This is a genomic window from Almyronema sp. (assembly GCF_052168255.1).
In the GTDB taxonomy this organism is placed as follows: Bacteria; Cyanobacteriota; Cyanobacteriia; order Phormidesmidales; family Phormidesmidaceae; genus Sphaerothrix; species Sphaerothrix epifaneia.
The window spans coordinates 1-56,246 of the sequence record NZ_JBQLZL010000022.1; the positions used below are offsets into that span (position 1 = coordinate 1).

The window sequence follows — 56,246 nt, forward strand, 5'->3', positions numbered from 1 at the left end:
AGCGCAGTTCTGCATTAGATGAAACGCTACCTTATTTAAGCGATCGCGTCAACTATAGGGCGATCGCTTTTTAACTTGTGCCATATTTGAATGAGAAAGCTTTTGGTTTTTGTTAATAGAGCGATCGCTGGTATTAGTTTGCTGTGCTAAGGGCAATCTACAATTTCACAAACTTTATTTACACAACCTTCATATTTCGATTAAGGGGAAGTGCTGATCAAGTTTTGAAGATTGGGGATAATAAGGAAAGCTATATATCCCTGCATAAGGCTAAACTAATATTCTTTTTGACTCGATACTACTATTTAGGGTTGCAGTATATATCAAGTCTTTCTCTACAAAATCATTTATTAAAACAGTCTTCTAAGTATGAGTCTATTTGAAACTATAGACAGTTTGGAAATATACCAGCTTCGTCTTACAGCAGATAATCTCGACATATCTAAAAAGGTCAAAATAAAAACCATCTTAAAGAGAAAAATAAACGAAAATCTTACCAATTTTTATAGGTCTCAAAGCGATTCTCCCTCTGTTGTTGAGTCTTTTCAAGTCTTATCTCTTTGGAAAGATCATATACACGAAATCATTAATAAAAAGAAAGTTAAAGATTCAAATAAACGCAGAAAGCAAGAGGTTTTAGAAGGACTTGAAAAGCTGAATTGCAAAAAGGATTTGAATGATCCTGACAACATGGAGAGTATTACGCGTGACATTCTCATGTTGTTATGGAAAGAGTCAAGTGAGAAAGAGAAGAAAAAATTTAGGGATATTGTTAGAGAGGAGTTAGAAAAGTATTCAATTGAACTAACGAATTCAGAAATTGATAAGATTACCCGCGATTTCCTTTTAGGAAGTATGAGCAGTGCAACTCCTTTCGCTATCCCTATAGTTTCAGCTATTATGCTCCAACAACTGACTCAAGGATTTATAGCTTGGGTCATAGTTTCATTGCTTGGACAAAAAGCTTTACAAGCAGCAGTTCTTAGTAGTCTTTCAGGACCTATAGCTTGGGGGTTGTCCATAGGAGCTTTTAGTCTCGGAATAGGAATGTCAGCTATTCGTTATAAAAGTGAACGAAATAAGCTGCGGTTTGTTCAAGCTATCTTACTAATTTATGCTTTCAGCTATCAAAATCGATTTAATTGTAGAAGAGAGGGCAATTAAATGAGCTATCAATTTATTGTAGGCTTGCCTAAGCACTTAGAAGCGGCTTACAAAGCTGGCGAAATAATTATAACGGGAGGAGTTGCCAGATATGCTGATAGTATGGCGATCGCAGCTCATTTAGAACAGGCTGCTCCATTTGCAGCAGGTGCTTTTAACACTAACCCATACCTTGCAATGGCTAGCACAGCACTGCAAACGGCTAGAGTCGCAAAGGGTATGGTGGTAGATACTGCCAAGCTGAATCAAATTATTGCCTTGACACAACAGATTCAAACCCTTTCGAGTATAAATCTTGCGATATCAGGTGCTACGCTTGGTGTGGCTGTAGTTGGCATTGCTATAGTTCTGCATCAACTGAATAAACTTAATCAAAAGCTTGATAGGCTAAGTGCTCAACTTCAATCATTAGATATGAAAATTTCAGAGGTACATAAAAATGAATTAAGCAAGCTGATAGAAAAAGTAAAAATACATATTAAGCATTGCATAAGCTTTATCAACCAAATTGAAGACTTGGGCTGGAGTCATCATTTAGATACGGAAATTGTTAAACAGCTTGATAGTGCTGAAACATTAATGGAAAGAGTATTGGCTAAATATCTCGATAGAGATGGCATCAATATTTCACTAGATCTTGTTCAGTGTCTCTATAGTTCTTATGCTAATTTACTCAAGGTTTATTTGACCAATCGCTATTTATCTCAAAAGAGCCTAGATTATTTAGGTTTAAGACTTAAAACTTTAGAAAATTTCTCTAGTCAACTATCTTCGCCAGAGATGATTGACGAACTGTATGAATCTCTACTACTAAATCAAGAAAGAAGATTTTCTGAAGGTGAACTTGACGTTATCTTAGAGCTTTATAGATATGGCTGCAAAAATAAAAGCCAAGATGTAAATGTTCATTATGAGATTCTTACCAAAACCCCTCTCAAAGAATTTCAGAACTGGCAACGATTGCTAGCTGAAAGTAAAAAACCACTCATCTGGATTGAGCATGCAACCTAAATGAAACAGCAATCTTGCCAGATGTCTGGTGTCTTTTTAAGTATGCTAAGCCTGCGGAAGATAAGCACGTAACCACTACATTTTGTACAATAATGCGATCGCTGATCTTTAAGTGTGCTTTGTTGAGCAAACGCACCTTTATTACCGCCCTAGCCACGCCGATAAAAACTTAGACAGCGCGATCGCTTACAGATTGGCAAAGACTCTTTTTTCTGTCTACTTTCCCAATCCAGACATGAACCTACCTCAGGTTTTTAACTGTCTATGTATCTAAAAACTGCTGAAAGTAAAAAGCAGCCTTCTGTCCTTTGCCTTCAACCTTTAGCTGTATCACCACCCCAAAGCCTTAACAAAACAAACCCCCCCAGGCGAACCTGAGGGGGCTTGCTGATTTAATTAACTGCCACGCTAGCCAAATCGACTAGATGTAGAAGCAATTAAGAAGGCCGCGTAAGTTAGGATATACCCCACCGTAAAGTGAGCCAGACCGACTAAACGACCTTGAACAATGGACATTGCCACAGGCTTGTCCTTCCAGCGAATCAGGTTGGCGAGTGGCGTACGCTCATGTGCCCAAACTAGGGTTTCGATGAGTTCTTGCCAGTAACCTCGCCAAGAGATCAAGAACATGAAGCCCGTTGCCCAAACCAGGTGCCCAAAGAGGAACATCCAAGCCCAAACTGCCAGGTTATTCATGCCATAGGGGTTGTACCCATTGATCAGCTGAGAAGAATTCAGCCAGAGGTAGTCACGCAGCCAGCCCATGAGGTAATTCGAGTTCTCATTAAACTGAGCTACGTTACCCGACCAAATGCTGAGATGCTTCCAGTGCCAGTAGAAGGTAACCCAACCAATGGTGTTAAGCATCCAGAACATCGCCAGGTAGAAAGCGTCCCAAGCAGAGATATCGCAAGTACCGCCACGACCGGGGCCATCACAAGGGAAGCTGTAGCCGAAGTCTTTCTTATCCGGCATTAGCTTAGAACCGCGAGCATCCAACGCACCTTTGACCAAGATCAAAGTGGTGGTGTGCAAGCCAAGCGCGATCGCGTGGTGTACCAGGAAGTCGCCAGGGCCAATGGTCAAGAATAGAGAGTTGCTACCGCTATTGATAGCATCTAGCCAACCACCCAGCCACACGTTGCCGTGATTTGGGTAGGCCGTAAAAGCGACACTGTCAGGATTCGACAGTAAGGTATCAAACCCGTATAACGCCTTACCATGAGCAGCCTGAATCCACTGCGCAAACACAGGCTCAACCAGGATTTGCTTCTCAGGTGTACCAAAAGCCATCATCACGTCGTTATGGACGTAGATACCTAGCGTATGGAAACCGAGGAACAAAGAAACCCAGCTCAGGTGAGAGATAATCGCTTCTTTGTGCTGCAGTACCCGATCCAACACGTTGTTTTCGTTGGCCTTAGGATCGTAGTCACGGATGAGGAAAATCGCCCCGTGAGCAAACGCCCCAACCATGATGAAGCCAGCGATGTACTGGTGGTGGGTATACAGCGCCGCCTGCGTGGTGTAAGACTTCGCCATGAAGGCATAGGGAGGCAGCGCGTACATGTGCTGCGCCACCAGAGAAGTGATCACACCCAGCGAAGCCAAAGCTAGCGCCAGTTGGAAATGGAGAGAGTTGTTGAGCGTGTCATACAAACCCTCATGACCTTTACCTAGCGCCCCGCCGAAAGGAGTCCCTTCGGGCGGACGGTGCGTTTTAAGAATCTCCTTGATGCTGTGACCAATACCGAAGTTCGTCCGGTACATGTGGCCAGCAATGATGAAGATCACCGCGATCGCCAGGTGATGGTGAGCCATATCCGTCAGCCAGAGAGACTCAGTCTGAGGATGAAACCCACCCAAGAAGGTCAGAATTGCCGTACCCGCACCCTCAGAAGTCCCGAAGACATGACCCGCCGTATCAGGGTTTTGAGCATAAACGCCCCAATTGCCTGTAAAGAAAGGAGCCAAACCCGCCGGGTGAGGAGGGGTAGACAAAAAGTTGTCCCAACCAACGTGCTGTCCCCGAGACTCAGGAATCGCTACGTGAACCAGGTGCCCCGTCCAAGCCAAAGAGCTAACGCCAAACAAACCAGCCAGGTGGTGGTTGAGGCGAGACTCGGCATTCTTGAACCAAGACAAACTGGGGCGGAACTTGGGCTGAAGGTGCAGCCAACCCGCAAACAGGAAGACCGCAGACAGAATCAGGAGGAACACCGCACCGGTATACAGGTCGTTATTGGTGCGCATACCGATGGTGTACCACCAGTGATAGACCCCGGAGAATGCAATATTCACAGGGCCAGAAGCGCCAGCTTGAGTGAACGCATCCACTGCAGGCTGACCAAAGTGAGGATCCCAGATCGCATGGGCGATGGGCTTCACATTGAGCGGATCAGTGACCCACTGCTGAAAATTTCCTTGCCAAGCGACGTGGAAAAGATTACCAGAGGTCCACAAGAAGATGATTGCCAGATGGCCAAAGTGAGAAGCAAAAATCTTTTGATAAAGATTCTCCTCGGTCATGCCATCGTGACTTTCAAAGTCGTGGGCAGTGGCAATCCCATACCAGATTCGACGTGTTGTCGGATCCTGAGCCAAGTCCTGGCTAAACTTTGGGAATTTAGTTGCCATATGTCTTTTCGAATCCTCCGCGCTCTTATCCTACTGCAATAATTCGAGCCAGGAAGAATGCCCACGTAGTGGCAATCCCTCCCAGGAGGTAGTGCGCTACTCCAACCGCCCGACCTTGAGTAATGCTCAGAGCGCGAGGCTGAATGGCGGGAGCAACCTTGAGCTTGCTATGAGCCCAAACAATTGACTCAATTAGCTCTTGCCAGTAACCACGACCGCTGAATAGGAACATGAGGCTGAAGGCCCAAACAAAGTGAGCGCCCAGGAACATCAAGCCATACGCAGACAGCGCTGAACCGTAAGAACCAATCACCTGAGAGGCCTGCGCCCACAGGAAGTCGCGCAACCAACCATTAATCGTGATTGCACTCGTTGCAAAGTTACCTGCCGTGATGTGAGAAACCGAACCGTTGGCGGAAACGCTTCCCCAAACATCAGACTGCATCTTCCAACTGAAGTGGAAAATCACAATTGACAGGGAGTTGTACATCCAGAACAGACCGAGGAAAACATGATCCCAACCAGATACCTGGCAGGTACCACCCCGCCCTGGGCCGTCGCAGGGGAAACGGAAACCCAAATCACCCTTATCAGGAATTAGGCGAGAGCTGCGAGCAAACAGCACACCTTTGAGCAAAATCAGCACGGTCACATGAATGGTGAACGCGTGAATATGGTGCACCATGAAGTCTGCCGTTCCCAGCGTGATCGGCATCATGGCAACCTTGCCACCAACGGCTACAATATCGCCCCCAAACACTGGGCTAACGCCAGCAAGTGCGTTGGGTGCGGTAGAACCTGCAGCCGCCGCGTGGATGTTTTGTACCCACTGAGCAAAAACAGGCTGTAGCTGAATTGCGGAATCAGAGAACATGTCCTGAGGACGTCCCAACGCTCGCATGGTGTCGTTGTGAATGTACAGACCAAAGCTATGGAAGCCGAGGAAAATACAAACCCAGTTGAGGTGGGAGATGATGGCATCACGGTGACGAATCACCCGATCCAACAGGTTGTTAACGTTTTTGGATGGCTCATAATCGCGCACCATAAAGATGGCTGCGTGAGCACCCGCACCAACGATTAGGAAACCCCCAATCCACATATGGTGCGTAAACAGCGAAAGCTGAGTCGGATAGTCCGTCGCCAGGTACGGATAGGGCGGCATGGCATACATGTGGTGGGCCACAATGATGGTCAGTGAACCCAGCAGTGCCAGGTTAACCGCCAGTTGAGCATGCCAGGAAGTCGTTAGGATCTCATAAAGACCTTTGTGACCTTCACCTGTGAAAGGCCCCCGGTGGGCTGCGTGCATCTCTTTGATGCTGTGACCAATGCCCCAGTTTGTGCGGTACATGTGGCCAGCCACAATAAACAGCACTGCCAGCGCCAGGTGATGGTGGGCGGTATCAGACAACCACAGACCACCTGTGACGGGGTTTAAGCCGCCTTTGAAGGTCAAGAAATCAGAATAAACTGACCAGTTCAAGGTGAAGAAAGGTTTCAAACCTTGGGCAAAGCTGGGATACAGCTCAGCCATCAGGCTTCTATCCAAAATGAACTCGTGAGGTAGCGGAATATCTTGAGGGGCTACCCCAGAATCCAAAAGCTTATTAATGGGCAGAGAAACATGAATTTGGTGACCTGCCCAGCTAAGGCAGCCAAGACCTAGCAAACCTGCCAGGTGGTGGTTCAGCATAGATTCAGCGTTTTGGAACCACTCCAGCTTGGGTGCCCGCTTGTGGTAGTGGAACCAACCCGCGAACAACATCAGCCCTGCCATTACCAGACCGCCGATAGCGGTACAGAAAAGCTGGAACTCATTAGTGATGCCAGAAGCGCGCCAAAGCTGAAATAAGCCAGACGTAATTTGAATGCCTTGGAAACCACCGCCTACATCAGCATTCAGGATTTCTTGACCGACGATTGGCCAAACAACCTGAGCGCTGGGCTTGATACTAAGGGGATCTGCTAACCAAGCTTCATAGTTAGAAAAACGAGCGCCATGAAAATACATACCGCTCAGCCAGATAAACACGATGGCCAGGTGACCAAAGTGAGCACTGAAAATTTTGCGGGAGATATCTTCTAGGTCGCTGGTATGACTATCAAAATCGTGAGCGTCGGCATGGAGATTCCAAATCCAGGTAGTGGTTTTGGGACCTCGGGCTAAAGTCCGGTCAAAGTGTCCAGGCTTGGCCCACTTCTCAAAGGAAGTAGGAACTGGATCTTTGTCAACTAGGATCTTCGCCTTTGCCTCCCGCTCGCGCGGGGTAGTTGTCATGGAGACTCTCCTCTCTCTAGACAAGAACGAGATGATCTCAATCCGAGTTTTATCAGTCGTATCTTCAGAGCTTTCCGTCAGGAGAACTGTTTGAAGACATGACCCATCGGGAATGAGTGCTCTTGAGCATTATAGTCGCGTGATCTGACCTTTTTTTAAGCAGGTTAACAATAATTCAATCTGCGAAAATCCTGAGTACATGAGGCTTGTGAGGTCAGAGAAAGCACGAAATTGATGTCTAACATGCTTTCTATTAACAAATCTCAATAACTTTCTTTGCGTAGCACAAAGAGTCACAAAGTCTCGTAAGGTTGCGGCTATTTTGACTCATTAATACTTATTGCTTGCTTAAGCTGCACTTATCAAGTATCAATTTGCGGTCAATCCGTGAGAGGGTTGCTATGAGAGTCTTTAGCCGAATCGTGCTCAAGCGGTAACTGGCAATCCGCTATAGTGCCGTATGGAGACTATTTAGGCTTTGTGGGTCACAAAAGAAAGGTAAAGAGGATGAGTTGGCGACAGCAGGGATGGCGATATTTATTCAGTTTTTTACTAATACTTGGCGTCAGTCTAGGGGGGGTGGGCTGTAGCGATCGCCCGCCTGAGCCACAGCAACTACTCAGTGAGCCGACCGAGCAGCCTAATCGCCTGACGGGAGGGATTTCGGAGGTTTCGCCGCCGCAGACGGTGCAAGCCTTGGGGCAGTTGCTAGAAATTTACCAACCTCAGGTCAAAATTGTTTCACCTCGCCGCGATCAGGTTTTTCAAGATCAGTCGGTGACGGTGCGTTTGCAGGTGCGAGATTTGCCTTTATTTAAAGATGCAGATTTGGGTTTGGGGCCACATTTGAATTTGTTTGTCGATGACCAACCTTATCAGGCGGTTTACGACACCCGTGAGCCAGTGCTTTTGTCGAACCTGGCACCTGGAAGCCATACTTTGCGCGTTTTTGCTGCTCGTCCCTGGCATGAAAGCTTTAAAAATGAAGGCGCTTTTGACCAGGTGACTTTTCATATTTATGCTCAGACGCCGACCTATCGCCCCGATCGCGATCGCCCCTTGCTCACCTACAGCCGTCCGCAAGGTCAATATGGGGCTGAACCCATCATGCTCGACTTCTATTTGACCAATGCGCCGCTGCACCTGATTGCTCAGGCTGATGCAGACGATGACATTGCCGACTGGCGGATTCGCTGCCAGGTCAATGGCCAGAGCTTTATTTTTGACCAGTGGCAACCGATCTATTTAAAAGGATTCAAACCGGGTAAAAATTGGTTGCAGCTAGAGCTAATAGACGAACAGGGGCAGGCGATCGCCAATGCGTTTAACAATACGGTGCGGGTGATTGATTACCAGCCAGGCGGCACTGATACGCTATCCCAACTCGTTCGCGACGAGCTAACGGTGGCGGCAGTTAAAGGCATCGTTGACCCCACCTACGAACCCCCTGCGCCTGCTCCAGCGGAACCAGCCGCTGCTCCTACCCCTAGCGAACCCGAACCTGAACCTGAAGCCTTGCCAGAACCTGCTGAACCCGAAGTTATTCAACCCCAGCCTGAACCTGCTCAGCCTGAGGTTTTAGCGCCAGCAGTAGAGAGTGAGCCAACCGCCCCTGAGAGGGTACCCGATAGTGCGGATAGGGAAGAGGCTGTCTCATCGCCGCCAGTGACGTCCCCGCCGCCGGAGGCTCCAGCCATCTCTGAACCCGAAAACCTTGAAGCGCCTGCTGACTTTCGCTTACAGCCTGTTCCCACCGAGCCGCCTGCCAGCGCTCTTCCCCAGCTATTGCCGGATGACTCAACGGCGGCTGAAGCTGTTCCAGAAACGCTGACTGAGCCGTCGGCACCAACGGAGGTGTCCCTCCCGGCTGAGCCAACGGCAAACGCGCACTCTGATGAGCCTGCTAACACTCCTCCTCAGCCAGCGCCGACCAGTGAACCTATGCCAACGCCACCTGAGGTAGACCCAGCAACCGATACTTTGCCTAAAAGCTCGATTGAGCCAGCGCTGCCCGATCCGGCAGAGATGCCCGTAGAAATCATTGAAGATTTTCCGCCAGCGCCAACTGAGCCAGCGCCAGCGGCAGAAGCGCCCTCTGCAGGTGACTCGCGCCAGTTTTTCAATCGCTTTCGCCGCTTACAGCAGCGTTTAATTGAGGCTAAGCCCGCCTTATCGACCCCCAGCGATCGCCCTAACGAGCCAACCGCTAGCCCCTCTGATTTAGAGCCACCCCTCGATGCTGCCAGTTCGCCCCAGCCGACCGAGCAACCCGTTGGTTTGCCTACCGATACCCCCTAGCGGGGTTCGGCCACCGATTCGCTATCGACAGCGGCAGCCGCGTTTTCTAGCGCTGGTGTTTTTAGGGAGAAGGCAACAGCATCCGAGATGGGTAAAGCTGTAGCGGCGGGTGGCGTTTTAGCCGTTTCTTGCACCCGCTGGGTTAGCAAAGCTGCTATCAGCATAAAAACGCCGCCTAGCACCACGGCCATTAGCCGATTGTCGTGCAAAAACTGGATCATCACCCAGCCCAGTAACAGCGAAGCCACAATTTCGGGCAGCACAATAAAGAAGTTGAAAATACCCATGTAAATGCCGCTCTTTTTGGGTGGCAATGAACCCACTAACATGGCGTACGGCATTGCTAACATACTGGCCCAAGCAATGCCCACTCCCACCATCGGCAGCAATACTAAATATTGATTGTGAATAAAGCCGAGCGAAATCAACCCGATGCCTCCGCACACCAGGCAAAGGGCATGGGTTGTTTTGCGGCTGGTAGCAGCCGCAACTTTAGGCAACATCAGCGAGGCGGCAAAACACACGGCATTGTACATAGCAATGCACAAACCTGCCCATTCAATACCTTCAGCATAGAGAGGAGACGCTTCATCGACTGCGCCTAAAATATTGCGGGCGATCGCTGGCGGAAAGTACAAAAACATACAGTACATGCCCAGCCAGCTAAAACCCTGAACCCAGGCCAGCTGCCGCATAGTTGGCGGCATTTGTTTAAGGGCGGTGCCAATTTCTCGAAAGGTAGAGCCGATACCCAAGCGCCGCTCTTGCTGAGCTTTAAAGGCGCTCATGTCTTTGGGGGGATACTCTGGTGTCGTTAACACCGTCCATAGCACCGTGCCTAAAAAAACGGCGGCACCGATATAAAAAGAAAGCTTAATCGCCGGGGGAATGGCAGGCTGCGTCGCGATCGCGCTGACCCCTAGCCCGTGAGTCAGTAACCAGGGCAAAGCCGACGCCAGCACTGAACCTAACCCCACCAGCAAACTCTGCATGGCAAAGCCTTTGGTGCGCTGCTCAGGGGGGAGTAGATCGCCGACAAAAGCGCGAAATGGCTCCATGCTGACGTTGGCAGAGGTATCCAAAATCCAGAGCAGCCCAGCCGCCATCCACAGGCTAGAAGCATTGGGCATGGCGATGAGCGCCAGGGAACTAAAAATTGCTCCCACTAAAAAATAGGGTCGTCTTCGTCCTAGTGGCCCCCAGGTGTTGTCGCTTAAATTGCCAATAATCGGCTGAATAACCAGCCCAGTGAGCGGTGCCGCCAGCCACAAAATAGGAATTTGATGCGCATCTGCCCCTAAATGTTCAAAGATGGCGCTGGTATTTGCCATCTGCAGTCCCCAGCCGAACTGAATGCCAAAAAAGCCGAAGCTCATATTCCAGAGCTGCCAGAAACTCAAAAATGCCTTTTTCACAACGCTCCTCTAACGACACATCACCCCTTTCATGAGATGGCAGGGCGGCGGATGCAAAGGAGATTGGCAAAGCATAGCTTTTATTAAGAGAACGTCAGATCAACACTGTAGCCATCCTAGCGGTGGTTACACCAGGCGCTAGAATGACCCAGTTGGCTAAAATAGATCGCAGACTTCAGGCTTGAGATCCCGTTCCATCAACGCTTCTACCGCTTCTTGCGGTGTGATCTTGCCGTTGAGCAAACGGTGAACCTGTCGCGAAATGGGCACCGGGATTTCTTCGCGATTGGCAATTTCAATCAGCACATTTGCGGTATTGACCCCTTCAGCTGTGCTACCCAATTCCGCCAAAATTTGCTCTAACTTTTTACCAACCGCTAACCCGTAACCCACTCGATAGTTGCGGCTTAAAACGCTGGTGCAGGTAGCGAGCATATCGCCTAAACCGGACAGACCAAAAAAAGTTTCTGTTTGCCCTCCCAAATGGGTGCCAATACGAATGACTTCTGGCATTGCCCGCGTCATCAATGCTGCTTTGGCATTGGTTCCTAAGTTCAGGCCGTCGCAGACTCCAACGGCGATCGCAATCACGTTTTTAAGCGTGCCGCCTAATTCGGCTCCCAGCGGATCGGGGCTGGTATAAATGCGAAAGCTGTCGGAGGCAAATAGGGTTTGCACCTGAGTCGCTGCCGCTTCATCAGTGCTAGCGACAACAGTGGCGGCTGGTAAGCCTTTTTCAATTTCTTTTGAAAGGTTAGGCCCAGAAAGGACGACGACCGGATGAGTCGGAAAGGTTTCAGTAAAAATCTGAGAAGGTGTTCGGGTGGTGGCCGGGTCTAGCCCTTTGGTGGCGGTAACAATGATGGCCGACTCGGGTACCGCTACTTCGGTATTTAAGCGATTGGCCAGTTCGGCGACGCCTTTCATAGAGATGGCCGATAAAATGACATCCGCCCCTTTGACCGCGTCTGCTAACGATAGCTCACTGCGACGCGACCAGACGCTAACGTTGTGCTGATTACGAGAGGCTAGCGCTGCTAGCGCTGAACCCCAAGCGCCTGCACCCAATACGGTTAAATTCACGGTTTGCGTTTTTAATGCTGCATTGCTTATGACCTTAGCAGACTGGGCGGATTTTATTGGCGCAGATACCATAACCTTGATGATGAGCAAAATGACAGGCTTAACCTAGCTGATCCCGGTGGCGGCTACCTCTATAGATCTATAGAAAAATCTAAAAGAAAATTTAGATGGCGGTAGCCACCAGGGTTGAACCCTCTAAAGGGCTGCAAACTGCTGACAGAAAATCTTTCATTTTGCTTCTGTCTTGCTTCTATAAAACGGCAGAGGCGATCGCGAGGTGAAACCGATAACCACAGAGCGGCTTTGACTAAATCACCTCGCGGTATTCTCAGCCCAGGCTTTTAGGCTGTAGGCTGTAGCTCTCGCGTTAGTTCTGGCGACGCTAACAAATAGTCAGGAATGCAGTTTTCTGCCATAAACTGACGGTATGCTTCGCTCTGGCGATCGCATTTAGCTTCACTCCAGCCGCAGTGCTGTTGCAGCGCTGATAAAACAGCTGGCAGTGCGTCAAAGCCGTAGTTGGCCTGCATAGATAGGGTTGTGCGACGACGGCAAATATCGGCTAGGGTGTGCGCCATTTCAGCCCGCACAGCGTAGACAGCTTGCGCTTTGATATCGGGCAAATAATCAACTACTTTTTCGCCCAAGTCGGCAGCCTCATCTACCAGCGCCAATACTTGCGGTGCCCTAGCGCCATAGATCAAAAACAAATGATGAATGGACTCAGCCGCGACGCGATCGCCGTAAGTTTCTAACGCAGCATCGATTTCAGGCGCATCTGGCATAATGGCACCCGGTAGGCGCTGCTTATCGGTCACACACTCTGGTACAGGCTGTTTCCACTTGCGATAAACCAGGTCTACCATCTCTTCGCCCACCTGGCGATGGGTGGTGAGTTTACCGCCAATTAACGAGATGAGGTTGCTCACGCCTTCTTTGCTGTGGTCAAAGAGAATATGCTTGCGGGTGATGCTACCGGGCTTTTTGCCTTCGGCGTTGGGCAAAGGCCGCACCCCTGAATAGGTAAATTTGATCTCTTTGCGAGTCAGGTGCGCCGTGGGCACTACTCGATTGGTTTCGCTAATTAGGTAATCGATTTCGTCGTCGTTGGCTTTGACCCGGTCTAGGTCGCCTGTGTACCGTAAATCGGTGGTGCCAATTAGATACATGTTTAGCCACGGCACGATAAAGTAAGGCCGACCGTCAGAAGCCGCTTCTACGTATAAAGCGGTATCGGGGGCACCTGGGAACGGATCGACAATGATGTGGCTGCCTTTGGTTCCCCCCATCTTTTTGTCTTGGCCGATGGGGGCTTGGCGATCGCCGCGCCGCCCCAAGCCCAAAACCTGATCTACCCAAGGGCCGGAGGTATTAATCACCACGGCTTGGTCAGTGCCTTTAATGGTAAAGCGATCGCCGCTTAGCTGGTCTTCACACACCAAGCTGGTAATTCGCTCATCTTGGCGCTGAATCTCCACAACCGTAACGTAATTGAGTAGCGTTGCGCCTGCCTCCTCAGCCGACAAAATATTTTCTAAACACAACCGCTCAGCATACTCCGCCTGAGCATCATAGTATTGAGCGGCTCCCTTCAAGTCTTCTGGATTAACCGAGCGAAAAAGCTGCCGCACTTTTTTAGCTGGCAGCATGCGGTGATTCAGCAGGGTTTTGTCGAAGCTGAGGACGTCGTACAACATCATCCCCGCCCAAATTTCCCAATAGCTACGAGAACCGCTGCCATAAATCGGAATCGTCATCTGAATTGGTTTGACCAAGTGCGGTGCTGCATTGAGCAAAACTTCTCGCTCTTTCAGCGACTCTCTTACCAGGTGAAATTCAAAATATTCGAGATACCGCAATCCGCCATGTACTAAGCGCGTAGACCAGCTGGTTGTGCCTCCACCAAAGTCTTCTTTGTCAACAACAATCGTTTTTAGACCTCGCCAAGCGGCATCGCGAGCGACTGCGGCTCCGTTGATACCGCCGCCAATGATGATCAGATCAAAGGCTGTATTTTGGATCGTTTGAAAATCGCGCATAGCGTCTATTTTTGAATACGACTAAGAAGGGTGGCCAGCGGTGCCCCGTTTTACTCTAACCTTCTAATCTGGGTGCTGGCGTCACTCTCTGGCTGGATCTCCAGTCCTTAGGTGGGTTAAGCCGTTTTTGCGGTTTTTGATTGGGCTACTCTCTGCAAGATGGATTGAGCTTGGGCCGTCACCTGCTGCTTCGGGTGCGATCCCCCAAAATTAAGCTGTTCGCGGTAGGGCGGGCATGGCTCACCTTACCGCGTTGACGGATGTTGGCCTGTAGCTGTTTAGACCAGGGCAGGTTCGCGATCGCTTGTCTCAGCAGCTTTGGCTTCCCGGAACATGTGATTAGCCCACTGCTGCACGTCGTAGCGTCTAACCGCCTTATTAAGCTGAGTCATCCGCTGAGCTTGTTCTTCTGCCGACATGGTGAGGGCTTGCTCAATACATTCGTCCATGCTCTTGTCAGAGTAGGGATTGGTTAAAACGGCCTGGGGCAGTTCCACCGCTGAACCCGTGAACTCCGACAGCACCAGCACACCGTCTTTGCCTTCATGGGCTGAAATGTATTCTTTAGCTACCAGGTTTAAGCCGTCGCGCAAAGGGCAAATCCAGGCGACATCGGCAGCTTTGTAAAAAGCCATCAGATCATCAAACGGCACAGGTTCGGTAAAAAGCTTAATCGGCATCCAGTTGAGCTTAGAAAAACGACCGTTGATTTTACCGACGAGCTGTTCAATTTGCGACTGGGCGGTACGATAAACCCGCATACCTGAGGCTGCTTTAACAGCAGTCATAATCAGGTTAACTTTGCCGATTAGCTCTGGCTTGCGCTCTAGCAACCGCTCGTAGCAAAGCAGCATTTCTCGGGTACCTTTGACATAGTCCACCCGTCCGGCAGAGACGATTAGCTTATTGTCGCCAATGTCATCTCGAATTTGCTGAACCCGCTCTTGCACTTCGGGTTTGTTCACCATGCTGAGGATGTAGTCAGGGTTGGTACCGACCGGAAAAGCATCGAGGTTAATAATGCGATCGTTGTACCTGAGTTGAGTGGTCATTTCTGGCTCAGCCAAAGCTGTGCCGACGTGGGTAAAGCAGTCTGGCACAGGGGTACGGGTGACGACTTCGACTTCGCGGCAGCTACGGGCGGCTGAAACAAAGTTTTCAACATATCGAGGAATATGGAAGCCGCAGAGATCACAGCAAAGCAAGCTGTCTACGATGGCTGTCCGCCAGTGCAAGATGTTGAAGACATCAGCGGCCGGGAAAGGCGTGTGATGGAAAAAGGCAATCTTGACATTCGGCATTTTTTGCCGAATGTAGTAAGGCGTCAACCACAGGTTGTAGTCATGAATCCAGATGAGGGCATCGTCAGCAGCGTCTTCACAAGCGGCTTCGGCAAAAAGTTTGTTGATGTGCTGAAAGTTCTCCCAGTCAGAGCTTTCGTAGGTGAAGTGCTCAGGGAAAGAGTGCAAAATGGGCCAGAAGGCTTCTTTTGAAGTGATGTAGTAGAAGTCTTTGACCTGTTCAGGGGTGAGGGGGATGCGACGCACAACGCAGCTCTCACTGCCCCCTTCCATGGTTACCCGCTCTTCAAAGTTAACTTGCTTTTTGCTGACAACTTGCTTCCAGGCAATCCAGGTACTGCTTTCGGCATTGGCGAAGAAGCTTTTTAACGTTGGCACAATGCCGTTTGGACTCTTTTTCTCCCGATAATAGATTTTGCCGTTTTCTTTGACTTCGTCGTAGGGTTCTCGGTGATAGAGAATCACTAAGGAAGATTTCATGGAGTAGCCTCCTGATTATTGGACTTGCAAAATTTGGCGATCGCCCGTTGCTTCCAGGCGAACGGAGGTTGAAAGGCTGTGCTAGCTGTGTTTTCGTTAGAATGAGGGCTGAGTTTGGCCGCTGTTAAGGGGGGGTAGCCCACCCAGGCTGCTATAAACTTCAGGTTGTCTATGACTCAGATAGGCGACAACCGCTTCAATTATGTTTACAAAAGTGTACCTAAAGACATCTAGCAAAAGATAGGTACGCGATCGCTCAATGTTTGATAGTCACCTTAAAATTAGCCGACAATCGCCTACAGTATAGCCAAGCCTGTCCCCTTTACCTAAGCAGGCAGCAGCCATTACTGACATTCCAGCTAGGTCAAACCGCTACCGTCAAGTGCCCCAGCGCCCCTAAACTTGGCGAAATTTCCAAATCAAGCTAGAAACCAAATTAGCCACCACATGAGCCGTGACCGGAACCAGCAGGTTTCCCGTCATCACTGCGCTAAACCCCAGCGAAAGCCCTACCAGCGACGCCCACAACACATAAGGCCATTGCTGCAATCCGCTGAGATGTAGCACGCCAAAACACAAGCTAGAAACGATCACTCCGCCTGTATTCAACCCCAAAGCGGGCAGCATCACACCGCGAAACAGCAGTTCTTCACTCAGTCCTGGCAGCAGCCCTAGCCACAGCAAATCTGGCCAAGTCAGCGGTTTGAGGACAAACTCCAGATAAAAGTCAGCGCTGCGGCGATAAGCTGGCCAGATTTGATAAACCAAAGCGCTGGCTAAGGTAATGCTCAGTCCTAAGCCAGCGCCCCACAGAAGCGCTTGGGGCAACCAGCGAAAGGGCAACAGGGTAACCGTGTCAAAGAGTAACCAAAGGCGGGTGACTAGCAACAGCACTAAAGCCGTCACGCCCATCGCAGCTAAAATTTGAACCCGGCTGAGCGGTTCAGATTGCGGAGGTTGCGGACGTTGATTACTCACAATGATGCGTAGATACTACCAAACTCAATAAACGCGGGGTTTTTAGTCCCGTAGGGATGGAAAAGTCAATATTTGCTCACATTCTAACCAGCCGACCTGGCTTTGCCGAGACTCCCTGAGAAATCTGCTAAATCGGCAATAGCTTGTGCCCGAATCTGCTATGGGTTGATCCCGCGTCTAGGGCTTGGATGGCGGTAATTTGAGGGGAAACGCTATGCGGATCGATGCCAGCGCGATCGGCTAGGATCACTCCGACAGCTTCTAAATAACTACTCACGCTGTAGGCGGATATTCCCAAAGCAGTGGGTGAAACCTGCAAAGCGGTTTGATTTTGCTCAACCGCAATGACCTTCACCCCTCGCTGACTCAGACTCATAACGCCGCTGCCTCCGGCTGCTCCGGCTGGAATAACAACTGCATCTACCTGGTCGGCCCAAATGTCGGTAAGTTGGTTGGCTTGGGTGACAAACTGCGGCGCTTGACTGAGTCCGGCTAAAACACAGGGCAAAAAGGTATAGCCAATTTCTTCGGCTGCCGACTTGGGCGAAATCGTTGGCTCAAGCGGTAAAGGCGCTAGCGCTGGAGCATGGGCGCAGGGAATCTCAAAGGTTTTGACGACTAGATGACTGATCACGGCTTCAGCTCCTGCCAAAGGGTCTACGCCCTGTCCCTGGCGATACTGCTGGAGAGCCGGATTGTCTAGATCGTCGGGGAAGCGAGCAACGACCGCGATCGCTTCTGCTTTAGCTTCGTCCCGCAGCTTTTCCACGGCTCGTAGCAGACTATCGGGTGATGCCAGCGTACCCCAGGTCGCCCCAGATGCGGCTGTGCGCAGTTCAACGTTGAGCGGCTCATCAGTCACAACGTAGTCTGTCAGGGTTAGTCCTAGCGTGGCTTTGGTGGCATTCGCCGCTTGTAGATGTCGCCAGCGCAAGTCTGATTCGATCGCCGCATCTAAAACCAAGCCTATGCGGTTTTGATGTACAGGACGCAGCCCCCAAAGCCCCGCAGCAAAACAATCGAGGCCATAACCTTCGACATAGTAAGCATTCGGCAGCGGCCAGTAAAGCTGAGCGCCATTGAGCACATTGGGGTGGGTAATCAATCGGTCAACGGCTTGGCTAAAAAGCCGAGCCACGGGCAGGGCATCGCCTGCATAACCGCCGATACTGGCTCCGATCCCGGTAGGAACAATCAGAACTGCTGTATAAGGTCTGTGGGTTATTGGCATCCCAGATCTGTTGATAAATTCTTCGCTTGGGGCGGTGGCGGAGTCGTCGGGTGATGACAGCTTGCCTGAATTGGATGGCTGTCGCCACCCGGTTCGAGCCACTCAAATCGCTAAAAGCCGCTGACAGAAAGCGTTTTACTCTTTGGCTTCTGCTCTTAGCCCGGTATCAACACCACCGCCTCAACCCAAACCTGTTGCTGATTCACCTGGGTAATTGCCCAGCGTAGGGGGTCGCCATGAGCGGCTAAAGCGATCGCGATCGCGTGTTGTAACTCTGCGACTGAGGCAGGCAGGGCAACCTCAAACGTCACTAGACGGGTTTGCATAGCGGTGGGGCTTAGTTCTACGTTGGCTGACCAAACTGGCGCTCATAGACATTATCTTCTTGCTCGGTTTCGAGCTTGAGGTCGGCGCGAGGATAGGCGACACAAAGCAGCGCATAGCCTTCTGACTGTAGTTCAGGGCTAATGCCCATGCCCTCACTTTGCTCAACGCTTCCGGCTGAGAGCTTAGCGGCGCAGGTGGTACAAACCCCAGCGCTACAAGAATAGGGGAGATCCAGTCCGGCTGTTTGAGCGGCTACGAGAATGGTCTGGTCTTCAGGAACGGTGATTGTATGGGTTTGCCCCTGATGAAGAATCTCAACGGTGTAGGCTTTAGGCATCGTACGTTTGACGAACAGAAAAACTGCTGAATCCTCATCCTAACTTGGATGCCGGATCGCACTAAACAGAATTTTGGCTCGGCTTTGGCTTTAGACGCTGTCCCTCAAGCGAGGAAAGCCAGAAGAAGCGATCGCCCTAGCCCCAATTACCCCCTAGCAGCAGAGGTTGCTAGCGCCGTTGCGCCACACTGCATGAGCATGGTGTTACCCAAAATTGATGTGTAGTCAATCAGCCCAGGTCGGCTCCGAAGGTGCGGTCAAACTCTTCTAGCAGATCGTCCATTTCTTCTAGCGCTTGATTGACGTCAATCCGCAGCGTTCCCAGGTCGGGTTGCTCTAGTAAACGCACCAGCGCTTCTCGCTTGGAGCGAATTGAATCAATGCGATCGCGAATGATCTGTAAATTCATGAATCAGCCGTTTAAATCGTGTCCTGCCTTAATCAGGATAAGCAACTTTGTAGCGTTCTGGCCTGGATTTTTAGAAATTTGGTTTGGCTGCTCAAAAGCCCGCCACCAGCAGAGAAAATGAAACTTCGAGGCGATCGCTGGCGTCATTTTAGCGGGTATACCTGCAATAATGACGCTTATCCTAGAGATAGCAGTCGTGAGGCTGTCTCTTGCCAAACGCCCCTTTGCCGCTGCTAATTGCGACTCACTTTTTTAACGCTGTTGCCACCATGTTTCGTTTGCGCTGTTTGCCTTTTGCTCAACGCCGTCTGCTGTCTAAAGCCGCCTATTTTTGGGGCAGTGCGCTTGCGTTTTATCTGCTCTCTAGTCAGGCAGGTGCCCAAACCGGGGGAGGCACCATTACGCTACGCTCGGACGTGCAAGAGGCCAACGCCAACACGGGCATTATCACTGCTCGGGGCAATGTTCAAATCGACTATCCGCTTCAGCAAATCTACGCCACCTCAGCCCAGGCGCAATATTACAGCCGCGAAAACCGCATTATTCTCAGCGGTGATGTTTTAGTCCGCCAGGAAGGTAATACGCTACGAGCCGAAACCGTTACCTATTTGATTGATGAAGGCCGCTTTGTCGCTTTACCCGAACCCAACCAGCAGGTAGAAACGACCTATATTTTGCCAGCAGGGGCGACTACGCCCACGCCCACCCCAGCCGAAACGCCGCCAGCAGAACTCGATCTTCCCCCTTTAGACGAGCCTATCCCGGCTGAATAATCTCCGCTTTAAAAACTTGTTTTCTTGATGAAACCTTGCCTGCATGAGGTGGATTATCCTGGTAGCTTGAGCGATTTTGCGTAAACGTTATAAAGTAGTTTGCATCCTTCATGCAGCTTCCCTTGCTTAATTCTGATCTCACAGCAGACCCCAACTTTCCTCAAACCAGCCCCCTCAAAATTGTTTTAGAAAACGTGCAAAAGTCTTATGGCAAGCGCGATGTGGTTAAACACGTTAGCTTGTCGGTTGCACAGGGAGAAATTGTGGGGCTGCTTGGCCCTAATGGGGCAGGTAAAACGACCACGTTTTACATGGCCACGGGGTTAGAAAAGCCGGATCAAGGACGCGTTTTGCTCAACGAGATTGATATTACAACCCTGCCCATGCACCAGCGTGCCCGCTTGGGAATTGGTTATTTGGCGCAAGAGCCTAGCATTTTTCGGCACTTGAGTGTTGAAGACAATTTGCGGCTAGTGATGGAGCAAACGCAGGTGCCCGCCTACGAACGGCCACAACGCATTAAAGATTTATTGCAAGAGTTTCGCCTAGAATCCGTTGCCCATACGCTCGGTGTTCAGGTATCTGGTGGAGAGCGGCGGCGTACCGAACTGGCGCGATCGCTGGCGGCAGGTCAAGATGGCCCTCGCTTTTTGTTTTTAGACGAACCTTTTGCGGGTGTTGATCCAATTGCTGTTTCCGAAATTCAAACGATTATTGCTCAACTGCGCGATCGCCATATTGGCATTCTTATCACGGATCACAACGTGCGCGAAACGCTACAAATTATCGATCGCGCCTACATCATGAGTGAAGGCCAGATTTTAGCAGCAGGCAACGCAGAAGATCTCTACAACAATCCTTTGGTGCGGCAACATTATTTAGGAGAAGGTTTCAAACTTTGACCGCAAGCCTGCTTAGCGTTTTGCTCTATTCTTTTACCTCCAACAGTCATGGCAACTGCTTCAAATAAGCCATCTCTGGGCTTCTATCTGTGGCGCTGGTTAGTCCCTCGCGTTTCAGTGATGGATCGCTATATTGTGCAGGAGTTGATTCTGCCATTCCTGTTTGGGGTGGGTGCTTTTTCTTCCATTGGAATTTCTATTGGGGCACTTTTTGACCTGATTCGCCGGGTAACAGAATCGGGGCTTTCTATCTACCTGGCAATGGAGATTTTTATCCTCAAGCTGCCGGAATTTATCGTCTTTTCGTTTCCGGCTTCAGTATTGCTGGCCACGATGATGACCTACAGCCGCTTTTCTAGCGATAGTGAGCTAATTGCCCTACGCGGATGTGGGGTGAGTGTTCGTCGCATTATTGCCCCCGCAGTTGCCCTCAGCCTTTTTGTAACAGGCATTACCTTTGCCTTCAACGAGCTAATTACGCCTGCGGCTAACTATCGAGCGGCAGTGACCCTAGAGCGAGCCTTAAAGTCAGAACGGCCTCCCTTTCAAGAGCGCAACATTTTTTACCAAGAGTTTCAATCTGCGGCTGACGACAGCAAAGAAAAAGAACTGAAGCGGCTCTTTTACGCCCGCAAGTTTGATGGCGAAAACATGCAGGGGTTAACCATCATTGATTTTTCCCAGCAGGGCCTAGAGCAAATTGTAAGTGCTGAATCGGCCACTTGGGACTTTGGCCAAAATACCTGGGACTTTAAAAACGGCACTATCTACGTCGTCTCTCCAGATGGCTCGTTTCGCAATATTGTCAAATTCAATGATCAGCAGTTGCAGTTGCCCCGCACTCCCTTTGATTTGGCCTCTCGGACGCCTGACGATAGTGAAATGAACATTGTGCAGGCAACTCAATATTTAGAGTTAATCCGTCAAACGGGCAACGATCAGCGCATTCGCCGTTTGCAAATTCGCATTCAACAAAAATATGCGCTGCCTTTTGTTTGCGTTGTTTTTGGGCTGGTGGGTTCTGCCTTGGGAGTGCGACCTCAGCGCACCAGCAAAGCCACCAGCTTTGGCGTTAGCGTGGTGATCATTTTTGGCTATTACCTGCTTTCCTTTATTACAAATGCGCTAGGAGAAGTTCAGGTGCTTTCGCCGATGATGGCCGCTTGGTTGCCAACGCTGGTGGGTTTGGCTTTGGGGATGGCGCTGGTTTTAAGAGCTTCTAAGTAAGGGATGGCTCTAGCGAGGAATAAACGTGGGGCTGATGTCTCTAGGTTCATAGCCAGCTCCGATGCAGCGCTCTAGGGCGTTGTTTAGCTCCAGGCTAGCTGCCTGATTTAAGCCCACCACGCAGTCAGAAAACCGTAGCGGTAGCAGGCTGCGACGGCAGTTTGTCAAAGCCGCTTCAGAGTTAGTGAGCAGCAGATTAGAATGAATATCCACTGTGCAGTTTGCCAGCTCTAGAGGGCGTCTGACCCGACGACAGGCGTAAACCACATCCGCCAGCGTCAGTTCGGTCTGCGCTTTGATGTCAGTCACGCATTCTGCGACATCGTCTGGATTTAGCGCTGTGGCACACGCTTCAGCGGCGACTCCGGTTTCCACCCCAGCGGCTAAAAGTGCTGCGGCACAGTCTCGAAAATCGTTGCTCAAGGCGGGGCGCTGAGCCGCTAGCGGTAGCGAGGCGGCTACTAGACCTGCGATCGCCAACTGTATCACAGGCCACTGGAATTGGGTTGACCACCGACGAAAATGAACCATAACAGAAAATTACGGGTTATATCGGTTGATTAAAAGCGTATCGTGAAGTTAACACAACTCGATTTAGGCTAACAACAGCCTATCAATACGATCGCTAATTTCATTTAAGCGGCCACGCTAATTTGACTCGCTTTGACTAGCGATCGCCTCCACCCTAGAACTTATTTACAGTGAAAGGGTAACTCAAACCTTAATTTACGTGATCTTGAGGGTATTTCAATATGCACCTGAGTGAAATAACTCACCCTAACCAGCTGCATGGCCTGTCCATTCACCAGCTTGAGCAAATTGCCCGTCAAATTCGAGAAAAGCATTTGCAGACAGTGGCGACTAGCGGCGGCCATTTGGGTCCCGGCTTGGGTGTTGTTGAGCTAACCCTAGCTCTCTATCAAACCTTAGATCTCGACCGGGACAAAGTCATTTGGGATGTCGGCCACCAGGCTTATCCGCACAAACTCATCACCGGACGCTACAACCAGTTCCACACCCTCCGCCAGAAAGAAGGGGTTGCGGGCTATCTAAAGCGCTGCGAAAGCAACTTTGATCACTTTGGCGCTGGCCACGCTTCTACTAGTATTTCTGCGGCGCTGGGCATGGCACTAGCGCGGGATGCTAAAGGCGAAGACTTCAAAGTAGCCGCCATTATTGGCGATGGGGCTTTGACGGGAGGCATGGCGCTAGAGGCCATTAATCACGCTGGCCATATGCCCAACACCAATCTGCTGGTGGTACTCAATGACAACGAAATGTCTATTTCGCCCAATGTCGGGGCTATTCCGCGCTATCTCAACAAGATGCGCCTCAGTCCGCCTGTGCAGTTCATCACCGACAATTTAGAAGAACAATTCAAGCATTTGCCCTTTGTGGGAGATTCGCTCTCACCCGAACTCAGCCGCGTCAAAGAAGGGATGAAGCGGCTAGCGGTTCCCAAAGTGGGTGCTGTCTTTGAAGAACTTGGCTTTACCTACATGGGCCCCGTAGATGGCCACAACCTGTCGGAGCTAATTAGCACCTTTAAAGAAGCGCACAAGCATATTGGCCCTGTCTTGGTTCATGTGGCGACGACCAAAGGTAAAGGCTATAGTCTGGCCGAAAAAGATCAGGTGGGCTATCATGCTCAATCCCCCTTTAATTTATCGACGGGCAAAGGCATTCCTCCGACCCAACCCAAGCCCCCTAGCTATTCCAAAGTATTTGCCGAAACTTTGATTAAGCTGGCTGAAGACGATCCTAAAATTATTGGCATTACAGCCGCGATGGCAACGGGCACTGGCTTAAATAAGCTGCAAGAAAAGCTGCCCAAGCAATACATTGACGTTGGTATTGCTGAGCAGCACGCTGTTACCCTGGCTGCGGGGCTGGCCTGTGAAGGAATGCGTCCGGTCGCTGCAATTTACTCCACTTTCCTGCAGCGAGGGTTTGACCAGATTGTGCATGATGTTTGTATTCAAAAACTGCCTGTCTTTTTCTGTTTAGACCGGGCTGGTATCGTCGGTGCTGATGGCCCTACCCACCAAGGGTTATATGACATTGCCTATTTGCGCTGTATTCCCAACATTGTGCTGATGGCTCCTAAAGACGAAGCCGAGCTACAGCGCATGATTGTTACTGGCGTTAAATATACTGACGGCCCTATTGCTGTACGCTATCCGCGTGGCAGTGGCTACGGTGTGCCGCTGATGGACGAAGGGCTAGAATCATTGCCGATTGGCAAAGCCGAGTTGCTGCGCCAGGGAGATGATGTGCTGCTGCTGGGATACGGTTCAATGGTTTATCCGGCAATGCAAACGGCAGAAATCCTCAGCGAACACGGCATTGAAGCGACAGTGGTCAATGCCCGCTTTGTTAAACCGCTAGACCAAGACCTGATTTTACCCCTAGCTCAGCAAATTGGTCGTGTGGTCACGATGGAAGAAGGCTGCTTGATGGGCGGATTTGGTAGTGCCGTGGCTGAGGTGCTGTTAGATGCCCAAGTTAATGTTCCGGTTTTGCGTTTAGGCGTTCCTGATGTGCTGGTTGATCATGCCAAGCCTGATGAGTCTAAAGCGACGCTGGCACTGACCCCGGCTCAAATGGCCGAGAAGATTCGCGCCTCTATGACGATAGAAAAGTCAGTCGTGAGCGTGTAAAAACTGCTGGGGAGCTTGGTGGCTAGGTACCCTCGCCATTGGCTCCCCTGGTGACGGCCTACTATTCACCCTACGTTCCTACCGCTACACTGTTACTGCAGTGGGCTGGCGATCGCGATGTCTGAAATTCCCGAAACACAGGTCTATCCGATTATTTGGCAAGGCGATCATGTTTTGCTGATTGATCAAAATCGATTACCTGCCGACTATACGCTGGTGTCTATTAGTCGCTCTGAAGACATGGTGACAGCGATTAAGACGCTAATTGTACGCGGGGCACCTGCAATTGGCATCGCGGCTGCCTACGGTTTGTACTTAGGGGCGAGAGAAATTCCCACCCGCGATCGCCAAGCTTTTTTAGAGCGGCTAGAAGCGGTAGCCGAGCAGCTTAAAGAAACCCGTCCAGACAAAGCCAACTTGGCCTGGGCGATCGATCGGCTGATGAAAAAAGCCCGCAATACTTTGGGTGCAGTCGAGTATCTCAAGCAAACTTTGCTAGAGTCCGCCCAGGCGCTGCAACAAGCAGATTTACAAACTTGCTATGCCATTGGCCATCATGGTTTGCAAGCGTTACCCTCAACTCCCCAGCAGCTTGCTGTTTATACTCATTGCAATCATGGAGCGTTAGCCGCGTCCGGCTACGGAACGTCTTTGGGCGTTGTCCGGGCAGCGTGGCATCAGGGGCGACTGTCGCGCGTGTATGCGGGAGAAACCCGGCCTCGGCTACAAGGTGCTCGTCTAACGGCTTGGGAATGTGTACAAGACGGCATTCCCGTGACGATTGTGGCCGACTGTATGGCGGCTCATTGTATGCAGCAGGGGCTAGTGCAGGCCGTTTTAGTCGGGGCGGATCGCATTGCCCTCAATGGCGATACGATCAACAAAGTGGGTACCTACGGTCTAGCGCTTTTGGCCAAGGCTCACCAGATTCCTTTTTTTGTGGCTGCGCCCCTGGCAACGGTCGATAGCCAACTGCCAAGCGGTGCCGCTGTGACCGTTGAGGAAAACCCGGCTGCCGATATTTATCAGATTGGCGAAACCGTCATTGCCCCAGAAGGCGCTAGCTTTTACAATCCCGCTGCCGATGTGACCCCGGCTGAATTAATTACAGCCATTGTCACCGAGCAAGGCGCGATCGCCCCGACTGAATTATCAACCTTAATTAGCAATGCTAGCTAAGCTTCTACCTCAACCCCGCGCCAGAAAGCGACGTAGCCCTCAATATTTTTAGCCGCCTCTTTGGGTTCCGGGTAGTACCAGGCTGCATCGGGGTTTACCTTACCTTCAACCTCCACGGTGTAATAGCTAGCAGTTCCCTTCCAGGGACAGGTGGTATGGGTATTGCTGGGCTTAAAATATTGCTGGTTGATCGCCTCTGGTGGGAAATATTGATTCCCTTCGACAACTTCGCAGCGATCGCTTTCAGCTAAGACTGCACCATTCCAAATCGCTTTAGGCATGAAAAGATTCTCCTGTTTTGGCTCTTAGCTCTACTCTACAAAACTCTGACTCTGCTGGAACTCGTCGCAAGGGGTAACCCTGACCAGTTAGGATTCTGTCCTGACGGGTTTAGGGAGGGGTCTGAAACCGAGTAGGCTGGTCGTAGCTGCGGTACTATTGTCCGCATGATGCAACTTTCACCGAATGGAGGTGACGGTCATGACCCTTCCTAGCGTTCGTCCGCTCTGCGAACAAGAACAGCAAAACCTACGGCAATCCGTAGACTACAGCGCTGCTCAAGGCATCCCTGAAATTTGGGCACGCACAGCCGAACGGTTCGGTCAGATCGTCGCCCTTCACGATCCCCACAGTCAACCAGCAGTCAAGCTTACCTTTGCTGAACTGCACCAAAAAATTCAGCAGTTTGCGGCTGGGCTGCAAAGCTTAGGAATTCAACCCGGCGATCGCGTTGCTTTCTTTTCCGACAATGGGCCTCGCTGGTTGGTGGCTGATCAAGGGTTAATGCTAGCGGGGGCGGTTAATGCGGTGCGCGGTGCGCAAGCCGACCCGGATGAACTGCTGTATATCTTGGAACACAGCGATAGCGTCGCCTTGGTGGTGCAAGACCTGGCAACGCTGAAAAAGCTATTAGCGGGGGTACAGGCGCGATCGCTCCGCTTTGTGGTGCTGCTGACAGACGAGCCAACCCCCGAACTGCCCATTAAAGTGCTTAATTTTGCGGCGGTGATGGCGCTGGCAGACAGCGCTTCGCTTCGCCCCGTTCGCTTTGAACGAGATGCGTTAGCAACGCTGATGTACACTTCTGGCACCTCTGGTAAACCCAAGGGAGTGATGCTCAGCCACGGCAACCTGCTTTCTCAAATTACGGCTGCTTGCGCCGTTGTCCATCCGCTACCGGGTGAACGGGTGCTGAGTATCTTGCCCATCTGGCACTGCTACGAGCGTACGTTTGAGTATTTTGTGCTATCGCAAGGCTGTGGCCAGGTCTACACCAACATTCGCCAGGTCAAGAAAGATCTCAAACAGTTTCAGCCTCGCTACATGGTTGGGGTGCCGCGCCTGTGGGAGTCAATTTACGAAGGGGTGCAAAAGCAGTTTCGCGAACAGCCTGCCAACAAGCAAAAGCTAGTGCAGTTCTTTTTGCAGCAGAGCCACCGCTATATCTATGCTCGCCGCACGTTGTTTAACCTCAATCTAGACAAGCTGCAACCGTCTTTGGGTGACAAGCTCGTAGCTTTAATTCAAGCGATCGCTCTATGGCCAATTCATCAAATTGGCGATCGCCTGGTTTACAAACAAGTGCGGGCAGCCACAGGCAATCAGATTGAATTTGTCGTCAGCGGGGGGGGATCTATCGCCGAACATTTAGAAGACTTTTACGAAGTTGTCGGCATTCAAATCTTAGGGGGCTATGGCCTGACTGAAACAGCTCCCATTACCCATGTTCGCCGTCCCTGGCACAACTTACGCGGTGCCGACGGTCAGCCCGTCCCTGGTACCGAAACCCGCATTGTCAACCCCGAAACCCGACAAGATCTAGCCGTTGGGCAGCAAGGGCTGGTACTGCTACGAGGGCCACAAGTGATGCAGGGCTACTATAAAAATCCAGAAGCCACTGCTAAAGCGATTGATCCTGAAGGCTGGTTTGACACAGGCGACTTGGGCAAAGTCACACCGCAAGACGACTTAATCATTACCGGACGAGCCAAAGATACGATTGTGTTAACCAATGGTGAAAACATTGAGCCACAACCGATCGAAAATGCCTGCCAGCGCAGCCCCTACATCGACCAAATAATGCTGGTAGGGCAAGACCAAAAAATGCTGGGCGCTTTGATTGTGCCTAACTTGGAAGCGCTAGAACAGTGGGCCACCCAGCAGGGCAAAACCCTGGTCACTACGGCTACAGAGGCCAGCAGTCATCAGGCTTTGACGTTTGACCATCCCTCGATTCAAGAACTCTACCGCCAAGAACTGAACCGAGAAGTCAAAGGTCGCCCCGGTTACCGTCCGGACGAGCGCATTGGCGTCTTTAAGATCATCCGCGAACCTATGACGGTCGAAAATGGCATGATGACGCAAACGCTGAAGATTCGTCGAGCCGTGGTTATGGAGCAGTATCGCGGTATGATTGACGCGATGTTTTCATAGCTCTCGCGATCGCTGCTCGCTTGCAGCCCGTTGAGCGAGTGATGATTGCAGGTGGGGCATCTGCCTCGTAAATGTGCGTTCTAAACGAGTTTCTCAGCCGACCAGTACTCCTATGGATGTTTCTCAATCTAACTTGCTGATGAAGCGGGTCGTCAATATTAAGGCGATTGTGACTCCGCTTTGGAAAGAAGAAGCCCAAAAGCAACTGCAAGCTCAGCTCAATAAGCTTGACAGCCAGCTACAACAGCTCGAAATGCAAGGGCAGCGGGCGGTAACAGAAATTCAAAAGCAAAGCCCTCAGCCTGATAGCCCAGCCGTCGCTCAGCAAATTGGCAATGTTCAAAGCCAGCTAAACCAGCAAAAAAGTAAACTACTCCAGCAAAAGAACCAAATTTTGCAACAGCTCCAACAGGTACAAACTCTGGAACTTAACAATGAAGTTGCCCAGGGTCAGGTTGAGAGCTTTTTTCGCGTAGCGGTGGGTGATAACCTCATCCGAAAAATGCAGGTTGAGATTTTGCTGCGCGACGGCGTAGTCGAAGAAATTCGCGGTGAACTGTAGTTGCAACTGAAGGCAGAGAGCAGACGGAAAGCTTTTCTGTCTGCAGCTTTCAGCAATTTGGGTGCCTAACTTTTGTGGCTACAGCCATAAAACAACGTAGCTCTGAAATTACCCTGGTAGGGGCAGATTTAGGCGTAAACCTGCCCCTATCCTGAATAGTTTTTGGCAAAATCGCCCGATTTAGATTATTCGATCGGGCCAACAAATGCGCCGTGCGATCGCGCTTCTCCAGTAAATAGGCTAACCCAGGCTAAGCCCTGACGGGTGCCTACCCATAGCTTGTTACCCGTATCCGGTGACAGCGACAGCACATAGCTAGAAGGCAACCCAGGAACTTGCCCAATAATAGCCCCATTGTAAGGGTTCAGCTTGAGCAGACCGTCTTGAGTCCCTACCCACAGGCTGGTGGTGCTGTCAAAGCCTAGGGCTGTGACATTGCGCCCTCGCAGCTGAGTTACTGCTCGCAACAGCCGACCGCTGCGTGGATCAAAGACAAAAACACCATCCGGCGTTCCAGCCCACAAACGACCTTGAGGCCCCAGGGTGAGTGCTTGCACCACATCGCCCGGAACTTCTGTATTGCGCACCATCGGAAAAGCACTGGCTGTATTAATGCGGACAATGCCGTCCAACGTGCCGACCCAAAGCTGCCCGTCGCGATCTAAAGCCAGCGCATTGGCGCTGACGCCGGGTAAATCTTGTAGCGTAGTCATCAGCAATCCCCGATCCGGACTGATCATCCCCAAGCCGCGATCGGTGCCGACCCAAAGAAAGCCGCGATCATCTATTTGCAACGACAAAATGCGGTTAGAAGGCAAAAAGAAATTTTGCGCCGTAATTTCGTTACTACGGGGATCCACGCGGGATAGCCCTGAATAGGTGCCAATCCAAACCCGACCTACGCGGTCTTGAGCCATCGCCGAAATCACCGTATCTGGCAACGTAACACGAGCTTGCACAATACCTGTGTTGGGATCGATACGCGCTAACCCTTGCCAGGAACCAACCCACAAACTGCCTGTGTAGTCTGCTTGCAGAGCACCTACCCGGTAGTCGATTTGTTGCTGTTCTTCTAAATAGCGCTGTGGGGGTAAAGGTTCGCGCCGGGGCGGGGGAGGAGAAACTTCATAAGAGCTAGGTGGCTCAGCCGGAATGCCTTGGGCAATGTCAAAAACTCCAGACCGGGTAGGGGAAAACGAAGTGGCGATCGCGCTTTTCACTGGCTCCTGACCTGGCCACCCCAGCCACAGACAAGACACGCTCATGAAAATTCCCCAATGTCTGAGTGAAGGTGCTAACACGCCATACCTCGCAAAATGTAATCAAATTTTGATGATGTCTTGATAGCTCGCCTGCGGGCAGATGTCAACCTTGTGTTGGGAAGGGAGGGGGAGAAGGGGAGAAGGGGGGAAGGGGAGATAGGGGAGAAGGGGAGAAGGGGGAGATGAGAGAGGTGGGGGAGGTGGGGAGGTGAGAGAGTTGGTCTGGCGATCATTGCTGCCCTAACCCCACCTTTGCCATTTCTTATCACTTCCTCTCTCCCTCCCCCCATCCCCGCGTCCCCCCATCTCCCCCATCTTCCTCTCTCCCTCCCCATCTTTACTACCTCTCTCATCTCCCCTCCCCTCTACCAGCGATCGCGCAATCGAGGAACCCCTTCTTCACGCTCTGAGAAAAAGTGATATCTAACGTTATTTACATTCATAATTAAAAGTTATGAATATATACAGATCTTTCAAAATCAAACTTATCAGAACACTGGTAGTATTCTAAGGCATAGGAATTTGGCAATGCCTGAAATTTGGTAGGAGCAATCGTTTCGACACTTGTTCCAGCATTCGGCTGTCAAGAAGCGTGCTTCGAACACCTGCGCTCACATCTGGCTTTGGGTCAGATGTAGCAACTGAGTTGATGGGTAGGTTTTGTTCGAGGTTTATTTAGATTCACAGGAAAGAAGAGGAGATATGTCTTACTCTCAGACAACGACTCAGTCAAAAGCTGCTGGATATGATGCGGGTGTAAAGGACTATAAGCTGACCTATTACACCCCAGACTACACACCTAAAGATACAGACCTGTTGGCTGCCTTCCGGATGACCCCCCAGCCTGGGGTTCCTCCTGAAGAGTGTGCGGCTGCTGTGGCTGCAGAATCTTCGACAGGTACCTGGACCACAGTGTGGACAGACCTGCTTACTGACCTCGATCGCTATAAAGGTCGCTGCTACGATATTGAACCTGTTCCCGGCGAAGATAACCAGTACATCTGCTACGTGGCTTATCCGCTCGATCTATTTGAGGAAGGTTCTGTCACCAACATGTTGACCTCCATCGTAGGTAACGTGTTTGGTTTTAAGGCTCTGCGGGCACTGCGTCTAGAAGACCTGCGAATTCCCGTTGCTTACCTCAAAACTTTCCAGGGGCCACCTCACGGTATTACCGTCGAGCGTGACAAGCTCAACAAGTATGGTCGTCCGTTGCTGGGCTGCACCATCAAGCCGAAGCTAGGCTTATCCGCGAAAAACTACGGTCGGGCTGTGTATGAGTGCCTCCGAGGTGGTCTAGACTTCACCAAGGACGACGAGAACATCAACTCTCAGCCTTTCCAGCGCTGGCGCGATCGCTTCTTGTTTGTCGCTGACGCAATTCATAAAGCGCAAGCTGAAACGGGCGAAATTAAAGGGCACTACCTCAACGTCACCGCTGCTACCTGCGAAGAAATGATCAAGCGGGCTGAGTACGCCAAAGAACTCGAAATGCCCATCGTCATGCATGACTTCTTGACAGCTGGCTTTACCGCCAACACGACCCTGGCGAAGTGGTGCCGCGATAATGGTTTGCTCCTGCACATTCACCGAGCTATGCACGCGGTAATTGACCGTCAGCGCAACCACGGTATGCACTTCCGCGTTTTGGCTAAGTGCTTGCGGATGTCTGGAGGTGACCACATCCACACGGGTACAGTTGTGGGTAAGCTGGAAGGCGATCGCGAAAGCACCCTGGGCTTTATTGACCTGCTGCGCGAAAACTACATCGAAAAAGACAAGTCTCGCGGTATCTACTTCACCCAAGACTGGGCTTCGATGGGCGGTGTCTTTGCCGTTGCTTCCGGTGGTATTCACGTATGGCACATGCCAGCCCTAGTTGAAATCTTTGGTGATGATTCCGTTCTCCAATTTGGTGGGGGCACATTGGGTCACCCTTGGGGGAATGCACCGGGTGCAACCGCTAACCGCGTAGCACTAGAAGCTTGCGTTCAAGCCCGTAACGAAGGCCGTGACCTGGTACGCGAAGGTGGCGATGTCATCCGTGAAGCTTGCAAGTGGTCGCCTGAACTACAGGCTGCTTGTGAACTTTGGAAGGAAATCAAGTTCGAATTCGAAACGATGGACAAGCTCTAATCCAGTTTTGACGGCGAGTGAGTTGTTTGGGATGGGCAGCAGCCCTAATCAACTGCTGCCCATGACACCAAACGCTGATCTAACTTGGTCTTTAATGAGGCTAATCCGCTCTCAAACTGCTGGCGGGGAATCATCGCCCAGGGTTTTCGTAGATCGATGGATTTAAAACAAATTGCCAAAGACACCGCTAAGGTGACGGTAAGCTATCTTACTTACCAAGCAGTGCGTACAGTCCTCGGTCAGTTACGAGAAACCAATTTGCCTCGGTCTTACTGGCTTAATTCGTTTGCCACGCGTGAAAAACTGCAAGATGGCGAAGCATTTTTGCAGGCGCTATTGCAAGAGCAACCCGATTTAGCCGTTCGCATTATGACCGTTCGGCAGCATATTGCTGAAGAAATTGCTGAATTTTTACCAGAAATGGTAAATGCTAGCATCCAGCAGGCCAACATGGAGCACCGTCGTCAATATCTAGAGCGAGCTACCCAGATGACTTTGTCTGATGTGGAAGCGAATCCTGAATCTGAAAATTCGGCTGATTGAAGGGCAAACAGAGATGAATTAATTGTGGTCCAAGCGAAAGCAATTAACCATCAACCCTTCACCAACCCTGTCTAACTGTTTGTTTCAACCAACAACTCTCTAAGAATTATGAAAACTCTGCCTAAAGAGCGTCGTTACGAAACTCTTTCTTACCTGCCGCCCCTAACAGATGCGCAAATTGAGAAGCAAATTTCTTATATTCTCAAGATGGGCTATATTCCGGCAGTTGAGTTTAACGAAACTTCGGATCCTGAAGTTTACTACTGGACGATGTGGAAGCTGCCTCTGTTTAAGGCAAACTCTACTCGCGAAGTTTTGGATGAAGTGCAGGCTTGCCGCTCCGAGTATCCTAACTGCTTTGTGCGGGTGGTAGGATTTGACAACGTCAAGCAGTGCCAAATTCTCAGCTTTATTGTGCATAAGCCCGGTGGCAGCAGCTATCGCTACTAAGCCGAATAAAGCTTCCTAAAAGGTCGTAGGGTGGGCGATAAGCCCACCCTTTTTTTAGGCTAAGTGCTTGTCGAGAGCGCCACTAAATTCTTCATAGGGTTTGGCTCCTACGAGGGTTTCAGCTAGCTCTCCTTGCTTAAAAAACATGACGGCAGGAATGCTGCGAATGCCAAATCGCTTGGCGACTGGCTTGTTTTCGTCAAGATCGAGCTTAAAAACTTTGGCGCGATCGCGATAGGCTTCTTCTAACTGATCGATCAAAGGCGCAATGAGTTTGCAAGGCCCACACCAAGAAGCCGTGCAGTCTACCACCAGCACGGCTTCAGATTCTAGCAACTGGTTGAACTCAGCTTCATTTTGAATATAAGCAGCGGTCATAAATATCTCCTGTAAAACAGTATTGTCTCACAGTGCTGTCACGGCCAAGGCACCAGGGCAACCGTAAAGCGACTGATCAAACAGGCTGTTGACGTCAAACAAAAAAGGATCCAGACATTGTGTCTGGATCCTTACAGTCAAAATTTAGTTTCTACAACCAAACGACTGACATCGTAAAAGCTAACCAACTTCAGCGATGCCGGAAAGGCTGAAGCGATATAGGCTTAGGCTTAAGCTTTAGTAGTTGCGGGAGAAGTTGTTTCTACGACCGCCACCGCCACCGAAAGAACCGCCACCACCGCGATTTTCGCGAGGCTTGGCCTTGTTAACTTTAAGATCACGACCCATCCACTCAGCACCGTCTAGGGCTTCAATGGCGGCAGTTTCTTCGGATTCTGCACTCATTTCGACAAAACCAAAGCCGCGCATCCGGCCCGTTTCCCGATCGGTAGGCAGTTGTACCCGCTTAACTGATCCATACTCTGCAAAAACTGCGGTTAGATCGGCTTCTGTAACCTCATAAGACAGGTTACCTACATAGATTGACATGGAGTATCTCCAAAATTAAAGGAACATGAAGAGGGAAATTTCGGAGAGAAATCTGTCAATGGAAAAACGCAAAGACTCGTTAATACTAGAAACAAATGCTGCAACCGATATTCATTCTCTGCCATCACTCTAGCATCTCAAGGTGGGTTTTGGTTTATTTGGCAAAGCAATTTGCTCAAAAGAGGCATAAAAACTTCTTTCGAGGCTGCTGACCACCAGGCCGCTATAGGGTTAGAGCCTGTTTCCTGTTTCTAGCTTATCAGATCCGCGCTTTTAGCTGGCTGAACGCATGGATCTGCTAGCAAAACTCAGCGATCGCGGCAAATGTAGCCCTGTTGTTTACTGGTTGTAGCTAACGACAGAGCTTGTGGCTACGGCTATATCAGCGGTGCTGCCTGGTTGACCGGGCGATACGGTTCAAAGCCAACCTGCTATTAGTCAGCAAAAGGCGGTCTGCGGTAGCTATTCCCCTGCCTCAACTGAGGATTAGGGCAAACTCAAGTACCAGGTTGGGCATAAAGCGGGGCACCCCAGCTAAGGCTGGGGTGAAGCAAGCCCTGTTTAAGCTTGGTCTAGCCTGTGGTTTTTACTGGCTGCTAAGCCTTAGGAGCCTTAGGCTGCCGAACGCATGCGGACGCGCCGGGTTCCTTCTACTCGGCGAATATCACGCCAGATTTGAGTGGCTGCCAGGGCACCATCAGCAGCCGCAATGACGACTTGATTTAAGCCTACTTTTAAGTCGCCAATTGCGAAAACGCGAGGATGGGATGTCCGCCGCATGTCGTCAGTTACCAGGTTGTTTCCTTTTTTCTCTAGATTCAACCCTTCAAGATAGTCCGTGTGAAAGCGAGAACCCATTGAGATCAAACCTGCCTCTAGCGGTACGACGGTACCATCGATGAGTTCAACGCCCGTCATCTGGTGATGTTGACCCACAAACTGTTGAATGGGCGTTTCTATCAGGGTGAAGCCTAAATTTTCGTAATGCTGGCGTTTTTCGGGGCTAACAGAAAACTGGCCATGGGTAAACAGGGTAATCTCTGGCGTGAACCAACGGAGGGGATCGGCTACGCCCAAGGCCGCTTCGCTGCTAGCAAAAACCCCAACTCGCTGATCGGCAATTTCATAACCATCACAGATCAGGCAAACATGAAGGTTGTAACCAGCATAGTCGAACACGTTTTGCATGTTGCTGAGTTGCGGCAAATGATCAATGATGCCGCTACCGGCAATCAGATAGCGAGTGCGAAAAGTGTGTTCAATGCTGTTTTTGCGTCCAACTTTGACTTTAACCAAAAAGGTTTCCCCTTCATCGGTGACCTCTTCTACAAAAGCATTGAGATAATCGCCGCCCACTGAAAGGTAATGGTCTTTACCCTGGGTTAGCAACTCGCGACCGGGGGTGTCGGGGGAGAGTCCTAAATAGTTGTGCAACTCCTGCATCCAGAAAGAGCGAGCTTTGCCTTTATCAATGACCAGGCTATTGAGCAGGTAGCGTTGTAGATAGATACCTGCCGAAAGCCCACCAGCGCCACCGCCAACCACAATGGCGTCATAAATGCGATCGCTGCGATCGCCAAGATTGTTTTTGGTTAAAAGCATAGTGATCTCTAAACGTTTGCAAGCTGTAGTCGGTTTTGACCTATCAGAAGGTAGATAGATCTGCAAAAATTAATCCCTAACGCCTACCATCTGCAACATTTGCCGAATGATAGCCTCGTAATATGGAACGCCGCCCTGGGCACGCGCAATCAACATGCCCCCTTCTAGCAGAGAGAACATCAGTTGCGACATTGCCTCAACTTCTCCGAGAAAGGCAAACTCGCCGCTTTCGCGTCCTTCCGCCAGTATTTGAGCTAGCCGTTTTTCATTAGCGCTATAAAAGCTAGAAACCCTTTGAGCCAAAGGGCTTTTTAACGTTTCTAGCTCGGCTCCTAGCATGCTGCAAAGGCAGGCTTGAGTTTGATCGCCACACCTGAGCTTGGTAATAAACAAGCTGCAATAGCGGCGTAATTTCACCGTAGGCACAGCCCCAGAACTTAAAATGGCCTCAAGCTGCCTTAAGAAGTCAGCATTATAGCGATCGAGCAAAGCGGCCACTAGATCATCTTTTGTCGGAAAATGATAGTGAATGCTGGCTTTGCGAATGTTGACTGCCTTGCTGATGTCTTGATAGCTCATGGCATTAATGCCTACTCGCTCAATGAGCGCCTGAGCACTATCAAGAATTTGGGTTTTAGTGTCGCCGCTGTCCATGACATTATTCTACTAGTAGGTAGGTAAAGACGTCAAGCAGCGGTCTAACCCATAGGGGTAGCTGCTGCGAACAACAGAGACTGGCTAGGTCGCTAGCCTGATCGGAAAAGTGAGGGTAAACGTAGAGCCTTGGTTGGGGACTGATATAAGTTCGATCTGGCCTTGCAGTAAGGTGACTAGCCGCTTGACAATGGCCAGCCCTAAACCAGTGCCTTCTTCGTCCGTTGAATGAGGTGAATTGACGCGGAAGTAGGGTTCAAAAATGCGCTCTTGCATTTCGGCAGAAATACCAACGCCAGTATCTACAATTGCAATTGACCAGCTTTGGGCGTCTGGCTGCTGGCAAATGATGCGGATGATTCCCACCTTGGTATAGCGTACTGCGTTGCTCAGGAGGTTGCTGATAATTTGCCGCAAGCGCACTGCATCGGTTGTAATCTCAGTGGGGGCGCGATCGCTTTCTAGCACCACAGTAAGCTGCTTACGCTGAGCCAGAGGCACAATATTAGCAACCAGATCATCTAACAGCTCTCGCAAAGCAAAGGTTTCCACATCTAGCTGTTGCTGCTCTAGTTCAGAGCGAGCCATATCCAGGCTATTGTTGATCAGCGCTAAAATGTGACGCCCGTTTCGAATGACGCGCTCGATGTTTTGCAAATCGGCGGGATGACCTTCTCCAGTGTCAATCCGATTTTGAAACTTTTTCATGAGCAAACTGGAAAAGCCCAGCAGCGAGTTTAGCGGATTTTTAAGTTCGTGAGCCAGTTGTGAAAGCTGTTCTTGGTGAATTTGGGCGAGTCGATTGAGTTCTTGCCCGGTTAAAACAAGCTGATCTTCGATTTTGACTAAGGCTGTCAACCGCCGTTCAATGTAGCTTTCTAAACTCAAAATGATGACGTGATCGAGAACGGCGTTAATCGATCGCGTGGCCTGTAGCACTTCTAACGCTGTTCCGGTTAGCAGATCTTCTTCTAGAGCAGAAAAAATAACTTCGCGTAGAATCCGATATTCGCGGGCAATTTCTGAGGCGTCAAACCCCTGGTCGGCTCGGACAATACCGTGCTCTAAGCTATTGCAGTTTAATCCTTCTGTATTATCTTGAATGTTGTCGCTAAGTAGCGTAGCGATCGCTTCTAATACCTGAGGTAAGCTATCGTAAATCGCTTCATAGGTGAGCTTCTGAACGCTATCAATCTCGCGGTCAGAGCAAACGGTTTGAATCCATTCTTTAGTAATTGGCTTCACCTTACGGAGCAAGGCCTGACCCAGATCATTCATGTTTATACGGTAAATTTAGACGTCTTAGACAACCGCTAAGCAATCTCAGCGCAAAATGGCTATGAACCCCAATGGCATTAAGTGAAAAGCTACCGCAGATCAATCTTGTTTGAAAACATTGGCTGATAGCACTAGAGCTATGAAAAACCACATGGCAGCTTTCAGACTCTCAATCTGGGTCAATATCTCCGCAAGCTGGTTTGGTCGTTTTTTGGCATAGTCTTTAAGTGACGTAGCCAGCTTCGCCTCAACCAGAGGACTAATAGAAGTCATCAGCAGCAACAGAGCAGCGATAGATAAAATCTTCGCTATTGACCCCAGCATGTATTCTATTGAGCAGTCAAGCTCGTTAAGCTAGCGTTACAAGCTAGATAACGAATGTATGATCTTATGATCTTCAGTTTACTGGGCAAGGAGTCAACTTTATGTGCGGAATCGTTGGATACATTGGCACTCGCCCCGCTAGCAATATTTTGCTAGAAGGGTTGCAAAAGCTAGAGTATCGCGGCTATGACTCTGCGGGTGTAGCCACTATTTCAGAAGGTGAACTACAGTGTGTCCGGGCTAAAGGCAAGCTGCAAAACCTGCAAGATAAGCTAGCAGGCTATGAAAATCTGGCAAGAGTTGGCATTGGCCATACTCGCTGGGCCACTCATGGCAAGCCAGAAGAATACAACGCCCATCCCCATACTGACACAGCCCGTCGCCTTGCTGTTGTTCAAAACGGCATTATTGAAAACTACCGAGAACTCCGCGAAGACCTCAAAGCTAAAGGGCATAAGTTTCTTTCTGACACGGATACAGAAGTGGTGCCTCATCTGATTGCGGAATTTATGAAAAATCCGCCCCACCATTTGAGTCCGCTCAGTTTGCAGTCACTTTTTTTAGAGGCGGTACGCTTAGCGGCTAATTGTTTGCAAGGAGCCTTTGCGCTGGCGATTATTTGTGTAGACTTTTCCGATGAACTGATTGTGGTGCGGCAGCAAGCGCCTCTGGTGATTGGTTTTGGTCAGGGAGAGTTTTTCTGCGCTTCAGATACACCTGCAATTGTGCCGCATACGCGGGCTGTGTTGCCTTTAGAAAATGGTGAACTGGCTCGGCTAACGCCAATGGGAGTTGAGGTTTATACGTTTGCGGGCGATCGCCTGAAGAAATTTCCTCGCACGCTCAACTGGAACCCCATCATGGTGGAAAAGCAGGGGTTCAAACATTTCATGCTCAAAGAAATCTATGAGCAGCCTGGTGTGGTGCGCACAGGCATTGAAACGTACATTGATGCAGCTTGGAGCCTAGAAAACAACGGTACTTCTCCCATTCGCTTAGGGCTAGCTCCCGATCTGCTTCAGGGTCTAGAACATATTCAAATTGTTGCTTGCGGTACGAGCTGGCATGCAAGTTTGGTGGGCAAGCATTTGTTAGAGCAACTGGCCAATATTCCGACGATGGTGCAGTATGCCTCGGAGTTTCGCTACTCGCCCTCGCCGCTGATGCCCAACACACTCACCATTGGAGTGACGCAATCGGGCGAAACCGCAGATACCCTGGCTGCTTTAGAAATGGAACAGTCACGGCGATCGCAGCAGCCAGACCCTCAGTTCCAAGCCCGGATGCTGGGCATTACCAACCGGGCTGAAAGTTCTCTGGCGCGAATGGTGCCCCATATTATTGATACACACGCAGGCATTGAGATTGGGGTAGCTGCCACTAAAACCTTCACGGCTCAGGTGATGGCTTTTTACTTTTTGGCTTTAGAGCTGGCCTATATCCGCAAAACCTTATCGTCAGAACGCATTCATGCCATCGTCGAAGAAATGCGCCAGTTGCCAGCCCAGATTGAGCTGGTGTTGGAGAGCCAAGAGCGCTATATCGAAGAGCTAGCCCACGATTTTGCCGAAACGCAAGATTTTATTTTCCTCGGTCGGGGGATCAACTTTCCAATTGCCCTAGAAGGGGCGCTGAAGCTGAAGGAAATTAGCTACATCCATGCAGAAGGTTATCCGGCAGGTGAAATGAAACATGGGCCAATTGCACTACTAGACGCTAAGGTGCCAGTTGTGGCGATCGCCATGCCAGGTTCAGTCTACGAAAAGGTGTTGTCTAATGCCCAAGAGGCCAAGGCCAGAGATGCCCAACTGATTGGTGTGGTTCCCCTCAACGATGCAGAAGCAGAAGATACTTTTGACTCGTTGTTGCCAGTTCCCAAAGTAGACGAACTGCTCTCTCCCATTTTGACGGTAATTCCGCTACAGCTTTTGGCTTATCACATTGCGGCTCGCCGGGGCTTAGATGTGGATCAGCCTCGTAACCTGGCTAAAAGCGTCACCGTAGAGTAAGCAATGCCTGCCGACTGGGTTAGACGGGTTCCTGGGCAAAAGCCTGGGAACCTCTGTTGGCAGGGGCTTCTATCTGTAGATACAGGATGTGTGGGGGCAGGGGCGTTAGGGTAAGAAGGATGTGCCATATTTGAACTTTTATGTGTTTCTTTTCTAAGGGGCTGCGTACCAGACTGCGCCAGATAGCGGCAATAGGGCTATTGCAATTGATGGTGTGGCTAGGCAGTGCGATCGCCTACCCCGCGATCGCTGTCGATCTCCAGCCTGCCACTAACCCCACCACCCATCCTTTTAGCCCCGAAAGCGTTGAAACTAAAGACCTTGATCAAGCTGCCGAAGCCGTTGATCGGGCTTCAGAAGGGGTTTATCAAGGGTTAGAAACCACTAAGCAGATTAAAGGTAAAACTGAGCTGCGCAACCAAAAAATTGAAGAAGGTCGCGACACGGCTAGCAAAAAACTAAAAGATCTAGCTGATAAAGCCCGTTCCGTTGACGACGCGGATGAATTGACTGTGCCTGAGCAAAGAGTTTTGCGCCAGTATCAAAAAACCAATTAGTCCTTCTCCAAAAGTAAGGGTTGTCAGAGCGGGCTTTATTGCTAAAAACAGAAGGCAGTCATGAAAAGTTTTCTGGAAAAAGCTTTTAGCAATTTGAGTGTCTTAACCTTACGGGTATAGACCCTACAAGCTCCGAGCTGTGACGCTGAGCCTTTAGAAATCCCTCTAGATCTCTTTTTTGCAAGAAATTTAGGGGGATTTTGCCAATTTTCTATTTATAACGAAGCGCTTAAGCCTCGCCTCAACTGACTGGTTTGGCACTATGAATTTTATCAATAGTAGCTATCGACCTGAGCTTTTGTTCCTATCTGCCCCCGTCTCTAAGATTGAACTATGCACCAGTAAAGGAGATTCAATCATGACTGGGTTCACAACCTCAGGCTTTTCACAAAACCAACAAACCCCTTCAGTTCGCCAGCGCTTTTGGCGAGTAATCAAAGGTTTTTGGGCGTTTAGCCATTTTTATGGTGAATATCAATCGCTAGCGCCGCATCAAAGACGACAGCACCTAGCTCAGCTAGAAGCCGATAGCCGCCGTCTTCTCAAGTAGTCAACTTTTATGCTGCGATCGCAAACGTGACTATTGGGCGTCAGCTATTTAACCGCATTCAACGAAAAGTAGGGATAAGTTGAGGCAGATACGTTCAAAAAAATTGAGCGGGCTGGACTGAACCTATCCCTACGTTCGTTTCAAAACAAATCTGCTTTAGCAGGCGCAATAGAAGTCTCTAAAGCTTGTTGGAAGGTTGCTCTGAAGTTTCAAAAGCGAGTTGCTGCTCGTAGGTGGGCATTTGACCCGATGTCAGCCGTTGCCAGTAATCTTTGAGGTCGCCCGCTACTTCATTAGAGAGAATGTAGCAGCCAATCAAATTTGGAAAGGCCATGCCTAATAGCATTAAGTCGCTAAAGTCAATAATCAGTCCTAGGCTGGTTAAGCAGCCTAAAAAGGTACAGACGACATAAATGCATTTGAAAATCAGGGTAGTGCGTTCGCCAAATAAGTAAGCCCATGCCTGAATGCCGTAATAGCTCCAGGAAATGATGGTTGAAAAGGCAAACAGACAAACTGCAATACTCAAGACAATAGGGAACCAACCGATGACAGTAGCGAAAGCGCTAGAGGTCATGGCCACACCGCTGAGGGTGTCGCCTGTGTCTTGGTAAACGCCAGTGAGTACAATGGCGATCGCAGTCATGTTGCAAATAACAACGGTATCGATAAAGGGTTCTAGCAGCGCCACAATGCCTTCACGAATGTGTTCATCGGTTCGGGCTGCTGAGTGGGCGATCGCGGCTGACCCTACTCCGGCCTCGTTTGAAAACGAGCTACGGCGGATTCCCTGCACCATCACGCCGACAATGCCACCTACCGCCGCGCTGGGCACAAACGCTTCGCTAATAATGGTGCCAATGGCGGCTGGTACCTGAGCGATGTTGACAACAATGACAAACAGGCAAGCGATCGCATAAATAGCCGCCATAGCGGGTACGAGCTTTTCTGCTACGGCACCAATACGGCGAATACCACCAATAATCACAAACGCCGCTAAAGCTGCCAAAATCACGCCAAACAACCAGGCTGGTAAACCCGGAATCAGGCTTGAAATAGCAGCATAAGCCTGGTTCGACTGAAACATGTTAGCGCCGCCCAAGCTACCGCCCAAGCAGAGAATACAAAAAAGCACGGCTAGCCCTTGTCCGAGTGGCCGCATTCCTTTGGGCGATAGGCCGCGTGTCAAGTAATACATCGGGCCGCCCAAAACGGTGCCATCTTCCAGCACCCGTCGATATTTAACCGCTAGCGTACACTCTACAAACTTAGTGACCATGCCGAAAAGGCCAGCCAGCGTTAGCCAAAACATAGCTCCTGGCCCGCCCAACTGAATAGCGACGGCTACCCCTGCTATATTGCCTAGCCCCACTGTGCCGGAAACGGCTGTAGCTAGCGCTTGAAAGTGAGAAACCTCACCTTCATCGTGGGGATCATCAAATTTGCCCTGTACGACTTGGATGGCATGTTTGAACCCCCGAAAATTAATAAAACCCATTCGCAGCGTGAAGAAAATTGCGGCCACAAATAGCCACAACACGATAAATGGAAATCCATTTTCACCGCCAATGGGGAAGAAGAGGAACAGTGACATGACATCGACAATGGGCTGAAAAATTCGGTCAACGCCTGTCACGGCATCTTCTTGAGCCATTGCTCCGGCAGGTACTAAGAGCAGCCAGATCAACAGACAAGGAAGCAATAGCCAAACTGCTTTTGAGTTAATTGAAAATTTGCTAAGGCTACGATTGATAGCTGTTTGCCACCTTTTATGAGGTTGAGGTTTTATTTGGTTTCTCATGTTTGTTAGAAAGCTCTTAATGGGTCAGCAAGCGGTTATTTTTCCTAATGGGTTGACTTCAAGGAAGCAGTTGATCGCAAAAATTACCCCTTGCTTTAGCGAAGACTTCAAAGCCAACTGATTTCGCTCAGCAGGCGATCGCGTTTGTTCTCAGTAGGAATAGCATCTTATAAAGGCAAAAGTTGTTAATTTAAGTACGGCTAAGCATGGCTAATTTGACTAAAAGGGTCAAAAAACCGAAAAATATGCCAGTGCGAAACTTTCCGCCTATGCTCTCGTCGAGACAGCTTAGCTCGGTCAATCTGTTTACCAACTGATACGGGCTAGGGTATACCAGCAGCGCAGACCTCAACGAGCTTGAACCGCTGCCTGCTTTGCTTCAGATAGCGCTGCCCAATTGGGTAACCTTGCTAGGGATATGGGTACTTTTCTCACAGGGGACGCTCACCCTAACCAGAGGTGAGATTTGTCTCCATTGACCCAACAACAGCGATTTCAAAACCCTGTCTCTCAAATGGCTCTAAACCTGACGCCGAGTAAGGGTCAAAAATGATTCTGACAGGCACCCTGTGGATTTCAGTGCTTTGCTCTAATGACGGACAGCAACATGGTATAACTGTAAAGGTTTTTTAAGTTCTCTCAGGAGTTTTAGCTAATTTCTGCAGCGAACTTTAGCAATTCCACAGTTTTAGGCTACGCGCACGGCAATTTTCCTGCCATGTGTCTCTTTAGATCTGGCAGGTATTTTTTTGCGCAATTTTTTGTCGAGATTACCCCTTCCAGTATGGAGATCTAAGCTCATTCATGACTGCAACGACGGATAAACCAGCTAATCAGTTACCTTCAACGCTTGAGGCTCCTCAGCTCAAAACCGTAATTCAATCGCTGCCCAAAGAATGTTTTGAGAAAAATCGCTTCAAAGCTTGGTTCTCAGTCTTTGTGAGCGTTGGCGCGGTAGCGTTAGGGTATGTTGCGATCGCCCTATCGCCTTGGTTTTTACTGCCGCTAGCCTGGTTCTTTACGGGCACGGCGCTGACCGGATTTTTTGTGATTGCCCATGATTGTGGGCACCGCTCTTTTGCGAAACGTCGTTGGGTGAATGACTTAGTCGGACACATCTTGATGTTGCCGCTAATTTACCCTTTTCATAGCTGGCGGTTACTCCATGACCACCACCATCTCCATACCAACAAGCTAGAAATTGACAACGCGTGGCAACCCTGGACAGCCGAAGCCTATCTCAATAGCAACTTGCTCATGCGTAAATTTTATGAGTTGCTGCGGGGACGTCTGTGGTGGTTAGCCTCCGCGGCCCATTGGGCAAAGCTGCACTTTGATCCGTCTCAGGTAGCCGAGCGCGATCGCAGCAAGGTTAAACTTTCTGTTACCGTTGTGGCTGTATTTGCCGCCCTTTTCTTTCCTACCCTCATTGCCACCACGGGCTTGTGGGGTTTGGTGAAGTTTTGGCTCATGCCCTGGTTAGGCTATCACTTCTGGATGAGCACCTTTACGCTCGTCCATCATACGGATCCAGATATTCAGTTTTATCCAGTCGAAACGTGGGATGCTGTCGAGGCTCAGCTAGGCGGAACTGTTCACTGTAGCTATCCCCGCTGGGTAGAGATCCTGTGCCATGACATTAATGTGCATGTGCCACACCACATTTCAACCGGAATTCCGTCTTACAACCTGCGGCTAGCTCACGCCAGCCTTAAGGCCAACTGGAACAGCCAGATTCAAGAACGGCGATTTTCTTGGGCTTTGCTAAAAGCGATTGTAGATCACTGCCACCTTTACCACCCAGAAACGGCATATCAGCCTTTTCGTGCTGTGAAGTAGCGACAGCTATGATACTGGCTAGATAAGAAAAAGCAGCCTTCTCGATGGGAAGGCTGCGGAGTGCTACGTGGTGTGAGGAACTAGCTATTCCTAAGGTGGCGTATTCGTATGGCATTTTCATGGCAGGGATATGCTTTCTAGGTGTCGGTTGTCACAATGAAGCTTCAATCGCTCAAGCCAACTGGCTATCGGCGGCGGCCCAGTCGGAGCAGGGATCGGCTTCTGGCCCTAAGGGATAAAGCGCACAGATGAAATGAGCGCTGTCTATAGGTTGGCTATGAGCGTAGCGACATTGCTGACAGGCTAATCGAGCGCGATCGCTGTGGGTCAACGACTTTGTTTCTGAATAGTCGATATGGACGGTTTCGATTACAGCCCCGCTCAGCTGCATGACACTGCGTATTTGCCAAACGTCAGCACTGGAGAATGAAGCAAGCCGTGCCCCGATCAAAATTAAAGGGGGGACTTTAGACGAGCGGGCTTCTACATGAGAAATTACTTGCCCGCCTTCTTGTCGCAAGCGATCGCATAAAAACTCTGCGATCGCTTCTGGCTTTTCTGTATAAGCCGTCAGCAATAGTGTTTTGCGTAACGTCACTATCCGCAGGACTATTCGAGCTGGCAAGGAAAATTTCATCAACCGCTTCTTTAACTTTCAGCAACACCAGTCAGATTCAGGTTGCTTACAGGATGCCTTGCTTTTTTAGCTCTAATTAAAAAGAAACGGTAAAGGTGTTAGCAAAGATTACGCAAACTCGTTAACTAGCGCCCACTCTGCTGCTGGTTTAACTTCTTCTGGAGCAGCGACGTACAGACCAGTGGGCATCAGCGTGTAGTCTAGATTGACTCCCGTAAAAATCGTTTCGTGGAGGACAGCCTCTCGCAGATCAGCGCCACGTAAGTCAGCTCCTTGGAGGTTAGCAAAGCTCAAATCAGCGCCGCGCAGGTTAGCCCCACACAGGTTAGCTCCGTTAAGGCAAGCATAATTTAGCTGAGCCAAGCTGAAGTTTGCTCCGGTTAGGGTAGCAGCGCTGAGCAAAGCCTTTTTCAAGCACGCACCTTGAAAATTAGCGCGAATCAATTCTGCTCCAATCAGGTTGGCGTAGGCTAGCATGGCTTCTTGAAAGTTGACTCGCAGCAGTTCCGCCCCCGGCAAAAAGGCTTTGGTTAAATTGGCTTTCTTAAAATTGGCGTCTGCCAACTGAATAAAAGGAAGCTTGACCCGGCTCAGATTTGATTTTGATAAGTTCACACGGCCAAAGTGCTGCTGCCCATTTTCAAAAGCGTCAATTAGCTGATGAGGTTGCATAAAAACTCCTTAGGGCAACGGGTGAATAGGCTGTCGCTAGCTTTAGCTAACAGCTTGGAAGCGGTAGAGGCCACCCTGAAGTTTTAGGTAGCTTGATTTGACGGGCACTGTTCACCGAGACAGCCGCCTTGGCGCTGATGAAATTGCAGCCCAGTAGAAATACGGAAAAATTACCTGAACTTAATGAAGCACGTCCGTATCTCTAACTACTGTAAGCGTAACCCAAGAGCTATTAGCTCAGGATCTAGCTAGGGGGTTATTTTTCAACAAAATTTACATCCTGACCTGTTTAGCCCAGATCTTCTCGTTTGGCTTCGGGCAAAATTAGCATGGCGTCACCAAACGAATAAAAGCGATACGCTTGGGCGATCGCTTCTGCATAAAGCTGCATCAAACGCGATCGCCCCACCAGCGCACTCACCAGCATCAGCAAACTAGACCCTGGCAGATGAAAATTGGTAATCAAACCATCAACCACCCGCCACTGATAGCCCGGATAAATAAAGACATTCGTTTTACCCTGGAAAGCAGCTAAAACACCATTCTGAGCAGCCCCTTCTAGGGCACGGGTGACGGTAGTGCCAACGGCAATCACTCGCCCGCCATCTGCCCGTGTTTGCTGGATTTGCTCGACTACAGTTGGTGAAATATCAATCCATTCTGCATGCATGGCATGGGTAGTAATATCACTGGCCTCAACTGGGCGAAATGTGCCCAATCCCACATGAAGGGTTAAAAAAGCAGTGTCTATCCCTCGGTGCTTCAAGTTCTGGAACACCTCATCCGTAAAATGCAGCCCAGCGGTTGGCGCTGCGACTGCACCTGGCGCGGCGGCGTAGATGGTTTGGTACTGTTCGGGGGTTGCCTGAGAATCGGTGATGTAAGGCGGCAACGGAACCTGCCCAAGCGATTGCAGGGCGGCTTCAAACGACAAACCCGTTGGCATCTCAAATTGCAGCAGCCGTCCTCCTGTGGCGGCATCGGTCGCCACCACTTTAGCGATCAACAGGGGCAATTGCAGATCTTCGCCAAACAAAATCACAGCTCCTGGCTTCAACCGCTTGCCCGGTTTGACTAAAGCTAACCACTGCAAGGGGGCTTGGGCTTCTAGCAATAAGATTTCAACCGCCGCCCCTTCCGGCTTGCGTCCATACAGGCGAGCTGGAATCACCTGGGTATTGTTAAAAATCAGCAAGTCACCCGGTTTGAGCCAGTTGGGTAATTCGTAGAAGTAGCTGTGCTTGTGGTGATCACAGGCATCTACAACCAGCAGTCGAGCGCGATCGCGCGGAACAACTGGATTTTGGGCAATTCGGTCGGGGGGTAAGTTGTATTGATAAGCAGCTAAAGACAAATCATCCTTACAGTCTTTAGAGAAATCCGGAGCAGTCATAGGCAATGACTCAATAGGGTATCGTGTCTTTTTTGAGCGTGACATGCGCTCTCTGATGCGCGTGGGGGCAACTGTCTGGAGCAGAGAGCTTTTGGGGAGAACCCCTCACGGGAACCGGGGGGGTTTCCCCTACTCGCCCGTTGGGTTTCCAAAGACAATAGGAAATGTAGCACCCGATAGAGACAATCTCATGACTGACTATCTCTACTATCTTGCCAACGCCAGCTTGACGATGCGGGTGACTGAGCGACTTCATCAAGCGGCTCATCTCCCCCTAGAGTTTATGACGGTCATTCATCAGATTGATGGATGGGTTATTAAAATTCAGCTATCGGATGGTATCGACGAAGCCGATTTAGCTGATTTTCGCGCCTTTCTCAATGAACTGGGCGTTCCCTATCAGCCTGGAATTCGCGTACGTATGGCTCTTTGGGGATTAGAAACCGGACAAGCGCCAGTTGATGTTATGCGCCGCTATCAGGTAGCAGTTGTGTCCCATGGCCGCCCCGATCGCGAAGAAATTGAAGCTTTTCGCACTCAATTTGTCAGTGGCTTAGGTTACTGCCCTGAGACGCTAGCCTAAAGACGCTGAGCGACAAAAATAATCAGCTATTATGGCGGGTCAGCTAAAGAGCGGCTCGCCATTTTGCTGCCAGTAGAGAAAAGAGGGCGGCTGCGGCGATGGGCGAAAAGCTAAAGACCTGGAATGCTATAAACCACTACGCCTGAATCGGGATCATTATCAATGTGGGCATAGCCTGATTTCATCAGGTTTTTCAGCGCTGATTCAACCTCGCCAAAGTCAGCTCCGGTGGCCAAAACTGCTTGGGGCACCGTTATCTGCCCACCTTGAGTTTGAGCAATTTGCAAGAGTTGAATTGTTAAAGCCTGTGGCGTTGCAGGCGAAACCGCATCCAGTAAACCTGACTGACCTGAGTAGTGGCCAGTCGCCAAAAATCGATCGCTATCTTTTGACGCTTTTTCCCTGGCCATACCGGGAATTAAAAACAGGTCAACGGCCTGACCAAAGCCAAAAAGTCCCCAGGTAAATAGCCACAATAAACCAGAGGTAATCTTGCCGTTGTAAAGGCGATGCAGTCCTGCGAAGCCCAAAAAAGTAGCCAGCCAAAATAGATAGCTAATGGCGGTACGCTGGCTGCTTTGAGGCGATGGGGTAAGAGAGTGGGGATGAGCCATAATGAGTTGAGCGCTTAAAGGCGGGGAAGAGGCAGCAACTAAGCCAGATCAAACAGTATTTTTTACAATCGTAGAACCCTATCACTGCTCTAATAATAGCGATTTAGATATGAAAGCTAGCAACTGGGCGATCGCTCAGCTTCCGGGTCTGAGTTCCCAGCATTCGGCTCAGCTAGAAGCCCAAAAAATTCACACCACCCTACAGCTCATTCAACAAGGGCGCACCCCATCTCAACGAGAACAATTGGCGGCGCAGCTATCTATCCACATCCGGCATGTCAATAAGTGGGTTGCTTTGGCCGATTTAGCTCGAATTCCAGCCGTTGGCTGTCGCTACTGCGGCCTGTTGCTCCACGCCGGCATTAGCTCATCTGCGCAGCTCGCTCAAACCTCTATTCACAAGCTTTATCCCCAAATTCGGCGCTTCTACGCGGCGGTGCTGCGGCAAATGCAAGATTGCCCCCCGGCGGATAAGGTTAGCCAGTGGATTCAAGAGGCGCGATCGCTGGCGGGTCATTCTTAGTTCGCCCCTATGGAGCCGCTTGCCTATCGCTTAGTCAGGATACCAAAACATTCCCTTAATGCCTTCCGGGTCAGGCATAAACCCCAAGTTGCGATAAAAATCGACCACCTGTGGATCGGCAAACAGCGTCACGTTGCTGATATCTTCGCTGCGTAACTTTTTGATGAGCTGCTGCATCAGCGCTTTGCCCAAACCTTTGCCTTGATAATCAGGATGCACCACCACATCCCAAATGGTGGCATTAAAAGCATGATCTGAGGTCGCCCGCGAAAAGCCAATCAGCCGCCGCCGATTTGACTGCTGCTCCCACATAGACACTACGATGAAGCTATGTTGAATTGCCTTACGCACTTTGCGAATTGGACGGCGAGACCAACCCACAGCATCACATAGCTCCTCCAACTCATACAAATCGATTTCTCGACTGGTACTAAAAAAGATACGGGAGCCAGTGCTACTATTAGGAGCCTCAGCGTTAGCTTCAGCAAAGTATTCGTCAGAGTGAGTCAGCTGAGAGGGAGCAGAAGACTCGGAGCTGCTAAATAAGCTTTTCCAAAAACCCATTCAGGCGCGGTTAATGTATATAAGTAACGAAAAAACAATATATAGAGTATACGCCCTAAAAACCGTCTCTCTTAGGGAAAACTTCCACAGCTTGAGGAATGCTCCTAAGTTAGATTGCCCCCTTTTGAGCGATATCGGGGCAATCTGACTAATGACAAGCCTTGGGGAAGTAGCCTAAAGTTAGGGTTTTCAGGCTCATCTAAAGTCTAGGGTCGCCTTTACATATGTTTGAGTATCGTTCCTGAGTTTCGTCAAGAGTTTCTTGCCAGTTATGGTTGCGGGTTTAAAACCATCTACTTTAGAGCTACTCAAACGCTTCAATCGAGCGTTTCCCAAGTTCTATGAGCAGTTTGTCAGTAGCGAGATCCAGCTGCAAAATCTCCGGCTGGCTTATCAACTCTACAAAAGCAAGCAAGCTGTCATCGAACTCAAGCCAGAGGGCAATCGGAGTGCTCTCCACTTTGCCTATCGCAATCAGTCCTTTTTGCTGAGTGATATTTTTGGCGTTTTGGCTGCCTATGGCCTAACTATCCACAACCTCAGCCTGTATGGTCAGATCTACCCACCGATGCTGGTCTTTATTAAGCTGGTGGTGTCGAGGGGGGGGAAAACCCTGGTAGACAAAACCTCTGACAATGTCTGCCGAGCCATTCGAGAAGCCTTAGCAGGCCGCTTTGAAGTTGAAGAGATGCTAACGGTTGAATTCAATCTAGACGCCGGATTAGAGCAGGTGGAAACCGAGTTTTATGTTGATCCAGTTTTCCACTTGCCCGCTCTGCTGATTGAAGCTGATAACCAGCCAGGGTTGTTTTACAAGGTAATGTACGCAATTTGGCAAGAAGACCTACTGGTGGTGAATGCCAATTTGCTGGTTTGGCGAGGGCGGACTCGCCTTATTTTGTACCTGCTAGGCCCTAATGAAAGCCTGATCCCAGAGTACCTGGGTCAGAAAATTGCTGAAAGCGTTCGCTATCGATTGTTAGGCAAACATCTTTAAGCACGGCATTGCTTACTTCAAGATACGATTGAAAAATGGCTAAGGTGAATATTTGGGGCGTTCCTCATGCCTATGAGCTAATTTCGCCCAATGCGCAAACCGAGGTTTTAGTCTTTATTCACGGCTGGCTTTTGAGTCGCGCCTACTGGCAGCCGTTGGTATCCGATCTGGCTCATCAGTATACCTGCTTAACTTACGACCTGCGGGGATTTGGCGAGTCTAGCCAAACTATTGAGCAACGCCTACCCCCTTGTGACTGTTCGTTGCCGCTGGAGGCGACGCGATCGCCTTACGGACTAGCGGCCTACGCTGCAGATCTGGTCTGTTTGCTGAATCAACTGAACCTCTGTCGGGTGTGGCTACTAGGCCATTCTTTAGGAGGGAGTATTGCCCTCTGGGCGGCCTATCTAGCACCCGAAAAGGTTAAGGGTGTAATTTGTATTAACGCTGGCGGGGGCATTTATCTAAAAGAAGATTTTGACCGCTTTCGATCAGCCGGTCAGCAGATTGTTCGATTTCGGCCTCAGTGGCTACGACGGTTGCCGCTTTTAGATTTAGTATTTGCTAGAGCAATGGTGCAGCAACCCCTCAAGCGGGCGTGGGGACAACAGCGGCTCAATGATCTGTTAAAGGCTGATCCAGAGGCTGCTCGCGGTGCGCTCTTGGAATCTACCACCGAAGCCGAGGTGCATTTGCTTCCTCAAATCGTGTCTGCCTTAAAACAACCTGCCTACTTCATTGGGGGACAGCAAGACTCGGTGATGGAATTACAGTACGTCAATCACCTGGCCAGCTTTCATCCCCTTTTTCGAACAGCTACTGGCAATGTATATGAACTAGCGCGCTGTGGCCATATGGCTATGCTGGAGCAGCCACGCGCTTTAGCAAAAGTTGTACAGGAAATTTTGGCTAAACATACAACGCCATCACTTGTGTAATGGACATTCTAGACTGAGCAGCGGTAGCCAACGGTGAAGTGTGGCCTAAGCGAAAATGATCAGCGGCTGCACAGGCAATCATGGCGGCATTATCAGTGCAGTATTTGAGGGGCGGAAAGATAACGGTTAAATTATGCCGCTCAGCTTCAGCCTGTAGGTACTGCCGCAGACCGCTGTTAGCCGCTACTCCACCGCCGACGGCAATCGTTGATAAATTGTGGTCGAGGGCACAGCGAAGCGTACGCCGAGTTAGCGATCGCACTACCGTTGTCTGAAAGCTCGCTGCAATATCGGCAACGGGGGGGGAACTGCCGGCTGCTTTGATCCGCTCCACTAACCTTAGAACTGCTGTTTTTAAGCCACTAAAGCTAGAGTCATAGGGATGAAACCCGCCTTCGGGTAGTGAAATATTGCCTTCTGGTAAAGAAAACGCTTGAGCATTGCCCGTTTGGGCTAACTGGTCAATGATAGGGCCGCCGGGATAACCTAAATCCAACAGCCGCGCCACTTTATCGAAGGCTTCTCCAGCCGCGTCATCGCGTGTTTGACCTAGCATGACATAGTCGCCACAGCCCTTCACCTGGATGAGGCTGGTGTGGCCGCCTGAAACAAGCAAGCAAAGATAGGGGGGAACTAAATCAGGATTGCTTAGATAGGAGGCATAAAGGTGTCCTTCTAAGTGATGAATCCCCAGAAACGGCTTGTGGTGTACCATTGCTAGGGTTTTAGCTGCTGTTAAACCCACCAGCAAAGCACCTACTAGACCCGGTGCGCAGGTTGCTGCCACAGCGTCGATCGCTGGCCAGTCTAAACCAGCCGCTTCTAAGGCCGCGTCTACAATCTGGCCTACATTGGCTAAATGCTGGCGTGATGCCAGTTCTGGCACGACGCCGCCATACTTTTGATGCGTCGCGATTTGGGATGCTACTACGTTACTGAGAACTTGGCGATCGCTGACAATCGCGGCTGCTGTTTCGTCACAACTTGTTTCAATTGCTAAAATCTTCGCCATAAACTGATATTTTTCAGGATGTTAACCCCTTGAGAGGAGATGCTTTACGGCGCTTTCTGAGAGGGGTATGATGCCTGAAAGTTGAGTAAATTCTTGTACAAATAACTTAACGTTTTTGTGCAAAATACGCTGATTTTACGTAATAAAGGGAAACAATTTATGCGACGGTTGTTTGCTCTGGTTCTAGCCGTTTGTCTTTGGATTGGCTTTTCGCCTGCCGCTTTTGCCGGTGTAGCAGGTGATGATGTAGCGGGACTAACCCCCTGTGGTGAGTCTGCTGCTTTTCAGCAGCGAGCTGCTAATGCTAAAACCGAGTCGGCTAAAGCCCGTTTTGAGTTATATGGCAATTCCAGCTTACTTTGTGGCGAAGATGGATTGCCCCACCTCGTTGTGGATGGAGATCTTTCCCATGCAGGTGAATTTCTGATTCCTAGCATCCTTTTCCTCTATATTGCAGGTTGGATTGGTTGGGCCGGACGTTCTTATGTCATCGCTGTTCGGGGTGACAAAAAGCCTGAAGAGAAAGAAATTATCATTGACGTTCCTCTGGCGATCAAGTGTTCTTTAGGCGCTGCCGCTTGGCCTTTAGTTGCCTTTAAAGAAATTGCTAGCGGCGAGATGTTTGCTAAAGATAACGAGATTACCGTTTCTCCTCGTTAAGCCTAACCCTTGAAATAAAGCTAAGGAGTCTTTGCTCATGGATAACTTTTTGAAGTATCTGTCAACAGCACCTGTCATCGCGACCGTTTGGATGTTTATTACAGCTGGGATTTTGATTGAGTTCAATCGCTTTTTCCCTGATCTGCTGCTACATCCTTAAGCGTCTGCTTTCTGTACGAATCTGTGCTGTGTTTTTGAGTCGTGGAGAATTCGAATACTATGGTAGACATTAGCCGCTCAAATGAGGTTGTGCATCCGGCTGACGATCCTCAAGTTGGCAATCTCAAAACCCCGATTAATTCCTCTGCTTTGACAAAAGCATTTATTAATAACCTGCCTGCTTATCGAGCTGGGTTGTCGCCGCAGCGGCGTGGTTTAGAGGTAGGCATGGCTCACGGCTATTTGCTATATGGGCCTTTTGCGCTGCTCGGCCCTTTGCGGGACTCTGATGTTCCGGCTTTAGCAGGTTTGCTTGCAGCAGTGGGTTTGGTGGTGATTTTAACGGCTTGCCTTTCGCTCTACAGCGGAGCAGGCGTTAAAAAGCCCATTGCTACGGTCACTGCTCCTAACCCGCCTGAAGCGCTAGGAAGCGAAGAAGGCTGGAGTGAGTTTGCGGGTGGTTTTCTGGTGGGTGGAATCGGCGGAGCTGCCTTTGCTTATTTGCTGGTTTCTAACATGCCTTTACTGCTAAGCGTAGTTTCCGGCGGTCATAGTTAGTAACACTGCTGACCTAGCAAAAAGCTGTAGGGGTAGCTACTCTGCCTCTACAGCTTTTGTTATGGTTTGCTACTTTTTCGGGCTATGGGTTGAGCAGCGGATAAAGGCGTGTTCCGCTAGCGGCGTCAAACAAAAACAAATGTTCAAGCGCTAACCGGATGGGAAGCCGATCGCCGGGTTGAATTTGCAAATTGGGCGACACTTGGAAGTGGAGCATGGCAGGAAGGGTGCGATCGCGATTGGGTAAAATTGCCCGCACTAAACTTTCTCGCCCTAAAGGTTCGACAACATCAGCGACTACCTGAAGATGGGACGCGGCCTCAGTTGTAACTTCAATATGTTCGGGGCGAATGCCTAAAGCGACGCTCTGACCCGACTGTAGCTTGACTTGATGAAGCAGGGTAGCCGGACAGTCAAAAACCTGGCCCTCTAGTTTAAACTGGGTCGTTGCCACATACGCTTCTAAAATATTCATTGGTGGATTGCCCAAAAATTGCGCCACTCTACAATTTTGAGGACTGGCATAGATTGCCTGGGGCGTGCCGATCTGCTGAATGTTTCCCTGAGCCAGCACCACAATCTGATCGGCCAATGTCATGGCTTCAACCTGATCGTGAGTAACGTACAAAGTTGTGATGCCAAAGCGCTGGTGCAGCCGTTTGAGTTCGGTGCGGGTTTCATCGCGAAGTTGAGCATCTAGGTTAGAAAGCGGTTCGTCCAGCAAAAAAGCCTGAGGTTGTCGGGCGATCGCTCGTCCTAACGCGACCCGTTGCTGTTGTCCACCCGAAAGTTGGCGCGGCTTACGATTGAGCAAATGGGCAATATCGAGCGATCGCGCCACCGTTTCGATCCGCTGCTGAATGAGAGAAGGTGAAGTGCGGCGCATCTTTAAGCCAAAGGCCAGGTTCTCGGCTACGCTCATGTGAGGATAAAGGGCGTAGTTTTGAAACACCATCGCGACGTCTCTTTCTCGCGCAGAGACATCGTTGACTAGCCGATCGCCAATGTAAATTTGGCCTTGGGTAATGATGTCTAATCCAGCAACGGCTCGTAAAATAGTCGATTTGCCGCAGCCTGAAGGCCCTACCAATACCCAAAACTCGCCATCAGGAACGGTAAAGGTAATGTCCTCAATCGCGATCGCTTGATCGAATCGACGAGTGACGCCCGCTAGCGCAACTTTAGCCACAATGTAGCTATCTCTAAACCTCTAAACAACAGCCTGACAGACCTCTCAAACAAATAGGAGCCTCACCGTTTGGCAAGGCTCCTGTCCTTCAACCATAAGGTTGATAGGTTAGCTCCACTTGCTAGCTACCAGTTCAGCTAAGTCAACAACGCGCTGGCTATAACCCCACTCGTTGTCGTACCAAGCCACAATTTTAACCAGATCATCGCCCATCACCATCGTCAAGCTAGAGTCAACAATCGAAGACTCGTCAGTCTTGCGATAGTCAATCGAAACTAACGGCAAATCGCTATAGCCCAAAATGCCTTTCATCGAACCTTCAGCGGCTTCCTTGAGTGCTTCGTTGACTTGCTCAGCGATGGTTGGGTTTTCAACTTGCACCACCAAATCAACAATAGAAACGTTGGGGGTTGGTACCCGCAATGCAATTCCATTGAGTTTGCCTTTTAGTTCAGGAATAACCAGGGCTACCGCTTTTGCGGCTCCGGTGGAAGTCGGTACGATATTGAGCGCGGCAGCGCGAGCGCGGCGCAAATCACGGTGGCTAGCATCTAGGAGCCGCTGATCCCCTGTATAGCTGTGAGTGGTCGTCATGGTGCCTTTAACGATGCCAAACTTATCGTTAATCACCTTGGCAACAGGAGCCAAGCAGTTGGTTGTACAGCTTGCATTACTGACTACGTTGGTTGTACTGGGGTCGTACTGCTCATGGTTAACCCCCATTACATAGGTGCCAATGTTGCCACCTTTGCCAGGTGCCGTAATCAGAACTTTTTTAGCCCCTGCTTCAATGTGCCGACTCGCCCCTTCCTCAGTCACGAAGACACCGGTTGACTCAATCACCAAGTCGATGTCCCACGCTTTCCAAGGCAAATTGTTGGGGTTACGGTCAGACGTACATTTGATAGTGTTGCCGTTGACAGTGATGGTATCAGCGTCAGCGCTAATATCTGCATCAAGTCTGCCTAACATAGAGTCATACTTGAGCAGATGCGAATTCGTTTTCGGATCAGAAGTATCATTGATAGCCACAACCTCAAGTTGGCTGTTCTCACGGGTTAACCAACACCGTAAAAAATTACGCCCGA

General features: G+C 50.0%; 53 protein-coding genes (1 of these 53 running past the window's edge). 25 read left to right on the forward strand and 28 right to left on the reverse strand.

The annotated features are described in order from the left end of the window. Positions 1-369: 369 nt before the first annotated feature. On the forward strand, positions 370-1,164 hold the full coding sequence (locus tag ACTS3T_RS03395) for a hypothetical protein (RefSeq protein WP_377966721.1): 795 nt from the start codon (positions 370-372) through the stop codon (positions 1,162-1,164). Beyond that, positions 1,165-2,175, forward strand: coding sequence for a hypothetical protein (locus ACTS3T_RS03400; protein ID WP_377966719.1), 1,011 nt, complete (start codon positions 1,165-1,167; stop codon positions 2,173-2,175). 408 nt (positions 2,176-2,583) lie between these two features. Here the strand turns inward: ACTS3T_RS03400 and psaB are convergent, their stop codons facing one another. After that, complete coding sequence (gene psaB / locus ACTS3T_RS03405) at positions 2,584-4,812, reverse strand: photosystem I core protein PsaB (RefSeq protein WP_377966717.1); 2,229 nt, start codon at positions 4,810-4,812, stop codon at positions 2,584-2,586. A 25-nt stretch (positions 4,813-4,837) separates the two neighbouring features. Next, positions 4,838-7,093, reverse strand: coding sequence for a photosystem I core protein PsaA (gene psaA / locus ACTS3T_RS03410; protein ID WP_377966715.1), 2,256 nt, complete (start codon positions 7,091-7,093; stop codon positions 4,838-4,840). Between the two features lie 507 nt (positions 7,094-7,600). Here psaA and ACTS3T_RS03415 point away from each other — a divergent pair. Further along, positions 7,601-9,391, forward strand: coding sequence for a hypothetical protein (locus ACTS3T_RS03415; RefSeq protein ID WP_377966713.1), 1,791 nt, complete (start codon positions 7,601-7,603; stop codon positions 9,389-9,391). Here the strand turns inward: ACTS3T_RS03415 and ACTS3T_RS03420 are convergent. From ACTS3T_RS03420 to ACTS3T_RS03455, 8 genes are all read right to left on the reverse strand, one after another. Continuing rightward, on the reverse strand, positions 9,388-10,767 hold the full coding sequence (locus ACTS3T_RS03420) for an MFS transporter (RefSeq protein ID WP_377966727.1): 1,380 nt from the start codon (positions 10,765-10,767) through the stop codon (positions 9,388-9,390). The genes ACTS3T_RS03415 and ACTS3T_RS03420 overlap by 4 nt on opposite strands. 195 nt (positions 10,768-10,962) lie before the next feature. Continuing rightward, positions 10,963-11,961: an NAD(P)H-dependent glycerol-3-phosphate dehydrogenase gene (locus ACTS3T_RS03425; RefSeq protein WP_377966711.1), complete on the reverse strand. Its 999-nt coding sequence runs from the start codon at positions 11,959-11,961 to the stop codon at positions 10,963-10,965. A gap of 269 nt (positions 11,962-12,230) precedes the next feature. Next, positions 12,231-13,928: a glycerol-3-phosphate dehydrogenase gene (gene glpD / locus ACTS3T_RS03430; protein ID WP_377966709.1), complete on the reverse strand. Its 1,698-nt coding sequence runs from the start codon at positions 13,926-13,928 to the stop codon at positions 12,231-12,233. 278 nt (positions 13,929-14,206) lie between these two features. Then, a complete protein-coding gene (gene ggpS / locus ACTS3T_RS03435; protein ID WP_377966707.1) occupies positions 14,207-15,709 on the reverse strand; it encodes a glucosylglycerol-phosphate synthase in 1,503 nt (500 codons plus the stop codon). A gap of 396 nt (positions 15,710-16,105) precedes the next feature. After that, positions 16,106-16,687 carry a CPBP family intramembrane glutamic endopeptidase gene (locus ACTS3T_RS03440; protein WP_377966705.1) on the reverse strand — a complete coding sequence of 194 codons (582 nt, stop codon included), beginning with the start codon at positions 16,685-16,687 and terminating at the stop codon, positions 16,106-16,108. Positions 16,688-16,814: 127 nt separating this feature from the next. Beyond that, positions 16,815-17,912 (reverse strand): DUF3326 domain-containing protein, encoded by a 1,098-nt coding sequence (locus ACTS3T_RS03445; protein WP_377966725.1) that lies wholly within the window; start codon positions 17,910-17,912, stop codon positions 16,815-16,817. Positions 17,913-18,073: 161 nt separating this feature from the next. Then, complete coding sequence (locus tag ACTS3T_RS03450; protein ID WP_377966703.1) at positions 18,074-18,244, reverse strand: hypothetical protein; 171 nt, start codon at positions 18,242-18,244, stop codon at positions 18,074-18,076. 17 nt (positions 18,245-18,261) lie between these two features. Continuing rightward, positions 18,262-18,582, reverse strand: coding sequence for a 2Fe-2S iron-sulfur cluster-binding protein (locus ACTS3T_RS03455; RefSeq protein WP_377966701.1), 321 nt, complete (start codon positions 18,580-18,582; stop codon positions 18,262-18,264). Between the two features lie 48 nt (positions 18,583-18,630). Between ACTS3T_RS03455 and ACTS3T_RS03460 the strand changes: the two genes are divergently transcribed. Next, positions 18,631-18,807 carry a hypothetical protein gene (locus tag ACTS3T_RS03460; RefSeq protein WP_377966699.1) on the forward strand — a complete coding sequence of 59 codons (177 nt, stop codon included), beginning with the start codon at positions 18,631-18,633 and terminating at the stop codon, positions 18,805-18,807. A gap of 4 nt (positions 18,808-18,811) precedes the next feature. Here ACTS3T_RS03460 and ACTS3T_RS03465 read toward each other — a convergent pair whose 3' ends face one another. After that, entirely contained in the window at positions 18,812-18,991 is a 180-nt protein-coding gene (locus ACTS3T_RS03465; protein WP_377966697.1) for a hypothetical protein, read from the reverse strand. A 209-nt stretch (positions 18,992-19,200) separates the two neighbouring features. Between ACTS3T_RS03465 and ACTS3T_RS03470 the strand changes: the two genes are divergently transcribed. The 3 genes from ACTS3T_RS03470 to ACTS3T_RS03480 all read left to right on the forward strand — a co-directional run bounded on the left by ACTS3T_RS03470 (position 19,201) and on the right by ACTS3T_RS03480 (position 21,893). After that, the gene (locus ACTS3T_RS03470; protein ID WP_377966695.1) at positions 19,201-19,764 is read left to right on the forward strand and encodes an LptA/OstA family protein; all 564 of its coding nucleotides are present in this window, start codon (positions 19,201-19,203) and stop codon (positions 19,762-19,764) included. A gap of 110 nt (positions 19,765-19,874) precedes the next feature. Continuing rightward, positions 19,875-20,666 carry an LPS export ABC transporter ATP-binding protein gene (gene lptB, locus ACTS3T_RS03475; protein WP_377966693.1) on the forward strand — a complete coding sequence of 264 codons (792 nt, stop codon included), beginning with the start codon at positions 19,875-19,877 and terminating at the stop codon, positions 20,664-20,666. Between the two features lie 120 nt (positions 20,667-20,786). Beyond that, entirely contained in the window at positions 20,787-21,893 is a 1,107-nt protein-coding gene (locus ACTS3T_RS03480) for an LptF/LptG family permease (RefSeq protein WP_377966723.1), read from the forward strand. Between the two features lie 9 nt (positions 21,894-21,902). On the opposite strand, the gene ACTS3T_RS03485 is transcribed toward ACTS3T_RS03480, so the two are convergent. Continuing rightward, positions 21,903-22,424, reverse strand: coding sequence for a hypothetical protein (locus tag ACTS3T_RS03485; protein ID WP_377966691.1), 522 nt, complete (start codon positions 22,422-22,424; stop codon positions 21,903-21,905). 221 nt (positions 22,425-22,645) lie between these two features. Here ACTS3T_RS03485 and dxs point away from each other — a divergent pair, with 221 nt between their 5' ends. Both dxs and mtnA read left to right on the forward strand, forming a co-directional pair. After that, positions 22,646-24,553 carry a 1-deoxy-D-xylulose-5-phosphate synthase gene (dxs, locus tag ACTS3T_RS03490; RefSeq protein ID WP_377966690.1) on the forward strand — a complete coding sequence of 636 codons (1,908 nt, stop codon included), beginning with the start codon at positions 22,646-22,648 and terminating at the stop codon, positions 24,551-24,553. Positions 24,554-24,670: 117 nt separating this feature from the next. Next, positions 24,671-25,732, forward strand: coding sequence for an S-methyl-5-thioribose-1-phosphate isomerase (gene mtnA / locus ACTS3T_RS03495; protein ID WP_377966688.1), 1,062 nt, complete (start codon positions 24,671-24,673; stop codon positions 25,730-25,732). On the opposite strand, the gene ACTS3T_RS03500 is transcribed toward mtnA, so the two are convergent. After that, complete coding sequence (locus ACTS3T_RS03500) at positions 25,729-26,013, reverse strand: DUF427 domain-containing protein (RefSeq protein WP_377966686.1); 285 nt, start codon at positions 26,011-26,013, stop codon at positions 25,729-25,731. The two genes, mtnA and ACTS3T_RS03500, sit on opposite strands and share 4 nt — an antisense overlap. Positions 26,014-26,212: 199 nt before the next feature. Here ACTS3T_RS03500 and ACTS3T_RS03505 point away from each other — a divergent pair, with 199 nt between their 5' ends. Together ACTS3T_RS03505 and ACTS3T_RS03510 are read left to right on the forward strand one after the other, a co-directional pair. Next, entirely contained in the window at positions 26,213-28,165 is a 1,953-nt protein-coding gene (locus tag ACTS3T_RS03505; RefSeq protein ID WP_377966684.1) for an AMP-dependent synthetase/ligase, read from the forward strand. 112 nt (positions 28,166-28,277) lie between these two features. Beyond that, positions 28,278-28,727, forward strand: coding sequence for a YlqD family protein (locus tag ACTS3T_RS03510; protein WP_377966682.1), 450 nt, complete (start codon positions 28,278-28,280; stop codon positions 28,725-28,727). Positions 28,728-28,912: 185 nt separating this feature from the next. Here the strand turns inward: ACTS3T_RS03510 and ACTS3T_RS03515 are convergent, their stop codons facing one another. Then, on the reverse strand, positions 28,913-29,992 hold the full coding sequence (locus ACTS3T_RS03515; RefSeq protein WP_377966680.1) for a ligand-binding sensor domain-containing protein: 1,080 nt from the start codon (positions 29,990-29,992) through the stop codon (positions 28,913-28,915). 699 nt (positions 29,993-30,691) lie between these two features. On the opposite strand from ACTS3T_RS03515, the gene ACTS3T_RS03520 reads away from it, so the two are divergent. The 3 genes from ACTS3T_RS03520 (at position 30,692) to ACTS3T_RS03530 (ending at position 33,118) form a co-directional block, all read left to right on the forward strand. Further along, positions 30,692-32,125, forward strand: a complete 1,434-nt coding sequence (locus ACTS3T_RS03520) for a form I ribulose bisphosphate carboxylase large subunit (protein WP_377966678.1) — start codon at positions 30,692-30,694, stop codon at positions 32,123-32,125. Positions 32,126-32,281: 156 nt separating this feature from the next. Continuing rightward, the gene (rcbX, locus tag ACTS3T_RS03525) at positions 32,282-32,668 is read left to right on the forward strand and encodes a RuBisCO chaperone RbcX (RefSeq protein ID WP_377966676.1); all 387 of its coding nucleotides are present in this window, start codon (positions 32,282-32,284) and stop codon (positions 32,666-32,668) included. Positions 32,669-32,776: 108 nt separating this feature from the next. After that, the gene (locus tag ACTS3T_RS03530) at positions 32,777-33,118 is read left to right on the forward strand and encodes a ribulose bisphosphate carboxylase small subunit (RefSeq protein ID WP_377966674.1); all 342 of its coding nucleotides are present in this window, start codon (positions 32,777-32,779) and stop codon (positions 33,116-33,118) included. A gap of 54 nt (positions 33,119-33,172) precedes the next feature. On the opposite strand, the gene trxA is transcribed toward ACTS3T_RS03530, so the two are convergent. From trxA to ACTS3T_RS03555, 5 genes are all read right to left on the reverse strand, one after another. Further along, positions 33,173-33,496, reverse strand: coding sequence for a thioredoxin (trxA, locus tag ACTS3T_RS03535; RefSeq protein WP_377966672.1), 324 nt, complete (start codon positions 33,494-33,496; stop codon positions 33,173-33,175). 237 nt (positions 33,497-33,733) lie between these two features. Further along, a complete protein-coding gene (locus ACTS3T_RS03540; protein ID WP_377966670.1) occupies positions 33,734-34,045 on the reverse strand; it encodes an RNA recognition motif domain-containing protein in 312 nt (103 codons plus the stop codon). Positions 34,046-34,657: 612 nt separating this feature from the next. Next, the gene (locus ACTS3T_RS03545) at positions 34,658-35,647 is read right to left on the reverse strand and encodes an NAD(P)/FAD-dependent oxidoreductase (RefSeq protein ID WP_377966668.1); all 990 of its coding nucleotides are present in this window, start codon (positions 35,645-35,647) and stop codon (positions 34,658-34,660) included. A gap of 69 nt (positions 35,648-35,716) precedes the next feature. Further along, positions 35,717-36,301 carry a TetR/AcrR family transcriptional regulator gene (locus tag ACTS3T_RS03550; RefSeq protein ID WP_377966666.1) on the reverse strand — a complete coding sequence of 195 codons (585 nt, stop codon included), beginning with the start codon at positions 36,299-36,301 and terminating at the stop codon, positions 35,717-35,719. Positions 36,302-36,385: 84 nt separating this feature from the next. Then, positions 36,386-37,579, reverse strand: coding sequence for a sensor histidine kinase (locus ACTS3T_RS03555; RefSeq protein ID WP_377966664.1), 1,194 nt, complete (start codon positions 37,577-37,579; stop codon positions 36,386-36,388). Between the two features lie 425 nt (positions 37,580-38,004). Here ACTS3T_RS03555 and glmS point away from each other — a divergent pair, with 425 nt between their 5' ends. The 3 genes from glmS to ACTS3T_RS03570 all read left to right on the forward strand — a co-directional run bounded on the left by glmS (position 38,005) and on the right by ACTS3T_RS03570 (position 41,019). Next, entirely contained in the window at positions 38,005-39,912 is a 1,908-nt protein-coding gene (gene glmS, locus ACTS3T_RS03560) for a glutamine--fructose-6-phosphate transaminase (isomerizing) (protein ID WP_377966662.1), read from the forward strand. Between the two features lie 140 nt (positions 39,913-40,052). Further along, on the forward strand, positions 40,053-40,469 hold the full coding sequence (locus ACTS3T_RS03565; protein WP_462934793.1) for a hypothetical protein: 417 nt from the start codon (positions 40,053-40,055) through the stop codon (positions 40,467-40,469). Between the two features lie 358 nt (positions 40,470-40,827). Beyond that, positions 40,828-41,019 (forward strand): hypothetical protein, encoded by a 192-nt coding sequence (locus ACTS3T_RS03570; RefSeq protein WP_377966658.1) that lies wholly within the window; start codon positions 40,828-40,830, stop codon positions 41,017-41,019. Positions 41,020-41,197: 178 nt separating this feature from the next. Here the strand turns inward: ACTS3T_RS03570 and ACTS3T_RS03575 are convergent, their stop codons facing one another. Next, on the reverse strand, positions 41,198-42,673 hold the full coding sequence (locus ACTS3T_RS03575) for an alanine/glycine:cation symporter family protein (protein ID WP_377966656.1): 1,476 nt from the start codon (positions 42,671-42,673) through the stop codon (positions 41,198-41,200). Positions 42,674-43,624: 951 nt separating this feature from the next. On the opposite strand from ACTS3T_RS03575, the gene ACTS3T_RS03580 reads away from it, so the two are divergent. Then, entirely contained in the window at positions 43,625-44,659 is a 1,035-nt protein-coding gene (locus ACTS3T_RS03580; protein WP_377966654.1) for a fatty acid desaturase, read from the forward strand. Positions 44,660-44,831: 172 nt separating this feature from the next. Here the strand turns inward: ACTS3T_RS03580 and ACTS3T_RS03585 are convergent, their stop codons facing one another. From ACTS3T_RS03585 to queA, 3 genes are all read right to left on the reverse strand, one after another. After that, entirely contained in the window at positions 44,832-45,296 is a 465-nt protein-coding gene (locus ACTS3T_RS03585; protein ID WP_377966652.1) for a hypothetical protein, read from the reverse strand. 108 nt (positions 45,297-45,404) lie between these two features. Beyond that, positions 45,405-45,968 (reverse strand): pentapeptide repeat-containing protein, encoded by a 564-nt coding sequence (locus tag ACTS3T_RS03590; protein ID WP_377966650.1) that lies wholly within the window; start codon positions 45,966-45,968, stop codon positions 45,405-45,407. A gap of 289 nt (positions 45,969-46,257) precedes the next feature. Beyond that, the gene (queA, locus tag ACTS3T_RS03595) at positions 46,258-47,361 is read right to left on the reverse strand and encodes a tRNA preQ1(34) S-adenosylmethionine ribosyltransferase-isomerase QueA (protein WP_377966648.1); all 1,104 of its coding nucleotides are present in this window, start codon (positions 47,359-47,361) and stop codon (positions 46,258-46,260) included. Between the two features lie 190 nt (positions 47,362-47,551). Here queA and ACTS3T_RS03600 point away from each other — a divergent pair, with 190 nt between their 5' ends. Next, entirely contained in the window at positions 47,552-47,944 is a 393-nt protein-coding gene (locus ACTS3T_RS03600) for a hypothetical protein (RefSeq protein ID WP_377966646.1), read from the forward strand. 110 nt (positions 47,945-48,054) lie between these two features. On the opposite strand, the gene ACTS3T_RS03605 is transcribed toward ACTS3T_RS03600, so the two are convergent. Continuing rightward, entirely contained in the window at positions 48,055-48,558 is a 504-nt protein-coding gene (locus ACTS3T_RS03605; protein ID WP_377966644.1) for a TM2 domain-containing protein, read from the reverse strand. A 109-nt stretch (positions 48,559-48,667) separates the two neighbouring features. Between ACTS3T_RS03605 and ACTS3T_RS03610 the strand changes: the two genes are divergently transcribed. Continuing rightward, positions 48,668-49,081 (forward strand): DUF4332 domain-containing protein, encoded by a 414-nt coding sequence (locus tag ACTS3T_RS03610; protein WP_377966642.1) that lies wholly within the window; start codon positions 48,668-48,670, stop codon positions 49,079-49,081. A gap of 30 nt (positions 49,082-49,111) precedes the next feature. On the opposite strand, the gene ACTS3T_RS03615 is transcribed toward ACTS3T_RS03610, so the two are convergent. Next, entirely contained in the window at positions 49,112-49,645 is a 534-nt protein-coding gene (locus ACTS3T_RS03615; protein WP_377966640.1) for a GNAT family N-acetyltransferase, read from the reverse strand. A gap of 271 nt (positions 49,646-49,916) precedes the next feature. On the opposite strand from ACTS3T_RS03615, the gene ACTS3T_RS03620 reads away from it, so the two are divergent. Beyond that, positions 49,917-50,642 carry a hypothetical protein gene (locus ACTS3T_RS03620; RefSeq protein ID WP_377966638.1) on the forward strand — a complete coding sequence of 242 codons (726 nt, stop codon included), beginning with the start codon at positions 49,917-49,919 and terminating at the stop codon, positions 50,640-50,642. Between the two features lie 35 nt (positions 50,643-50,677). Continuing rightward, positions 50,678-51,580: an alpha/beta fold hydrolase gene (locus ACTS3T_RS03625; protein WP_377966636.1), complete on the forward strand. Its 903-nt coding sequence runs from the start codon at positions 50,678-50,680 to the stop codon at positions 51,578-51,580. Here ACTS3T_RS03625 and tsaD read toward each other — a convergent pair. After that, entirely contained in the window at positions 51,552-52,592 is a 1,041-nt protein-coding gene (gene tsaD / locus ACTS3T_RS03630) for a tRNA (adenosine(37)-N6)-threonylcarbamoyltransferase complex transferase subunit TsaD (RefSeq protein WP_377966634.1), read from the reverse strand. The two genes, ACTS3T_RS03625 and tsaD, sit on opposite strands and share 29 nt — an antisense overlap. A gap of 159 nt (positions 52,593-52,751) precedes the next feature. On the opposite strand from tsaD, the gene ACTS3T_RS03635 reads away from it, so the two are divergent. From ACTS3T_RS03635 to ACTS3T_RS03645, 3 genes are read left to right on the forward strand one after another with little or no spacing between them, the layout of a single operon-like run. Then, positions 52,752-53,252, forward strand: a complete 501-nt coding sequence (locus tag ACTS3T_RS03635; RefSeq protein WP_377966632.1) for a Photosystem I reaction center subunit III — start codon at positions 52,752-52,754, stop codon at positions 53,250-53,252. Positions 53,253-53,289: 37 nt separating this feature from the next. Beyond that, positions 53,290-53,412, forward strand: a complete 123-nt coding sequence (psaJ, locus tag ACTS3T_RS03640; RefSeq protein ID WP_346289386.1) for a photosystem I reaction center subunit IX — start codon at positions 53,290-53,292, stop codon at positions 53,410-53,412. Between the two features lie 59 nt (positions 53,413-53,471). After that, positions 53,472-53,969 carry a photosystem I reaction center subunit XI gene (locus tag ACTS3T_RS03645; RefSeq protein ID WP_377966629.1) on the forward strand — a complete coding sequence of 166 codons (498 nt, stop codon included), beginning with the start codon at positions 53,472-53,474 and terminating at the stop codon, positions 53,967-53,969. Between the two features lie 82 nt (positions 53,970-54,051). On the opposite strand, the gene ACTS3T_RS03650 is transcribed toward ACTS3T_RS03645, so the two are convergent. Further along, positions 54,052-55,158, reverse strand: coding sequence for an ABC transporter ATP-binding protein (locus ACTS3T_RS03650; RefSeq protein WP_377966627.1), 1,107 nt, complete (start codon positions 55,156-55,158; stop codon positions 54,052-54,054). Positions 55,159-55,266: 108 nt separating this feature from the next. Further along, a protein-coding gene (locus tag ACTS3T_RS03655) for a type I glyceraldehyde-3-phosphate dehydrogenase (protein ID WP_377966625.1) crosses the window boundary here: on the reverse strand, positions 55,267-56,246 show its 3' portion. The gene runs 34 nt beyond the window's last position; only the last 980 of its 1,014 coding nucleotides appear in the window; its start codon lies beyond the right edge, outside the window; it ends in the stop codon at positions 55,267-55,269.

What these genes read in the sequence shown, in the direction of transcription:
- ACTS3T_RS03395 (WP_377966721.1), top strand. Translation starts at nt 370, where the DNA reads ATGAGTCTATTTGAAACTATAGACAGTTTGGAAATATACCAGCTTCGT.
- ACTS3T_RS03400 (WP_377966719.1), top strand. Translation starts at nt 1,165, where the DNA reads ATGAGCTATCAATTTATTGTAGGCTTGCCTAAGCACTTAGAAGCGGCT.
- psaB (WP_377966717.1), bottom strand. Translation starts at nt 4,812, where the DNA reads ATGGCAACTAAATTCCCAAAGTTTAGCCAGGACTTGGCTCAGGATCCG.
- psaA (WP_377966715.1), bottom strand. Translation starts at nt 7,093, where the DNA reads ATGACAACTACCCCGCGCGAGCGGGAGGCAAAGGCGAAGATCCTAGTT.
- ACTS3T_RS03415 (WP_377966713.1), top strand. Translation starts at nt 7,601, where the DNA reads ATGAGTTGGCGACAGCAGGGATGGCGATATTTATTCAGTTTTTTACTA.
- ACTS3T_RS03420 (WP_377966727.1), bottom strand. Translation starts at nt 10,767, where the DNA reads ATGAGCTTCGGCTTTTTTGGCATTCAGTTCGGCTGGGGACTGCAGATG.
- ACTS3T_RS03425 (WP_377966711.1), bottom strand. Translation starts at nt 11,961, where the DNA reads ATGGTATCTGCGCCAATAAAATCCGCCCAGTCTGCTAAGGTCATAAGC.
- glpD (WP_377966709.1), bottom strand. Translation starts at nt 13,928, where the DNA reads ATGCGCGATTTTCAAACGATCCAAAATACAGCCTTTGATCTGATCATC.
- ggpS (WP_377966707.1), bottom strand. Translation starts at nt 15,709, where the DNA reads ATGAAATCTTCCTTAGTGATTCTCTATCACCGAGAACCCTACGACGAA.
- ACTS3T_RS03450 (WP_377966703.1), bottom strand. Translation starts at nt 18,244, where the DNA reads ATGCAAACCCGTCTAGTGACGTTTGAGGTTGCCCTGCCTGCCTCAGTC.
- ACTS3T_RS03455 (WP_377966701.1), bottom strand. Translation starts at nt 18,582, where the DNA reads ATGCCTAAAGCCTACACCGTTGAGATTCTTCATCAGGGGCAAACCCAT.
- ACTS3T_RS03460 (WP_377966699.1), top strand. Translation starts at nt 18,631, where the DNA reads ATGCCGGATCGCACTAAACAGAATTTTGGCTCGGCTTTGGCTTTAGAC.
- ACTS3T_RS03465 (WP_377966697.1), bottom strand. Translation starts at nt 18,991, where the DNA reads ATGAATTTACAGATCATTCGCGATCGCATTGATTCAATTCGCTCCAAG.
- lptB (WP_377966693.1), top strand. Translation starts at nt 19,875, where the DNA reads ATGCAGCTTCCCTTGCTTAATTCTGATCTCACAGCAGACCCCAACTTT.
- ACTS3T_RS03480 (WP_377966723.1), top strand. Translation starts at nt 20,787, where the DNA reads ATGGATCGCTATATTGTGCAGGAGTTGATTCTGCCATTCCTGTTTGGG.
- ACTS3T_RS03485 (WP_377966691.1), bottom strand. Translation starts at nt 22,424, where the DNA reads ATGGTTCATTTTCGTCGGTGGTCAACCCAATTCCAGTGGCCTGTGATA.
- dxs (WP_377966690.1), top strand. Translation starts at nt 22,646, where the DNA reads ATGCACCTGAGTGAAATAACTCACCCTAACCAGCTGCATGGCCTGTCC.
- mtnA (WP_377966688.1), top strand. Translation starts at nt 24,671, where the DNA reads ATGTCTGAAATTCCCGAAACACAGGTCTATCCGATTATTTGGCAAGGC.
- ACTS3T_RS03500 (WP_377966686.1), bottom strand. Translation starts at nt 26,013, where the DNA reads ATGCCTAAAGCGATTTGGAATGGTGCAGTCTTAGCTGAAAGCGATCGC.
- ACTS3T_RS03505 (WP_377966684.1), top strand. Translation starts at nt 26,213, where the DNA reads ATGACCCTTCCTAGCGTTCGTCCGCTCTGCGAACAAGAACAGCAAAAC.
- ACTS3T_RS03510 (WP_377966682.1), top strand. Translation starts at nt 28,278, where the DNA reads ATGGATGTTTCTCAATCTAACTTGCTGATGAAGCGGGTCGTCAATATT.
- ACTS3T_RS03515 (WP_377966680.1), bottom strand. Translation starts at nt 29,992, where the DNA reads ATGAGCGTGTCTTGTCTGTGGCTGGGGTGGCCAGGTCAGGAGCCAGTG.
- ACTS3T_RS03520 (WP_377966678.1), top strand. Translation starts at nt 30,692, where the DNA reads ATGTCTTACTCTCAGACAACGACTCAGTCAAAAGCTGCTGGATATGAT.
- rcbX (WP_377966676.1), top strand. Translation starts at nt 32,282, where the DNA reads ATGGATTTAAAACAAATTGCCAAAGACACCGCTAAGGTGACGGTAAGC.
- ACTS3T_RS03530 (WP_377966674.1), top strand. Translation starts at nt 32,777, where the DNA reads ATGAAAACTCTGCCTAAAGAGCGTCGTTACGAAACTCTTTCTTACCTG.
- trxA (WP_377966672.1), bottom strand. Translation starts at nt 33,496, where the DNA reads ATGACCGCTGCTTATATTCAAAATGAAGCTGAGTTCAACCAGTTGCTA.
- ACTS3T_RS03540 (WP_377966670.1), bottom strand. Translation starts at nt 34,045, where the DNA reads ATGTCAATCTATGTAGGTAACCTGTCTTATGAGGTTACAGAAGCCGAT.
- ACTS3T_RS03545 (WP_377966668.1), bottom strand. Translation starts at nt 35,647, where the DNA reads ATGCTTTTAACCAAAAACAATCTTGGCGATCGCAGCGATCGCATTTAT.
- ACTS3T_RS03550 (WP_377966666.1), bottom strand. Translation starts at nt 36,301, where the DNA reads ATGGACAGCGGCGACACTAAAACCCAAATTCTTGATAGTGCTCAGGCG.
- ACTS3T_RS03555 (WP_377966664.1), bottom strand. Translation starts at nt 37,579, where the DNA reads ATGAATGATCTGGGTCAGGCCTTGCTCCGTAAGGTGAAGCCAATTACT.
- glmS (WP_377966662.1), top strand. Translation starts at nt 38,005, where the DNA reads ATGTGCGGAATCGTTGGATACATTGGCACTCGCCCCGCTAGCAATATT.
- ACTS3T_RS03565 (WP_462934793.1), top strand. Translation starts at nt 40,053, where the DNA reads ATGTGTTTCTTTTCTAAGGGGCTGCGTACCAGACTGCGCCAGATAGCG.
- ACTS3T_RS03570 (WP_377966658.1), top strand. Translation starts at nt 40,828, where the DNA reads ATGACTGGGTTCACAACCTCAGGCTTTTCACAAAACCAACAAACCCCT.
- ACTS3T_RS03575 (WP_377966656.1), bottom strand. Translation starts at nt 42,673, where the DNA reads ATGGCTCAAGAAGATGCCGTGACAGGCGTTGACCGAATTTTTCAGCCC.
- ACTS3T_RS03580 (WP_377966654.1), top strand. Translation starts at nt 43,625, where the DNA reads ATGACTGCAACGACGGATAAACCAGCTAATCAGTTACCTTCAACGCTT.
- ACTS3T_RS03585 (WP_377966652.1), bottom strand. Translation starts at nt 45,296, where the DNA reads ATGAAATTTTCCTTGCCAGCTCGAATAGTCCTGCGGATAGTGACGTTA.
- ACTS3T_RS03590 (WP_377966650.1), bottom strand. Translation starts at nt 45,968, where the DNA reads ATGCAACCTCATCAGCTAATTGACGCTTTTGAAAATGGGCAGCAGCAC.
- queA (WP_377966648.1), bottom strand. Translation starts at nt 47,361, where the DNA reads ATGACTGCTCCGGATTTCTCTAAAGACTGTAAGGATGATTTGTCTTTA.
- ACTS3T_RS03600 (WP_377966646.1), top strand. Translation starts at nt 47,552, where the DNA reads ATGACTGACTATCTCTACTATCTTGCCAACGCCAGCTTGACGATGCGG.
- ACTS3T_RS03605 (WP_377966644.1), bottom strand. Translation starts at nt 48,558, where the DNA reads ATGGCTCATCCCCACTCTCTTACCCCATCGCCTCAAAGCAGCCAGCGT.
- ACTS3T_RS03610 (WP_377966642.1), top strand. Translation starts at nt 48,668, where the DNA reads ATGAAAGCTAGCAACTGGGCGATCGCTCAGCTTCCGGGTCTGAGTTCC.
- ACTS3T_RS03615 (WP_377966640.1), bottom strand. Translation starts at nt 49,645, where the DNA reads ATGGGTTTTTGGAAAAGCTTATTTAGCAGCTCCGAGTCTTCTGCTCCC.
- ACTS3T_RS03620 (WP_377966638.1), top strand. Translation starts at nt 49,917, where the DNA reads ATGGTTGCGGGTTTAAAACCATCTACTTTAGAGCTACTCAAACGCTTC.
- ACTS3T_RS03625 (WP_377966636.1), top strand. Translation starts at nt 50,678, where the DNA reads ATGGCTAAGGTGAATATTTGGGGCGTTCCTCATGCCTATGAGCTAATT.
- tsaD (WP_377966634.1), bottom strand. Translation starts at nt 52,592, where the DNA reads ATGGCGAAGATTTTAGCAATTGAAACAAGTTGTGACGAAACAGCAGCC.
- ACTS3T_RS03635 (WP_377966632.1), top strand. Translation starts at nt 52,752, where the DNA reads ATGCGACGGTTGTTTGCTCTGGTTCTAGCCGTTTGTCTTTGGATTGGC.
- psaJ (WP_346289386.1), top strand. Translation starts at nt 53,290, where the DNA reads ATGGATAACTTTTTGAAGTATCTGTCAACAGCACCTGTCATCGCGACC.
- ACTS3T_RS03645 (WP_377966629.1), top strand. Translation starts at nt 53,472, where the DNA reads ATGGTAGACATTAGCCGCTCAAATGAGGTTGTGCATCCGGCTGACGAT.